The sequence below is a fragment of the Pseudomonas sp. 13B_2.1_Bac1 genome (assembly GCF_025466155.1).
Classification (GTDB): Bacteria; Pseudomonadota; Gammaproteobacteria; order Pseudomonadales; family Pseudomonadaceae; genus Aquipseudomonas; species Aquipseudomonas aylmerensis.
The window spans coordinates 1-53273 of the sequence record NZ_JANLOH010000046.1 but is presented as its reverse complement, the minus strand read 5'-3'; the positions used below and the strand labels follow the sequence as shown (position 1 = coordinate 53273).

At 60.8% G+C, this 53273-nt stretch carries 61 protein-coding genes, 1 tRNA gene and 1 pseudogene (1 of these 63 running past the window's edge); 24 read left to right on the top strand and 39 right to left on the bottom strand.

Annotation, left to right across the window (positions count from 1 at the left end):
- The 3 genes from NTD80_RS10655 to NTD80_RS10645 all read right to left on the bottom strand — a co-directional run.
- A protein-coding gene (locus NTD80_RS10655) for a c-type cytochrome (protein WP_262133484.1) crosses the window boundary here: on the bottom strand, positions 1–926 show its 5' portion. The gene continues 430 nt to the left of window position 1, outside the view; the window shows 926 of its 1356 coding nt (coding positions 1–926); the start codon lies at positions 924–926; the stop codon falls past the left edge of the window.
- Entirely contained in the window at positions 923–2701 is a 1779-nt protein-coding gene (locus NTD80_RS10650) for a GMC family oxidoreductase (RefSeq protein ID WP_262133483.1), read from the bottom strand. The genes NTD80_RS10655 and NTD80_RS10650 overlap by 4 nt, the downstream gene beginning before the upstream one ends.
- Positions 2702–2782: 81 nt before the next feature.
- Entirely contained in the window at positions 2783–3508 is a 726-nt protein-coding gene (locus NTD80_RS10645; RefSeq protein ID WP_262133481.1) for a gluconate 2-dehydrogenase subunit 3 family protein, read from the bottom strand.
- Between the two features lie 452 nt (positions 3509–3960).
- Between NTD80_RS10645 and NTD80_RS10640 the strand changes: the two genes are divergently transcribed.
- Positions 3961–4185 (top strand): hypothetical protein, encoded by a 225-nt coding sequence (locus NTD80_RS10640; RefSeq protein WP_371920651.1) that lies wholly within the window; start codon positions 3961–3963, stop codon positions 4183–4185.
- A gap of 98 nt (positions 4186–4283) precedes the next feature.
- Here NTD80_RS10640 and NTD80_RS10635 read toward each other — a convergent pair whose 3' ends face one another.
- On the bottom strand, positions 4284–5060 hold the full coding sequence (locus tag NTD80_RS10635; protein WP_262133479.1) for a hypothetical protein: 777 nt from the start codon (positions 5058–5060) through the stop codon (positions 4284–4286).
- Between the two features lie 304 nt (positions 5061–5364).
- Between NTD80_RS10635 and NTD80_RS10630 the strand changes: the two are divergent.
- Positions 5365–5553 (top strand): annotated as a pseudogene (locus tag NTD80_RS10630) (helix-turn-helix domain-containing protein); the annotation flags it as partial.
- A 368-nt stretch (positions 5554–5921) separates the two neighbouring features.
- On the opposite strand, the gene NTD80_RS10625 reads toward NTD80_RS10630, so the two are convergent.
- Complete coding sequence (locus NTD80_RS10625; protein WP_262133477.1) at positions 5922–6482, bottom strand: fasciclin domain-containing protein; 561 nt, start codon at positions 6480–6482, stop codon at positions 5922–5924.
- Between the two features lie 629 nt (positions 6483–7111).
- Here NTD80_RS10625 and NTD80_RS10620 point away from each other — a divergent pair.
- From NTD80_RS10620 to NTD80_RS10610, 3 genes are all read left to right on the top strand, one after another.
- On the top strand, positions 7112–7432 hold the full coding sequence (locus tag NTD80_RS10620) for a hypothetical protein (RefSeq protein ID WP_262133475.1): 321 nt from the start codon (positions 7112–7114) through the stop codon (positions 7430–7432).
- 29 nt (positions 7433–7461) lie between these two features.
- On the top strand, positions 7462–7848 hold the full coding sequence (locus NTD80_RS10615; RefSeq protein WP_262133474.1) for a hypothetical protein: 387 nt from the start codon (positions 7462–7464) through the stop codon (positions 7846–7848).
- A 187-nt stretch (positions 7849–8035) separates the two neighbouring features.
- On the top strand, positions 8036–8212 hold the full coding sequence (locus NTD80_RS10610) for a hypothetical protein (protein WP_262133472.1): 177 nt from the start codon (positions 8036–8038) through the stop codon (positions 8210–8212).
- Between the two features lie 9 nt (positions 8213–8221).
- Here NTD80_RS10610 and NTD80_RS10605 read toward each other — a convergent pair whose 3' ends face one another.
- The gene (locus NTD80_RS10605) at positions 8222–8431 is read right to left on the bottom strand and encodes a hypothetical protein (protein WP_065908355.1); all 210 of its coding nucleotides are present in this window, start codon (positions 8429–8431) and stop codon (positions 8222–8224) included.
- A 146-nt stretch (positions 8432–8577) separates the two neighbouring features.
- Positions 8578–8664, bottom strand: a tRNA-Leu gene (locus NTD80_RS10600).
- Positions 8665–9003: 339 nt separating this feature from the next.
- On the opposite strand from NTD80_RS10600, the gene NTD80_RS10595 reads away from it, so the two are divergent.
- Positions 9004–9195: a DUF2188 domain-containing protein gene (locus NTD80_RS10595; RefSeq protein WP_065905477.1), complete on the top strand. Its 192-nt coding sequence runs from the start codon at positions 9004–9006 to the stop codon at positions 9193–9195.
- 47 nt (positions 9196–9242) lie between these two features.
- Here NTD80_RS10595 and NTD80_RS10590 read toward each other — a convergent pair whose 3' ends face one another.
- Positions 9243–9524: a hypothetical protein gene (locus tag NTD80_RS10590; RefSeq protein WP_065905476.1), complete on the bottom strand. Its 282-nt coding sequence runs from the start codon at positions 9522–9524 to the stop codon at positions 9243–9245.
- Between the two features lie 154 nt (positions 9525–9678).
- Positions 9679–10206: a DinB family protein gene (locus tag NTD80_RS10585; RefSeq protein ID WP_262133470.1), complete on the bottom strand. Its 528-nt coding sequence runs from the start codon at positions 10204–10206 to the stop codon at positions 9679–9681.
- A 125-nt stretch (positions 10207–10331) separates the two neighbouring features.
- On the opposite strand from NTD80_RS10585, the gene NTD80_RS10580 reads away from it, so the two are divergent.
- The gene (locus tag NTD80_RS10580; protein WP_262133469.1) at positions 10332–11024 is read left to right on the top strand and encodes a tellurite resistance TerB family protein; all 693 of its coding nucleotides are present in this window, start codon (positions 10332–10334) and stop codon (positions 11022–11024) included.
- Here the strand turns inward: NTD80_RS10580 and NTD80_RS10575 are convergent.
- The 9 genes from NTD80_RS10575 to NTD80_RS10535 form a co-directional block, all read right to left on the bottom strand.
- Positions 11021–11830 carry a hypothetical protein gene (locus NTD80_RS10575; protein ID WP_262133468.1) on the bottom strand — a complete coding sequence of 270 codons (810 nt, stop codon included), beginning with the start codon at positions 11828–11830 and terminating at the stop codon, positions 11021–11023. The genes NTD80_RS10580 and NTD80_RS10575 overlap by 4 nt on opposite strands.
- 18 nt (positions 11831–11848) lie before the next feature.
- Positions 11849–12196, bottom strand: a complete 348-nt coding sequence (locus NTD80_RS10570) for a DUF2493 domain-containing protein (RefSeq protein WP_120448681.1) — start codon at positions 12194–12196, stop codon at positions 11849–11851.
- 89 nt (positions 12197–12285) lie between these two features.
- Positions 12286–15000, bottom strand: coding sequence for a magnesium-translocating P-type ATPase (gene mgtA / locus NTD80_RS10565; RefSeq protein ID WP_262133467.1), 2715 nt, complete (start codon positions 14998–15000; stop codon positions 12286–12288).
- 224 nt (positions 15001–15224) lie between these two features.
- A complete protein-coding gene (locus NTD80_RS10560) occupies positions 15225–15518 on the bottom strand; it encodes a hypothetical protein (protein WP_262133466.1) in 294 nt (97 codons plus the stop codon).
- Positions 15519–15836: 318 nt separating this feature from the next.
- Positions 15837–16448, bottom strand: a complete 612-nt coding sequence (locus NTD80_RS10555; RefSeq protein WP_262133465.1) for a LysE family translocator — start codon at positions 16446–16448, stop codon at positions 15837–15839.
- A 74-nt stretch (positions 16449–16522) separates the two neighbouring features.
- On the bottom strand, positions 16523–17314 hold the full coding sequence (locus NTD80_RS10550; protein WP_262133463.1) for an AraC family transcriptional regulator: 792 nt from the start codon (positions 17312–17314) through the stop codon (positions 16523–16525).
- Between the two features lie 167 nt (positions 17315–17481).
- Complete coding sequence (locus tag NTD80_RS10545; protein ID WP_262133462.1) at positions 17482–17967, bottom strand: arsenate reductase ArsC; 486 nt, start codon at positions 17965–17967, stop codon at positions 17482–17484.
- A gap of 12 nt (positions 17968–17979) precedes the next feature.
- Positions 17980–19263, bottom strand: coding sequence for an arsenic transporter (locus NTD80_RS10540; RefSeq protein ID WP_065905467.1), 1284 nt, complete (start codon positions 19261–19263; stop codon positions 17980–17982).
- Positions 19264–19282: 19 nt separating this feature from the next.
- A complete protein-coding gene (locus NTD80_RS10535) occupies positions 19283–19639 on the bottom strand; it encodes a metalloregulator ArsR/SmtB family transcription factor (RefSeq protein ID WP_106803776.1) in 357 nt (118 codons plus the stop codon).
- Positions 19640–19818: 179 nt separating this feature from the next.
- On the opposite strand from NTD80_RS10535, the gene NTD80_RS10530 reads away from it, so the two are divergent.
- From NTD80_RS10530 to NTD80_RS10515, 4 genes are all read left to right on the top strand, one after another.
- Positions 19819–20034, top strand: coding sequence for a hypothetical protein (locus tag NTD80_RS10530; RefSeq protein WP_025856028.1), 216 nt, complete (start codon positions 19819–19821; stop codon positions 20032–20034).
- Between the two features lie 71 nt (positions 20035–20105).
- A complete protein-coding gene (locus NTD80_RS10525; RefSeq protein ID WP_065905465.1) occupies positions 20106–20801 on the top strand; it encodes an AzlC family ABC transporter permease in 696 nt (231 codons plus the stop codon).
- Positions 20798–21109, top strand: coding sequence for an AzlD domain-containing protein (locus NTD80_RS10520; RefSeq protein WP_213553144.1), 312 nt, complete (start codon positions 20798–20800; stop codon positions 21107–21109). The genes NTD80_RS10525 and NTD80_RS10520 overlap by 4 nt, the downstream gene beginning before the upstream one ends.
- A gap of 198 nt (positions 21110–21307) precedes the next feature.
- On the top strand, positions 21308–21661 hold the full coding sequence (locus NTD80_RS10515; protein ID WP_262133456.1) for a hypothetical protein: 354 nt from the start codon (positions 21308–21310) through the stop codon (positions 21659–21661).
- A 146-nt stretch (positions 21662–21807) separates the two neighbouring features.
- On the opposite strand, the gene NTD80_RS10510 is transcribed toward NTD80_RS10515, so the two are convergent.
- The 8 genes from NTD80_RS10510 to NTD80_RS10475 all read right to left on the bottom strand — a co-directional run bounded on the left by NTD80_RS10510 (position 21808) and on the right by NTD80_RS10475 (position 30146).
- On the bottom strand, positions 21808–22512 hold the full coding sequence (locus NTD80_RS10510; RefSeq protein ID WP_201144577.1) for a YoaK family protein: 705 nt from the start codon (positions 22510–22512) through the stop codon (positions 21808–21810).
- Between the two features lie 69 nt (positions 22513–22581).
- On the bottom strand, positions 22582–24204 hold the full coding sequence (locus tag NTD80_RS10505) for an ATP-binding cassette domain-containing protein (RefSeq protein ID WP_262133455.1): 1623 nt from the start codon (positions 24202–24204) through the stop codon (positions 22582–22584).
- 124 nt (positions 24205–24328) lie between these two features.
- Positions 24329–25378, bottom strand: a complete 1050-nt coding sequence (locus NTD80_RS10500; protein ID WP_262133453.1) for a DNA topoisomerase IB — start codon at positions 25376–25378, stop codon at positions 24329–24331.
- A gap of 77 nt (positions 25379–25455) precedes the next feature.
- Positions 25456–26535 (bottom strand): molybdenum ABC transporter ATP-binding protein, encoded by a 1080-nt coding sequence (gene modC / locus NTD80_RS10495; RefSeq protein ID WP_262133451.1) that lies wholly within the window; start codon positions 26533–26535, stop codon positions 25456–25458.
- Positions 26536–26540: 5 nt separating this feature from the next.
- The gene (gene modB, locus NTD80_RS10490) at positions 26541–27221 is read right to left on the bottom strand and encodes a molybdate ABC transporter permease subunit (protein ID WP_065905459.1); all 681 of its coding nucleotides are present in this window, start codon (positions 27219–27221) and stop codon (positions 26541–26543) included.
- On the bottom strand, positions 27222–27980 hold the full coding sequence (gene modA, locus NTD80_RS10485) for a molybdate ABC transporter substrate-binding protein (RefSeq protein ID WP_065905458.1): 759 nt from the start codon (positions 27978–27980) through the stop codon (positions 27222–27224).
- A gap of 119 nt (positions 27981–28099) precedes the next feature.
- Positions 28100–29158 carry an NAD(P)H-dependent flavin oxidoreductase gene (locus NTD80_RS10480; protein ID WP_262133447.1) on the bottom strand — a complete coding sequence of 353 codons (1059 nt, stop codon included), beginning with the start codon at positions 29156–29158 and terminating at the stop codon, positions 28100–28102.
- A gap of 109 nt (positions 29159–29267) precedes the next feature.
- Positions 29268–30146, bottom strand: a complete 879-nt coding sequence (locus tag NTD80_RS10475) for an alpha/beta fold hydrolase (protein WP_262133444.1) — start codon at positions 30144–30146, stop codon at positions 29268–29270.
- Between the two features lie 174 nt (positions 30147–30320).
- Between NTD80_RS10475 and NTD80_RS10470 the strand changes: the two genes are divergently transcribed.
- The gene (locus NTD80_RS10470) at positions 30321–30911 is read left to right on the top strand and encodes a CGNR zinc finger domain-containing protein (RefSeq protein ID WP_120448670.1); all 591 of its coding nucleotides are present in this window, start codon (positions 30321–30323) and stop codon (positions 30909–30911) included.
- On the opposite strand, the gene ada is transcribed toward NTD80_RS10470, so the two are convergent.
- The 4 genes from ada to NTD80_RS10450 form a co-directional block, all read right to left on the bottom strand.
- Positions 30908–31954, bottom strand: coding sequence for a bifunctional DNA-binding transcriptional regulator/O6-methylguanine-DNA methyltransferase Ada (gene ada, locus NTD80_RS10465; RefSeq protein ID WP_262133441.1), 1047 nt, complete (start codon positions 31952–31954; stop codon positions 30908–30910). The two genes, NTD80_RS10470 and ada, sit on opposite strands and share 4 nt — an antisense overlap.
- A gap of 75 nt (positions 31955–32029) precedes the next feature.
- Entirely contained in the window at positions 32030–32695 is a 666-nt protein-coding gene (alkB, locus tag NTD80_RS10460) for a DNA oxidative demethylase AlkB (RefSeq protein WP_262133439.1), read from the bottom strand.
- 3 nt (positions 32696–32698) lie between these two features.
- Positions 32699–32866: a hypothetical protein gene (locus NTD80_RS10455; protein WP_098467678.1), complete on the bottom strand. Its 168-nt coding sequence runs from the start codon at positions 32864–32866 to the stop codon at positions 32699–32701.
- A gap of 25 nt (positions 32867–32891) precedes the next feature.
- Positions 32892–33194 (bottom strand): DUF1883 domain-containing protein, encoded by a 303-nt coding sequence (locus NTD80_RS10450; protein WP_065905452.1) that lies wholly within the window; start codon positions 33192–33194, stop codon positions 32892–32894.
- 212 nt (positions 33195–33406) lie between these two features.
- On the opposite strand from NTD80_RS10450, the gene NTD80_RS10445 reads away from it, so the two are divergent.
- From NTD80_RS10445 to NTD80_RS10430, 4 genes are all read left to right on the top strand, one after another.
- Positions 33407–33757 carry a hypothetical protein gene (locus tag NTD80_RS10445; RefSeq protein ID WP_065905451.1) on the top strand — a complete coding sequence of 117 codons (351 nt, stop codon included), beginning with the start codon at positions 33407–33409 and terminating at the stop codon, positions 33755–33757.
- Positions 33758–33921: 164 nt separating this feature from the next.
- Positions 33922–34569: a c-type cytochrome gene (locus NTD80_RS10440; protein ID WP_262133436.1), complete on the top strand. Its 648-nt coding sequence runs from the start codon at positions 33922–33924 to the stop codon at positions 34567–34569.
- A complete protein-coding gene (locus NTD80_RS10435; protein ID WP_262133435.1) occupies positions 34566–35480 on the top strand; it encodes a c-type cytochrome in 915 nt (304 codons plus the stop codon). The genes NTD80_RS10440 and NTD80_RS10435 overlap by 4 nt, the downstream gene beginning before the upstream one ends.
- Before the next feature lie 78 nt (positions 35481–35558).
- Positions 35559–35789, top strand: coding sequence for a hypothetical protein (locus NTD80_RS10430; protein WP_065905448.1), 231 nt, complete (start codon positions 35559–35561; stop codon positions 35787–35789).
- 11 nt (positions 35790–35800) lie between these two features.
- Here the strand turns inward: NTD80_RS10430 and NTD80_RS10425 are convergent, their stop codons facing one another.
- Both NTD80_RS10425 and NTD80_RS10420 read right to left on the bottom strand, forming a co-directional pair.
- A complete protein-coding gene (locus NTD80_RS10425; protein ID WP_065905447.1) occupies positions 35801–36082 on the bottom strand; it encodes a hypothetical protein in 282 nt (93 codons plus the stop codon).
- Positions 36083–36226: 144 nt separating this feature from the next.
- Positions 36227–36412 carry a hypothetical protein gene (locus tag NTD80_RS10420; protein ID WP_016969599.1) on the bottom strand — a complete coding sequence of 62 codons (186 nt, stop codon included), beginning with the start codon at positions 36410–36412 and terminating at the stop codon, positions 36227–36229.
- A gap of 309 nt (positions 36413–36721) precedes the next feature.
- Between NTD80_RS10420 and galU the strand changes: the two genes are divergently transcribed.
- Both galU and gorA read left to right on the top strand, forming a co-directional pair.
- A complete protein-coding gene (gene galU, locus NTD80_RS10415) occupies positions 36722–37561 on the top strand; it encodes a UTP--glucose-1-phosphate uridylyltransferase GalU (protein WP_003173830.1) in 840 nt (279 codons plus the stop codon).
- A gap of 105 nt (positions 37562–37666) precedes the next feature.
- A complete protein-coding gene (gene gorA / locus NTD80_RS10410; protein ID WP_262133433.1) occupies positions 37667–39025 on the top strand; it encodes a glutathione-disulfide reductase in 1359 nt (452 codons plus the stop codon).
- Here the strand turns inward: gorA and NTD80_RS10405 are convergent, their stop codons facing one another.
- Positions 39026–40033 (bottom strand): DNA-binding protein, encoded by a 1008-nt coding sequence (locus NTD80_RS10405; protein WP_120448666.1) that lies wholly within the window; start codon positions 40031–40033, stop codon positions 39026–39028. It abuts the gene before it with no gap.
- Positions 40034–40203: 170 nt separating this feature from the next.
- Here NTD80_RS10405 and NTD80_RS10400 point away from each other — a divergent pair, with 170 nt between their 5' ends.
- The 3 genes from NTD80_RS10400 (at position 40204) to ahpF (ending at position 43526) form a co-directional block, all read left to right on the top strand.
- Positions 40204–41136, top strand: coding sequence for a site-specific integrase (locus tag NTD80_RS10400; protein WP_262133431.1), 933 nt, complete (start codon positions 40204–40206; stop codon positions 41134–41136).
- A 133-nt stretch (positions 41137–41269) separates the two neighbouring features.
- Entirely contained in the window at positions 41270–41833 is a 564-nt protein-coding gene (gene ahpC / locus NTD80_RS10395) for an alkyl hydroperoxide reductase subunit C (protein WP_010210361.1), read from the top strand.
- Between the two features lie 127 nt (positions 41834–41960).
- Complete coding sequence (ahpF, locus tag NTD80_RS10390) at positions 41961–43526, top strand: alkyl hydroperoxide reductase subunit F (protein ID WP_065905443.1); 1566 nt, start codon at positions 41961–41963, stop codon at positions 43524–43526.
- Positions 43527–43587: 61 nt separating this feature from the next.
- On the opposite strand, the gene gloA is transcribed toward ahpF, so the two are convergent.
- Positions 43588–44109 carry a lactoylglutathione lyase gene (gene gloA, locus NTD80_RS10385; RefSeq protein WP_106803787.1) on the bottom strand — a complete coding sequence of 174 codons (522 nt, stop codon included), beginning with the start codon at positions 44107–44109 and terminating at the stop codon, positions 43588–43590.
- Positions 44110–44311: 202 nt separating this feature from the next.
- Between gloA and NTD80_RS10380 the strand changes: the two genes are divergently transcribed.
- Positions 44312–44848 carry a DUF4946 domain-containing protein gene (locus tag NTD80_RS10380; protein WP_120448664.1) on the top strand — a complete coding sequence of 179 codons (537 nt, stop codon included), beginning with the start codon at positions 44312–44314 and terminating at the stop codon, positions 44846–44848.
- Between the two features lie 111 nt (positions 44849–44959).
- Here the strand turns inward: NTD80_RS10380 and NTD80_RS10375 are convergent, their stop codons facing one another.
- Positions 44960–45325 carry a histone-like nucleoid-structuring protein, MvaT/MvaU family gene (locus NTD80_RS10375; RefSeq protein ID WP_262133428.1) on the bottom strand — a complete coding sequence of 122 codons (366 nt, stop codon included), beginning with the start codon at positions 45323–45325 and terminating at the stop codon, positions 44960–44962.
- Positions 45326–45523: 198 nt separating this feature from the next.
- The gene (locus tag NTD80_RS10370) at positions 45524–47065 is read right to left on the bottom strand and encodes an EAL domain-containing protein (RefSeq protein WP_262133427.1); all 1542 of its coding nucleotides are present in this window, start codon (positions 47063–47065) and stop codon (positions 45524–45526) included.
- 542 nt (positions 47066–47607) lie between these two features.
- On the opposite strand from NTD80_RS10370, the gene hppD reads away from it, so the two are divergent.
- Positions 47608–48684 carry a 4-hydroxyphenylpyruvate dioxygenase gene (gene hppD, locus NTD80_RS10365; protein ID WP_065905432.1) on the top strand — a complete coding sequence of 359 codons (1077 nt, stop codon included), beginning with the start codon at positions 47608–47610 and terminating at the stop codon, positions 48682–48684.
- 55 nt (positions 48685–48739) lie between these two features.
- Here hppD and rarD read toward each other — a convergent pair whose 3' ends face one another.
- The 3 genes from rarD to NTD80_RS10350 form a co-directional block, all read right to left on the bottom strand.
- Complete coding sequence (rarD, locus tag NTD80_RS10360; RefSeq protein ID WP_065905429.1) at positions 48740–49621, bottom strand: EamA family transporter RarD; 882 nt, start codon at positions 49619–49621, stop codon at positions 48740–48742.
- Between the two features lie 768 nt (positions 49622–50389).
- Entirely contained in the window at positions 50390–51400 is a 1011-nt protein-coding gene (locus NTD80_RS10355) for an aldo/keto reductase (protein ID WP_106803792.1), read from the bottom strand.
- An 81-nt stretch (positions 51401–51481) separates the two neighbouring features.
- Positions 51482–52384: a LysR family transcriptional regulator gene (locus NTD80_RS10350; protein ID WP_262133426.1), complete on the bottom strand. Its 903-nt coding sequence runs from the start codon at positions 52382–52384 to the stop codon at positions 51482–51484.
- Positions 52385–52485: 101 nt separating this feature from the next.
- Between NTD80_RS10350 and NTD80_RS10345 the strand changes: the two genes are divergently transcribed.
- Positions 52486–53190 (top strand): SDR family oxidoreductase, encoded by a 705-nt coding sequence (locus tag NTD80_RS10345; RefSeq protein ID WP_262133425.1) that lies wholly within the window; start codon positions 52486–52488, stop codon positions 53188–53190.
- Positions 53191–53273: the final 83 nt, after the last annotated feature.

Here is a 53273-nt window from a genome sequence, read left to right as displayed (position 1 = left end):
TAAGCCGCGATGGCGTACAAGTCCTCGTCGCGCAGGTGCTGGGTGGAGTTGGTCACGGCTTCGGCCATCGGGCCCGACGCCACGGCCACGTGGTTGCTGCCGGTCTTGAGGTACTGCACCAGTTGCGCATCGCTCCAGCCGCCGATACCGACGTAGGGGTTGCCGGTAATTTCCGGTGCGTGCCAGCCAGCCAACTCGCCGCCTTGCAGGAACGCGCCGCCCTTGTCACCGCCGAGGAAGTTCTTTGACGTGTGACACGCTGCACAGTGGCCCAGGCCCTGTACCAGGTACGCGCCCCGGTTGACCTGCGCAGACGCCTCAGCCTGCGGTTGGAACGGTGTGTTATCAAAGAACAGCAGGTTCCAGCCCATCATCATCAGGCGGATGTTGAATGGGAATGGCAACTGGTTGGATACCACCTCGTTGTCCACCGCCGGGACGGTCTGCATGTAGGCCCAGAGGTCATGCATGTCCTGGTCGCTGACTTTCACGTAGGCGTTGTAGGGCATCGCCGGGTAGAGGTTTTCGCCATGCCGGCCTTTGCCTTCGCGCACCGCGCGGGTGAATTCCTGCTCGGTCCAGGCGCCGATGCCGGTGTTCTTGTCGGAGGTGATGTTGCTGGCGAGCAACTTGCCAAACGGCGTTTCCAGTGCGTAGCCACCGGCGAACGGCTTGCCGTGATGCGGATCGGTGTGACAGGCCGTGCAGTCGCCGGCAATCGCCACGTAGCGTCCGCGCGTCACCGCCGGGTCTTCCTGTGCCTGGGTGGCAGGCGCCTTGACCCCGGCGCCGTCAGCAGATTGCTGCCCGGGTTGCGCAATGCTGTCCGCTGCATCGGCAATGCCGAATGCACCATACAGGCCGATGGCGGAACCCAGGGACAATACGGCGGTGGCCGTCAGGGCCATGCGAAAGCGCGCATTCATACCGGTACCTCCACCAGTGGGCCGCGTTTGGCCACGTATTGGTCAATGATCGCCTTGGCGGTCCACAGGCTCAGCGCGCCAATGGTCGACGTCGGGTTATAGCCGGCGTTGTTCGGGAATGAAGAGGCACCCAGGACGAAGACGTTGTGCACGTCCCAGCTCTGCTGATAGCGGTTGAGTACGCTGGTTTTCGGGTCCAGGCCCATCACCGCGCCGCCGATGGTGTGGTCGCTGGAGGGCAGGTAAGGCCCATAGTTCACGGCTGCCGAGTCAAAGCCGTTGACGATTTTTGCACCCATGGCCCTGCCGATTTCCACCGCTTTGTCTTCGGTGAACTTGGCCATGCGCCGGTCGTTCTCGTTGTAGTCGAAGGTCACGCGAATCAACGGGTCGCCATTGGCATCGTTGTATTCCGGGTCCAGGTCCAGGTAGCACTCGTCATGGGAAAAGCTGGTGCCCTGGTTGAAGATGAACGTGCCGTTCTGGAACGCGTGGGTATAGGCTTTTTTCCATTCGCTGCCCCAACGTGGAGTGCCTGGTGGCACAGCGTCTGCGTTGCCGATCGGACGTGCGCCACGGGCTACCACGAGGATCCCGGCGCCGCCGATGAAGCCCTTGCCGGTGTGGTCGAAATTGTCGCCGTTGTAGTCGTCCACCTGGGCGGAGAGGGCGCCTGCACCGATGTACTGGTTGAGCTGCTCGTCCTCGAAAAACAGGTTGGCGCCGGACACGGTCTGGAAACTGTAGGCGCGGCCCACTACGCCTTGGCGGGTCTCGGGATTGTAGGGTTTGCCGATTTTCGAGAGCAGCAACAGCCGCACGTTCTGCATCTGGAAGGCGGAGAAAATCACGATGTCCGCCGGTTGCTCCCACTCCATTTTGTTGCGGTCGAGGTAGCTCACGCCCGTGGCGGTCTTGCCGTCTTCGGCGAGGTTGGCGCGCAGCACGGCCGATTCGGTCAGCACGGTGAAATTGCTGCGCTGCATCAACGCGGGAATCACACAGGCATTCGGGCTCGATTTGGAGAAGTTGCCGCAGCCGTAATACAGGCAGTAACCGCAGTAGGTGCAGGGCCCCATCCGCACACCCAGCGGGTTGGTGTAGGCCTGCGAGGCCTGGCCTGCGGGCACCATGAATGGGTGCAAGCCAAGCTTTTTGCTGCCTTCGGTGAACAGGTCGGTCAGGCGGGTGGTGGCGAGTGGCGGCAGCGGGAATTCACTCTTGCGGTTGCCTTCGAAGATGTTCGCACCGTCGATTTTCTCGCCATTCAATACGCCGGCCTTGCCTGATACGCCGGCGATTTTTTCGAAGCGCTCGTAGAAGGGTTCGAGGTCGTCATACGTCACGCCCCAGTCCTGCACGATCAGGCCTTTTTCGATTTGCTGCTGGCCGTAGCGCTTGAGTGTAAAGCTGTAGGGCTCGAAGTCGAACGGCAGGAATCGCCAGGCCATGCCCGCCCAGTGCGTGCCCGATCCGCCGACGTTGTAGCCCAACTCGTTCAGGCTCCAGTCGCGGGTCGGCAGCGCGGTTTGCGAGCGGTTGTTGCGAAACGTGGTGGTTTCGATCGCGGGCGGCAGCAGCATGCTGCGGCGGGTGTCCCAGCGCAGTTCATCGGTGTCCACCGAGGGCGGGAAGTCGGTGGCGGTCTCAAACCACGGACCGCGTTCGATGGCGACGACATTCAAGCCGGCACGGGTCAGTTCTTCGGCAATCAGCGAGCCGCACCAGCCGAGGCCGACGATCACTGCGTCGACTTTGGGGCGTACATTGGCCATTCGGGAATTCCTCTTCGTTACAGCAAATCACGGTCAGTCGGCGATGATGGCCAGGCCTCATCGCTCAAATGTTCTGGGGGCTCAAAGCGTGTTGTCGATCAGGCTGGTGGGGATGATGTTGAGCTTCTGGCCCTTCTTGGCGATGACGTCACGAAAGTCATAGCGCGCGCCCGGGAAGCCGAGCATCTTCCAGCTCGCCATGCCCTTGTTGCCGCCGTAGAGCGGGTCCGACAGAAAGCCTTCACGCACGTTGGCCAGCACTTGTTCGAAGATCTCCTTGGCGCCGTCATCAAACTCGGCTCCCACCTGCATGGCGTTCTTCTCGAAGCGGGTCAGTACCTGGTCCTGTTGCTCGCCTTCCAACTGCACGAATGGCTTGCCGAATTGCGCCTGGCTGTCCGCGTCAATCGCGACCAACCCTTTGCGCCAGCGCTCGGCGGGGGTGAGTGCCGATTGGGTGCCTTGTTCAAAGGTACCTTTGACGAAGCGGCCCAGCCGGTACAGCGTGGCGCCCTTGCCGTAGTCGCCCGCCAGCTGGCGATCGATGAAGGTCGCGCAGCCGGCGTCCTTACCCCCGATGGACAGCGCGTCGGTGGGGATCAGCCGTTCGGCGATGGCTTCGGCGGTCTGGAACTCGTGTTGATTGAAAAACGCCAGGCCACCCTGGCGGATCGGGGGCAGGGCCGGCAGGCTGGCAGTGCCTGGCTCCCAGGGTTGGCCGCCGGTGATTTCCGCAGCGCGGGCGGCGGGCAATGTCGAGGCGGCCGCCAGCGCTATGGCCGAGGATAAGAAGTCTCTGCGCTGCATGAAGGTTCCTTTGCGAGTCTGGCGCGTTTCCCGTGCGCACACGGCAGCGCCCGCAGGGTTTTATGCCTGCGACACTCACACCAACAGGGGCGGCGCGGGGGACGAGCGGGATGATTCAGAATGTTTCGATCTGGAGTTTAGGCGGCGACAAATGACGGTGCTATTAACAATTTTGACGTAAAACCCTCAAAAACTGACGCAATGGGCCATCGCAAATCATTGATAGGAAACAGCATTTTTTCAGTGGCGGGATTTAACGGTTTCCACTGGAGGCTAAAAACGCCTGCGTGCGCCGGATCTGCTGCCATAGAGGGAGTACACGCATTGGTGACGCGACAGTAGGTTGCAGTGCAGGTGGTTTTCCTTACCCGTTACTAGATGTTACCGCTCGTCGGAAATTGAGCACTATCAGAGAGTTGGAGCGGTCGATGTACTGCGAAGAATAATCACAGGTGGCTATGCGATCCCTAATTCTTGATATGCCGAATGGACGCGAGCTCGTTGAGGAACTCGATCTTGCGACCGAATTGATGATGTCCATTCCCATCGAATTGGTGGGCGGAGATGAGTGGCTGGAGGCTTTTGCCAGGCAACAGCGCGCCTTCAAGGAATGGCGCTCGTACCTGCATTGCAAGGCCAAACATTCGGTGTATGACATCGCCCGCAAGATTGCCTGAGGCAAGGCCTTGCGGGTCAAAAGCGTGGCAATGAGGCCATTGATGAAGGGTGTGTACGTGTGTGCACACCCCGTCCTGCGGGAGAAATGGCGCTGGCTTCAGGCCGTCGGCCTGACCCGAAAGGCCAGGAATACCGGGCCGTAGGGAAAGGTGCTGACTTCCAGCTCGTCCAGCGGGATGAGTGTGTGCGTTCGGGCCCCGGCGTTGCTGTAGATAACATGGCTGCTGGACACCGCAATGTTGATCTTGCCGGCCGCCGCCTGGATCAATGTGGCCTTGAACCCTTCAATCACATCGTCGCCCAGCGTCAGCGTGACGTCCGTGTCGCTGATGACCAGGATCGACTTGCCCGAGTCGGCCATGGTCAGGGACCTGCTGGCGGTGATCGAGACATTGGTGTGCACGTGTCCCCCCGCGTGGTAGCTGACCATCCTGGGGTCTGCAAAGACACGGCTGAAGGTCCCGACGTAATTGACACTGGCGCGCATGTCATCAAATTGCTCGATGACGTAGGTGCCGATACTGCCGGAGACGTCGGCATCGGCGTCCAGTGCCCATTTACGTCCCACCATCAGCCCGATCTGGGTGCTGGTACGCACACCGGCACGCATCTCCTCGAGAAACAATTGGCTGATCTGGCCACCGCCCTTGCCCTGGGCATAGGTGAACCGTGCAATGGAGTGACTGTCCCCGGTAGGGCTGCCCTGCGAAGTATCGACCTCGTAGTCGATGAAGTCCGCCGAGACGACGGTGGTGGTCGTATTCGCGTTAGGCGCCCAAGTGAAATCCAGCACCCTTCCGGTCTTGACCTGCTCCAGCGTGGTGGTGGGCTGGGACGTCGTGGTCGAACCTGACTGCTTCAAATCATCGGTCATGATGCTCATCCTTAAGTGCAATGCGAGTGGGTGTGGGTCGAGCGATGAAGTGCGATTTGCGCGTGCCGTGCGACTATTGATTTGATCCAGCACGCGCCTCAGTAAAGCAGCATCCGTACGCCCTCGCCGTGCTTCAACCCGCGACGATAAAACCGCTCGACACGTGCTCGCTTGATCTTGGTTCCTGGGGCGACGGGCTTTGCTGCTGAAGTCCGCCCAGGCGGCCATGACGACGCGAGCGCCACTCCGGAACTAAAAATCCACCGCCACGCTCTCAGTTTTATCTTTTCAATTGGGATGAGTCATGAGCATTGGTGCAAGGTTGAAGGCGGAGAGACTGAGGCTGGGTCTATCGCAGTCAGAGATTGGAAAAATCGGTGGCGTCGAAGTGAACGCCCAGGGGCGTTACGAGAACGGCATCCGGCACCCACGCGCGGATTACCTGGCCGAGGTGGCAAAAGCCGGGGTTGATGTACTGTTCGTCATCACCGGGCAGCGCGCGCAGAGCGGCGCTGATGATTCCCTGAAAGCCGTCGAGGCGTTGGACAGCGCCACCGAATGCCTGGAAAAGGCCAGGGAGCTGATTCATTGAGTCTGACCGACCCGCCGCCCATCTCGGGCGCAGCTGCTACGCTTTGTTTGAAGGATTATGGACTTTCAACAAGATGACAGGACGTCATGGATAAGCGACTTGCAGGTCTCTCGTTTCTGCTGACCCTCGGCTGGGTAGTCGCCGTGGTGTCGGTCATTTGGTATTTCTACGAAAACTAGGCCGATTTCCGCACTCTATTGCTCAGGCCCCAGCGGCTCTGGCGGCCTCAACACCCGGCAAACTGCGCGTCTGCCGGGAATGACGAGCGTTTAAGGCATCAAGACCGAGTCGACAACGTGGATCACGCCGTTGGACTGCATCACGTCTGCGATGCTGATACTGGCCTTGCCGCCCTTGGCATCGACTACCCAAAGCTTGCCGTCATGCAGCTTGATGTTCAGCGACTCACCTTGAACTGTTTTCAATACTACGGTGGCACCGTTCTTCTTGGCGTCGGCCATGAGCTGTGCCGATGTGTGAGTGCCGGGCACGACATGGTAGGTCAGGATTTTAGTCAAATCGGCTTTGTGCTCCGGCTTGACCAGAGTATCGACGGTACCGGCTGGAAGCTTTGCGAAGGCTTCGTTGGTGGGCGCGAACACCGTAAAGGGGCCTTTGCTGTTGAGTGTATCAACCAACCCGGCAGCCTTGACGGCTGCGACGAGTGTCGTGTGGTCCTTGGAGTTGACTGCGTTCTCGACAATTGTTTTGCTTGGGTACATCGCTGCACCTCCGACCATCACTGTGTCGGCGGCAAAGCTGAGCGTTGCGGTGACGGAGAGAATCGCGAAGCAGGCTGCTGCTGCAAGTTTCTTGTAAAAAGCGTGCATGATGTATCTCCTTGGCTCTTATGCCCTCCGGGTGAGGGTATTGAATCTACGAGCCAGCGATCAAAGTGGATGCACCGGTTGACGAAATAATTCTTGGCTCCCAACTTTCCTGGCTGACCAGCGTCTCGTCCGGGCTCGGAAGCGAGGTTCGTGGAGGCTAAGGGGCTTCGTTCACTGCCGAGGGCATTATGCAGTCACAACAGAACAGGCTTTGGCGCTGGGATTAATTGCGGACCGCGCGTTGATGTCCAATTGCTTTGAAAGTGACATGAATGCCCCGATGAAAGTACGGGCTGCAGCCCACATAGCGTATGCACTGCATAATGAGGCCGAGGCGTTCAGCAACGGCGCAGACTTCAACCTTGAGCAAGCCTTTTAACAGGTTGGCACTATCGACCAAGTCCTGGGTGACGGTGTGGTCTGGCCACTCTTGAGCCAACTCGATAGCGACGCTGAGCCCTCAAGCCGGGGCGGGTGATGGTAATCCGTCATCCATCGCTAGACGTTTTAACGTGCCTGTTGTCGAAAACTGCTACCCCGATCTTAAATATCAGCGCGAAGTGACGCACAATAAACCGCGCCTATACGGATGTAGTGCCACTCCCTCTTCATGACTAAGGACGGTAATCATGAACTTCAAATGCGTGTTTTCCCTTCTACTATTGGCCGGTTGCGCTTCGCAACCCAATCACCAAGGTGTCAATTGGGGGGAGGGCAACTGCCCCAAACCAGCCCCTGAAGACGTCTCCGCCACTCACCACCTGATTATCCAGGATGGCAAAACCCTCAAGTGCCAAATCCGTCCATACGTATGGAACATGGCTTGCCAAGGAATCGTCGACGGAGAAACCGAAGGCGTTGTTTGCCAGGACGGCGGGGGCAACCAGATGATTTTCTTGTTCGATAAGAGCGGGGTGCTGACTACGCATCGCAGCCTGAGGGCGGGCTAGGATCGGATTCAAAAAGGATAGCGAATCATATGTACTCTAAAACGTCGTTGATACTGACGGGGCAAGCCGTCTTATTCATGTGCATGCTCGCGACCGGGTGTTCAACGCTCAAAGACTCATATTCATTGCCGAACCTTGCGGGTGCACAAGGCACGCTCAAGCTCGCGCAACAGGCAATTTCAGCGTATGAACGAGGCGATAAACAGCGATGGCAGTCACTGTTATGCCTTGAATCTGTTGATGACCCGCTGACGGGGTGGAATCAAATGCGTTCGCTGGTGGGTGATATTTCTGACGTTAGATTGGTAAAGGTGTCTGAGGCATCAAACGCGGGTAATGGATCTGATGCAGACAGCTTTACCAACGTTGTTTATGAAGTGAAATCGCAGCATTACCCCCTTAAACGCTTCTGCTGAAGTTTTTCCCTACTGAAAAAGATCAATGTGTGGGGTTGGTTTATTAGCCGGAGACAGCGGGCGCGGTCTGTTAATGTGTGCCGGCCCCTGCCAGAACGCATCGGTGATTTCACGCTGAGGCATGACGGTTGATGGCGTATGGGGCGGTAAAATCTAAACTTTTTGTTTTTTCAGGGAGATGAAGGAAATGTTCCACAGGTACGTGCGCCCGGTTGGCTATGGTTTGGCGATAGTAGGCACCTTCTCACTGCTGTTTTCGGCGTTCGAGTTGTTTGCGGGAAGAGACACCCTGTTTGCCGTGGCTAAATCAGCTGTATTTGTTGCGCTTGGCATTTGGGTGATCAAGAACTCAGTAAAGGCCTGATACGCAGGATCACTCCGGTGACATCAGCACGGCCAGGGTGAGCTTGATGAACTCTTCGTTTTCATCGATGGTGTGCAAAGCGCTGCGCACGTTTTCTGCCACCTCAGCGGAACCGCGTTGCTCGACCCAGTTCGATAGCTCCATGACAGAAGCCTCGAGGGCCAGTTGGTTCTCGTAGAGTTTTGATAGCAGGGAGGGCAATAGATCTGAGTTTGGCATGGCTGATTCTCCGTGGATGTATCAGCGTAGCAGGTGGTGAAACAGGGACTTTGATTTGAGTCGGCAGAAGGCCGGGAGATGGGAATCGCGGAGCATAAAAAGATAAGGGCCTGCATGAAGTTGATCATGCAAGCCCTTGATATCTTTGGTGCCCGAACCCGGAATCGAACCGGGACGCCCTTACGAGCGGGGGATTTTAAGTCCCATGCGTCTACCAGTTTCGCCATTCGGGCGGCAGCGCGTTGTAGCAGGGTTGGGAATATATAGATCCGCACGCTTGGGCGCAAGGTCGAAGGGCAGCTTTCTTGCTGAAGGCTTGAGTGAAAAAGCTCGGCAGATCAGTGATCTACAGGGGTATTGAGGCTAATCGGACGATTCCGCTGGCGACAGAACAAGAGCCATAAATGACAGCTTTGGCTACTTGCCATATCCGCCGGCGAGACAGTGAATCAGCTGCTGTTTGGTGTTCATGAATGCAGCCATTTCGGTACGACACATGGTCGACCCCTGAGCCTGATGCGGGTGTAAGGTGGGGCTGCAACGCCAGAAAATCTCAGGAAAGCGAGGTGACTATGAGCGCTCCAATGCTGACGAAGCTGCATCTGAATGGCTACGACATCGTGCAGGTCAACCATGGACCGTGGCGGGTATGTACGCCCCAGGACCGGTTGGCGACCTTCAATTCCCGCGAACAGGCATTTGCGTATGCCGCTACCTTGCCAGGGTACAAGGCACGCAACCGGCCGGTGTCCAATGATGATTGAGTGCAACGAAAAAGCCCCGGCCTGGCCGGGGCTTTTGCATGGGCGACCTAGACGAAAGGCTGGCCGCTGAACCCGCGTGGCAGGCGCTGCAGGCCTGGCAAGTCGGTCAGGCGTTGTGTCCACGCGCTGCGCCAGTCGGTTGCGGTGTGAGTCTTGGCTTTGCGTGACGCGCGTCGAGCGGCGTTGCGCTGGGTGCGGCGCGCTTCCTTGTAGGCTTCGGTGTTGCGGCAGGTGCGGCATTTGACCCGGTTCAACTCGGTGCTGGACGGGAGGTTGGTGCCGTGATGGCCGCAAGCCAGATGCCCGGCGACCTTGAAGTGAATGACCATGTAAGCGTCTCCTTCTTATGGGGTACGCGCATCGGTAGACCCACAATGCGCGCGGGGAGGGCGGGAGCGGAAAAATCCCGGCACCTGAAGTTACGACCCCATCGGTGGTGTGACGTTCGTTTATCCCCCCAAACGGATAGGTACGCGGCTACGGCTAGTCGATCAGCGCCAATAGATCGGTATCGCCCACGTCCACGCCGGCCTGGGTCAGCAACGTCGTCACCTGGCCGCGGTGATGGGTCTGGTGATTGAAGAAATGCACCAGCAGGCTGAAAAACGGCTTGTCCGCCGCGAGTCCGCGCATGTTGTGGTAGTGCAGGCGATGGTCAAGGTCACCATCGCTCAAGCTGTGGGCCCACTCGATGATCAGCTGATCCAGCCAGGCGCGCCGGGACGCGAGTGCGCACAGGTCGGCGAAGGCCAGGTGCTTGAGGTCGCGTGGTGCCTCGATGGCGCTCAACGGGGCCAGTGCCGAAAATCCGGCAGGATGCAGCGCAAAGCGCTTGAGCCAGACCGTATCGCCCAGCACCAGGTGGTTCAGCGTGCCGAAGATCGAGCCGAAAAACGCTTGGCGGTCCTCCAGCAATGCGGCGTGGTCCAGGGTGCCGGCCGCGTCATAGACCTTGCGATTCATCCACTGGTTGTAGGTCGCCATCAGCGCGATCTGTTCGATACGGTTCACGGGGTGTGTCTCTTGTTGGCGGGGTCGCGCCATCATAAGGCGTGGCCGCCCGGCGGTCATGGTGTTCCCGCAGTGGCGGGCTATGGTTGTTAGACGCCAACACCACGCCCTGGGAGGGTGAAACCATGAACACCAGCGACTTACTTGAACAATTGCTGCGCGCCGGGCAGCCGGGCGGTGGCACCGCGGGCGGCGGCCTGGGCGGGCTGCTTGGTGGTCTGTTGAAAGGCACCAGCAGCGCCAATGCGCCAGCGGGTGGCGGCCTCGGTGGGTTGTTGGGTGGATTGGGCGGCATGCTCGGGGGTGGAGCTGCCGCGCGCCCGGCCCAGGGGCGTATTGGCGGGATGAACTATGCGGCGTTGGCCTCCCTGGGAATGATGGCTTTCCAGGCGTATCAGGCCTGGCAGAGCCAGCAGGCGGCCAAGCCACAAGCGGCATTCCAGACCGTCGACCAGCTCGACGGCCCCGAAGCCGAAGCCCACAGCCACGCAGTCTTGCGTGCATTGATCGCGGCCGCGAAGGCTGACGGCAAGATCGACGAAAAAGAGCAGCAGTTGATCTCTAATGAATTACACCGACATACCGACGACCCACAGTTGCAACAGTGGCTCGACGCCGAAGTCGCCAAGCCCCTGGATGCGGCGGATTTTGCCGAGTTTGCCAAAGACCCGGCAGTGGCGGCCGAGATGTACCTGGCCAGTGTGCTGCTGGTCGATGACCAGCAGGAAGCCGAACGCAACTACCTGGATGACCTCGCGGGGCAGTTGCAGATCGACCCGCAGTTGCAGCTGCGGTTGGAGCAACAGGCCAAGGCCTAGAACCGCAGTGTCGCACCGGTGGTCAGCCACTGGTCGCGGGCGCCGGTCAGGCTGCGCCCCAGTATCAGGTCGACGTCGACAAATTCCCCCAGGTGCAGGCGCGGTCCAGCCTGCCAGGCCTGGTCGCCGCCGGCCTGGCCGTAGCGCTCGGCGATCAGCGTCAGGGCGTGCGCAAGCTCGTACTCCAAGCCGCTGCCCCAGGTCAGGCGATGCTGCTGATCGCCGTCGTTGTAGGCATGGGTCCAGCCGGCGTTCAGGTTCAGGCGCAAGGCTTCAAGGGCTTGCCAGGTGAACGGGACGTTCAGGTCAGCGCCATCAAACCCGTGTTGTCGATCCAGCGCCAGGTGCGCGCCAGCGGAAACGGCGATTTCCACGCCCAGGTCTTGTCGGGACAGCACCTGGGCCTTGAGTTGCGGGTTGACCTGGGTCTCATGGTCGGCCCGTGACAGCGCCGCGCCCCATTGCACAGAGGGCATGGCGGCGAAGGTGCAGGCCGGCGACAGCGTCTCGCTGTGGGTGCTGCCATCGTGGCGATTGGCGCTGTACCAGGCGTCGACGTTGCATGCTCCTGGCGCATTGATCGCGCCGTCGTCGACCACGTAGGCACCGCCGGCCGCGTGGGCTTTCGACACCAGTGCCACCAGCAGGATCAGGCCCAGCGTGAGGCCGATAAAGATCAAATTGCGCCGCAGCGCCCGACGTTTCGTCGGTGGCAACAGCAGCAGGCTATTGCGCGCACCGCGATAGTGGCGCGCACGGTATTTGGCAAACCCGTCGGGGCGTTGAGGGGTGTGTTTTTTGTGCATGATGCACCTCGCGTGAATTCAGCTTTCTACGGTGAGTACCGAGACACCGCTGGCGTTGGCCTGGCTGACCAGCTCGAAGGTGTCATCGCCACCGGGCAGGGCGATGACCACATCGGGGCGGCTGTCGGTCAGCATGAAATGGTTGCGTTGGCGTTCCGCCTGCTTGCCGTGGTGTTGCCAGTTGGGCGGGTAGCGCACCACGTCGATGCCCAGCTCGCGTGCCCATTCCTCGATGTCGCTGCCCAGGAACTGGTTGCCGCCGTGGATCAATACCTGCACCGGGCGCAGGCGGTGGTAAGCGTCCAGCACCTGGCGGGACTTTTTGGTGTCGGCGTAATGACGACCTGCACAGATCAAGACGCGCATAAGAAATTTCCTTGCAATGCAAACGCTGCCTGGGTGTAGAAGCCGGCTTGCCGGCAAGCCGGCTCCTACGAGGCATGGCAGGGTGAAACTCAGTACCACTGCTTGAAGCGGCGGATGTAGAGGGTTTTCATCAGTTGGGCCACGCAGCAGTAGGCGAGCAGGGTGCCGATCAACCACGGGAAGTACGCCAGCGGCAGCGGTTGCAGGCCGACCAGGGTGCCCAGCGGCGAGAACGGCACATAGATCCCCAGCCCGATGACCACGGCGGTCATCATCAGCACCGGCCACGCGGCTGTGCTCTGGAAGAACGGGATCTTGCGCGTGCGCAGCATATGCACCACCAGGGTTTGCGAGAGCAGCCCCTCGATAAACCAGCCGGACTGGAACAGGGTCTGCATCTCGACACTGTTGGCGGCGAACACGTACCACATCAGCGCAAACGTGGTGATGTCGAAGATCGACGAGGTCGGCCCGATCCAGATCATGAAGCGGCCGATGTTCTTGGCATCCCACTTGCGCGGCTTGGCCAGGTATTCCTTGTCCATCTTGTCCCACGGCAAGGCCAGCTGGGAGATGTCGTACATCAGGTTCTGCAACAGCAAGTGGATCGACAGCATCGGCAGGAACGGAATGAACGCACTGGCGACCAGCACCGAGAACACGTTGCCGAAGTTGGAGCTGGCGGTCATGTTCAGGTACTTCATGATATTGCCGAAGGTTTCGCGGCCCTTGAGCACGCCTTCTTCAAGCACCATCAGGCTCTTTTCCAGCAAGATGATGTCGGCCGATTCCTTGGCGATATCGGTACCGCTGTCCACCGAGATACCCACGTCGGCATCGCGCAGCGCCGGTGCATCGTTGATGCCGTCACCGAGGAAACCGACCGTGTGGCCGTTAGCCTGCAAAGCCTTGAGCACACGGGATTTCTGCAGTGGCGTGAGCTTGGCGAACACCGTGCGCTCTTCCACGCGGCGCAGCAGGGTCGCGTCGTCCATCGCTTCGATTTCCACACCCAGCAGCGGCTGGCCTGGATCGAGCCCTACCTGGCGGCAGATCTTGCTGGTGACCACCGCGTTGTCGCCGGTCAGCACTTTGACCGCCACGCCGATTTGTTGCAGCGCGGCAATCGCCGGGCCCGCGGTTTCCTTCGGTGGATCGAGGAAGGTCAGGAAGCCCTGGATCACCAGGTTGCGTTCATCAGCGGTGGTGTACTGCTGGCGCGCCAGCGATTTAGGGATGTGACGGTTGGCCACCACCAGCACTCGGAAACCGTCTTCGTTGTAGTCGTTGGCAATCGCCAGCAACGCTTCGCGGCGGTGCTCATCCAGCGGCACGGCCTTGCCTGCCTCCATCACGTGGGTGGAAATGCCCAGCATCTCCTCCACGGCGCCCTTGCACACCAGCAGGTGGTCGTCGGCGGCGTCCTTGACCACGATCGACAGGCGACGGCGCACAAAGTCGAAGGGCAATTCATCGACCTTGCTGTAGGCAAATGGCACTTGGAACTTGGGGTTCTGCTCGGCGAACTGCACCACGGCCTGGTCCATCAGGTTCTTCATGCCGCTCTGGTGATAGCTGTTGAGCCAGGCCAGGGACAGCACCGCGTCATCCCGCTGGCCAAAGGCATTGACGTGATGCTCGAGGATGATTTTGTCCTGGGTCAGCGTGCCGGTCTTGTCGGTGCACAGCACGTCCATCGAACCAAAGTTCTGGATCGCGTTGAGGCGCTTGACCACCACCTTGCGCTTGGCCATGGCCGTCGCGCCCTTGGCCAGGTTGGCGCTGACGATCATCGGCAGCATTTCCGGGGTCAGGCCCACGGCCACCGCCAGTGCGAACAGGAACGCATCGCCCCAGTCGCCCTTGGAGAAACCATTGAGCAGGAACACGATCGGCACCATCACCAGCATGAAGCGGATCAGCAGCCAGCTGACGCTGTTCACCCCGCGATCAAAGGCGGTTTGCACCCGCGAACCGACAATCGCCTTGGCCAGCGAGCCAAAGTAAGTACGTGGTCCGGTGGCGACTACCACGGCTTTGGCGCGGCCGCTGACCACATTGGTGCCCATGAAGCAGATGTTCGGCAGGTCCAGCAGGTTGCCCTGGTCGGCGGCCAAGGCGCTGGCGGATTTTTGCGTGACCTCGCCCAAGGTGTCGTATTTCTCCACCGGCAAGGCTTCGCCGGTGAGCACGGCCTGGCTGATGAACAGGTCGCGGGACTCGATCAGGCGGATATCGGCGGGGATCATGTCGCCGGCCGACAACTGCACGATGTCGCCGGCCACCAGTTCGCGCATCGGCACTTCGCGCAGGGCGGGCTGGCCGCCTACTTGCTCGCGGCGCAGCACGGTCGCCGTGGTGCGCACCATGGCTTTCAAGGCTTCGGCGGACTTGGCCGAACGGTGCTCCTGCCAGAAGCGCAGCAGGCTGCTGAGCAGCACCATGGTCATGATGATGATGACTTTGGTGGGGTCGGCCTCTTCGCCATCCTGCATCGGCAGCCAGCAGTCAGTGAAGAAACTGATGCCGCCCAGGGTCAGCAGCACGTAGATGAACGGGTTGTTCAGGGCCTGCAGGAACTGGACGATGGCGTGAGGCGGCTTGTCGTGCGCCACTTCGTTGTAGCCTTCGCGTTGCAGGCGGGCAGCGGCGTCCAGTTCGGTCAGGCCATCCTGGGTGGCGCGAACGTTAGCGAGGGTGGCGGATAAGCCGTTGTGGGCTTCGCGGGCGGCACGCATCGACAGTTTGGTGTCGGCGTCGGTGCCCTTTTTCTTCTGCAGTGGCGTGTTTTTTACGGCGCTCATGGGTGTGTACTCCTGTCGCCAGTTGTCGACCAAACAGGCCCGTTACTTACCTGTATACAGGCGAGTGAAAGCCGGCCGAGCCGCTAACTTTGCGATCGGTTCAAATAAGGTGTTTACCTAACTTTGACGGCGGCGTTAGTTAACTAACGCGCAGCCGATTACATCTGGAAGTGTTCATCACGAACTCCAGGGTATTGATCAGATAGTTGCTGTTTCCAGCGGGGTTAAGCTGCGCGAGCGCTCACATACAGACCGAGCATCAAGCCAGCTTGCGCCAGGCGGGAAACGGTCGGTCTCTGTGGGTCTTGAGGGTCGGCGTGATCCCAGTGCTGCTGCAATTGGCCAGTGGCTGGGCAGATACGCCAGTGCGCCAGCGGGTGGGCCGGGCGCACTTGAGGGGAGGGTACGGCAAGTGGCGAGCGGGTCGGCGGAAAACCCACGGGCTCGCGGCACAGCTTGGCGCGCAGGGCGGCGGCCAGTGTGCGTACATCAGGTAAAACAAAGGCTTGGAAGGTCATAACACACCTCGGGACCGGATACGCATCCGGCGAGGCAGTTACGGAGGAGCATCAAGCTCTAGCGCAGCTTACCGGACCTGGAAGGCGAGTCCTGTCATATTCTGGGTTTGGCGCCCGATGCCCGCAAACGCGGTGCTCGGACAGCGACTAGATACTGTGTCCATTGGCTTCTTTTGTGAGGTTTAAAAAAGGCCCCAGTAGCGGGCACGGGCAATCTACTCAGGCAGTTACAAAATGTCAACGGATGATTAATTAAATAACCCGCGGTTCAGAGTTCATTCAGATAAGAGGCACTCTGAAGTTGGGGGTTATATAACTTCATATGCCCTGTATCGCGAGAATAGCCAGATAGATCAAGACCACGCCGCAGGCGCCGTAACTGATGCGTTGCCACAACGGCGAAGCGTTCTGGCGCAACAGGTTCACCAGCGCTGCAATCAAAAAGCACGACAACACCGAGGCCAGCATGAACCCCGCAAAAAACATCAGCGTCTGCCCGTGGCTGGGCGTCGCGCCGACGATGCCGGACAAGGCGCTGCCCAGCGCGCCCCAATAGACGATGTTCTTCGGGTTGGCCAACGAAATCGCAGCGCCTACCGCCAGCGCATTTTTACCGGAGCGGGCTACGCTGCTGTCAGCTTCGGGCAGGTGCCAGGCGTCGAGCAGGCTGCGCACGCCCAGCCAGGCCAGGTACAGCGCGCAGACCACCGTCAGCGGCACGCGTACCGCGTCATGCTGGATCAGCAACGCGATACCGGTGAGCCCGATCACCGCCCAGACGGCATCGCCCACCAGCGAACCGACCTGCACCAGCAAGGCTGGGGTGAAACCGTGCAACAGGCCACGGCGCAGGGTTTCCGCCAGCACCGCGCCGGGAGAGAGGCAAAACACAAAACCGAATACCAGCGCGTAAAAGAAGATCGTCAGCATGCCCGCGTTCCTTCAAATGATGCCGGGCAGTGTGCGCAGGGATGGGTGTGCAGTCTTGAACCAGATTGCGCTGTTCAGCGCTTCACTACGCTCTGGTAGCGGCCGGGAGTGATGCCGTAGGCCGCGCGAAAATGCCGATTCAGGTGACTCTGATCAGCAAAACCCAGCGTGTGCGCGACTTCGCTGGCCGCCACGCCGTTGCGCAACAGGCCCTTGGCACGGCGAGTGCGCAATTGCATGGCCCATTGCCGGGGACTGAGCCCGGTTTCTTTCTGGAAGGTGCGCAGCAGATGGAATTTAGACAACCCCAGCTCATCGCCCAACTGCTCCAGGGGTACGGACTGATGCAGCTGTTCGGCGAGCAGCTCCTGGGCGCGGCCGATCAGGCTTTTGCCGGTGGCCGCAGTGCCGGGCAGGCGCACACCACTGAGGCCGACCACTTCGCCGAGCAACAGCAGCAAAGCCTCTTCGTGCAACTCGCGCACCCGCGCATCGCCACTCAATGCGCCTTTTACTACCATCGCCAGGCGCTCGGCCAGGTCCGGCTGGACACACAGCGAGCGGTCGAACTCCACCTGCGCCAGCCCCAGATCGCCGGCCAATTGGTCGGCGCTCACGTACAGGCTGACAAACTGCCAGGGCGCGCCCTCGGCAGCGCCGCCGCCCTGAATCTGCCCGGGGTTATACAGGGTGATCGAGCCCGGCCCCGCCGCAAACTCGCGGCGGTCCAGCCAGACTTTTTCCTCGCCCAGCAGGTTCACGCCGATCACGCACTCATCATGGCTGTGGCGCGCAAAGGTCAGGCCGGTGCAGGTAGTGCTGCTGAGTTCGTAGTTGCCCAGCCAGGCGTGTTGCATGGCGCTCATCGAGGTGGCTCGCTAGGAGTGAGGGCCTCAGCATACGCTGGCAGCGCGGTTCAAATCGACCGTTGATTGTTCGCGGGTCGACCCGTGCAGCAGCAGGATGCGCGGGACCTGTGTCGAATCCGTCGGGCCGGGCGGGAGCAGCGATACATCCAGGTTTTGCAGGGGGCTCATGGATTTTGCGGTGACAACTGCGCAATGCGCTCAAGTTGTGTTTTCAGTTCAGCAGGGCTGAGGTCGGCAACAGGCAGGGCGAAAAATGCACGGCAGCGTGCGGCGATAATCGCCAGCGTGGCATCGAATGCGGCTTGGATCGAGGCTTCATCGCCTTGCACATCGGAGGGATCCTCCAGGCCCCAATGCGCCTTCACCGCCGGCCCGAAATACACCGGGCAGGCCTCGCCGGCGGCTTTGTCACACACGGTGATGACCACGTCCGGAGGGCTGCCTGCAAAGGCCTCGTTGCCTTTGCTGTACAGCCCCTCGGTGCTGATGCCCGCCGCCTGCAACGTGCCGAGGCTGCGTGGCAGCACCTGGCCCTTGGGGAAACTGCCGGAGCTGATCGCTGCAAACCCGCGCGGCGCCAGGTGATTGAACACGGCTTCGGACAAGATGCTGCGGCAGCTGTTGGCGGTACACATGAACAGGACTTTCATGGCTCGATTCCTTCAAAGACTCAGGCGCAAGGCGAGGGCGGCGAGGGTGATTAACAGCACCGGCAGGGTCAGCACGATCCCGACCCTGAAGTAGTAGCCCCAGGTGATGGTGATGCCTTTGCGCGCCAGGATGTGCAGCCACAACAACGTGGCGAGACTGCCGATCGGGGTGATCTTCGGACCCAGGTCACTGCCGATCACGTTGGCATAGATCATCGCGTCCTTGACCACGCCCACGGCATGGCTGGACTCGATGGACAGCGCGCCGATCAACACCGTCGGCAGGTTATTCATCGCCGACGACAACAACGCGGTCAGCACGCCCGTGCCCATGGCGGCGCCCCATACGCCGTGCTGCGCAAAGGTATCCAGCCAGGTCGCCAGGTAGGTGGTGAGCCCGGCATTACGCAGGCCATAAACCACCAGGTACATGCCCAGGGAGAAGATCACGATTTGCCAGGGCGCTTCCTTGAGTACTTTGCGCGTGGAAATCTTGTGGCCCTTGGCGGCAATCACCAGGAGCAGCACCGCGCACGCCGCCGAGATGGCACTGATCGGAATGCCCAGCGGTTCGAGGGCAAAGCAACCGACCAGCAGGATGCCCAGTACCCACCAGCCGGCGCGGAAGGTGGCGCGGTCGTGCACGGCACTTGCAGGGTCTTCGAGGTCGGCCGGGTCGTAGGTCTGCGGGATGTCGCGGCGGAAAAACCACAGCAGCACCGCCAAGGTCGCGGCGACGCTGACAAGGTTCACCGGCACCATGACGGCGGCGTATTCGTTGAAGCCGATCTTGAAATAATCCGCCGAGACGATGTTTACCAGGTTCGACACCACCAGCGGCAGGCTCGCCGTGTCGGCGATAAAGCCTGCACCCATGACAAACGCCAGGGTCGCGCTCGGGGAAAAACGCAGCGCCAGCAGCATCGACATCACAATCGGCGTGAGGATCAGCGCCGCGCCGTCGTTGGCAAACAACGCCGAGACCAGTGCACCGAGCAGCACCATATAGGCAAACAAGCGCCGGCCGCGTCCACGGCCCCAGCGCGCCACATGCAAGGCTGTCCACGCAAAGAAGCCGGCCTCATCGAGCAACAGGCTGATGATGATCAGCGCGACAAACGTGGCGGTGGCGTTCCAGATGATGTGCCACACCACCGGGATGTCGGCCAGGCTGATCACGCCGCAGGCCAGGGCCAGGATTGCGCCCAGCGTAGCACTCCAGCCCACGCCGAGGCCCTTGGGCTGCCAGATGACCAGCACGATGGTGAGGATAAAAATAGCAACTGCGACAAGCATGAATAAACGCTCCGTTGGCTCAGCAGCAGGCGCTGGCCCGTTGTGGTCTGTCGCCCATTGCCGCCAGGCGTTGTGCGTCGCTGTGCAACCAGGTTTGGTTGGCTTGCAGGGTGGTCTGCAACACCTCGGTCACCCAACCAGGCAGCGCCGGGTTGAGGCGGTAGTAGATCCATTGGCCCTGGCGACGATCCAGCAGCAGCCCGCAACTGCGCAGTTGCGCCAGGTGGCGGGAAATTTTTGGCTGGCTGTCGTCCAAGGCATGGATCAGTTCGCAGACGCAAAGTTCGCCTTCGCGCAGGATCAACAACGTCAGGCGCGCACGGGTAGCGTCAGCCAGGCATTTGAACAATGTGGGTGGAGAGAAGAGGTCCGACATGCGCAGGCCTGTTTGTAATATGTGGAAATACGAATATACGGATATCCATATATTATGGTCAAACCTTGTTTCAATTGACGTGGATCAAATCCGCGGAAATCAGCCACAAGTGTTTGAAATTAAAATGAAACAAGAATGTCCTAAAGTGCCTGCCCATTGCTGATGAAGGATGACCCCGCGTGACCCGTGCCACTCGCAACCTGCGCAAGACCCTGGATTCCGTCGCGGAAAATAACGAAACCGCGGCGTTCGACCTGATGCGTGCCGTCGAAAAACTCGGCGATGAAGTCCTGCGCCAACGTCTGCTCAATACCATCCACCGCCTCAACCAGGATGCCCACGAACTGCGCGAAGCGCGGGATTCGGTGGAGCAGGTGTCGGTACGCCTGGCCTGAGCAAGATCGTTCAAGACAAGCCCCTGGTTGCGCTGGCATGCTTGTCGACTGTCTGTCGATGAGCCGTCTCCATGCCTACTGCCTTACCTCATTACGCCTTCGCTCGCGGCGCGATCGCCGTCATTCCCCTGTCCCTGGCCTGTGCGCCCTGGGGCCTGCTGGCCGGTTCGATGGCCATCGATGCGCAATTCACCCCACTGCAAGCCCAAGGTTTGTCGGCCATCGTGTTTGCCGGCGCGGCGCAGTTGGTCGCCATCGGCATGGTCAAGAGCGGCGCCAGCCTGATCTCCATCGTGCTCACCACGCTGCTGCTGACATCCCAGCACTTGCTCTACGGCATGCACCTGCGCCCGATTATTTCCCCGCTTAAAAGCCGTTGGCGCATGAGCCTGGGCTTTCTGTTGACCGACGAATTCTTCGCCCTGGTCAGCCACTACGACCGCGAAACCTTCAATCGCTGGTATGCGCTGGGGGTCGGACTGACGTTCTACATCGCCTGGAACCTGTTCACCCTGGCCGGCATCGTGCTCGGCAAAAGCATCCCCGGCCTGGATCAACTGGGCCTGGAGTTCTCGATTGCCGCCACCTTTATTGCCTTGATCACGCCGGTGGTGCGCGACGTGCCGACGGTGGTCTGTGTGGCCGTGTCATTGTTGTGTTCGGTGTGGTTGAGTTTCCTGCACTGGGAGTCGGCGGTGGTGGTGTCCGGCGTGCTGGGCATGAGTGCCGGGTTTGTGTGCAAACGCCTGGGAGTAGGGCAGCGATGATCTACCTGATGATTGTGGCCATGGGCCTGGTGGTGTTTCTCAACCGTTACCTGTTTATCGAGCCGCGCTTGCCGGTGCGCCTCAATCGCGGGGCGCGCGAGTTCCTGGGGTTTGCGGTGCCGGGCATGCTCACGGCGATCTGCGGGCCGATCATTTTTCTCGCCGACCACCAGCTCAACCTGAGCCCGGCCAACCCTTACCTGCTGGCAGCCATCTGCGCGGTAGGGCTGATGTTCTGGACGCGTAACGTATTGATCACCGTGCTGCTGAGCATGGCGTTGTTCTACCTGTTTCGTTGGTGGCTCTGACGCACAGGCGAAAAAAAGCCCGCGGGAGAGCGGGCAGAAGGGAGACTTCTAAAAAATGAGCCTGCCGACTATAGGCGGCGCGGTCGCCCCTCACAGTGAAACTAAATTCATGCTGCGTGCGGGGCGGGTTTCTGCCTGGCTTTCGCCTCGACGGTTCCGCTAATGGTAGAGTCGCGTTTTTTTCCAAGGAGCGATGGCATGCACAAGGTCGTAATAGGCGCATTGGTACTGGCCGCCCTGGCCGGTTGCGCGGGCTCGAAGATGAAAGAGGCGCGCGCCGGCAACCCCTACAAGACCATGACCTCGGACAAGGCCATCCTGGTGGTTGCCGAGTGCATTCAGTTCGGTTGGCAGGATGAAAGTGTCTTTGGCGTCGACGCCGGCGGCTTCAAGGAACCCACCGGAGCGGGTGGTTTTACCGTCTACACCACCGCTGGCGATTACTTTGTCGACGTGCTGAGTGCCGGCGCCGGCTCGACCGTCAAGTACTACGCAGCGCAAGACAACATGCCGGCCAAACGCCGCCTGGCGGCCCTCGCGACCTGTCTGTAATCCATTGCCTTAGTGCTTTTAGGAATCGCCCGGCGGGACAGCCGCCGGACATTCGCTTATGATGCACGCGCTCGCCCGACATGATGGCTCTTTACCAGTACACGGACGTCGAGGCCTAAACGTCGGGCGAGCATCCTTTTCAACCCTTAGCGCGGCATAAAACCCAGGTGCCAGCGACGGGGAATCTTCAGCGACACCAACCCCAACACCCCCGCCAACGCGCCGCTGACCCACAGCGCCCGCAGGCCCAGTTGTTGTTCCAGCAGTGCGCCAATCACCGCGCCGATAAACATCCCCGCCCATGGAATCAGTTGCACCCGCCAGCCGTTGCGGCGTTCGCCGAGCATCCAGCGACCCAGCCCACGCCCAAAGCGTGACAGCGCCCCGGTGACGTAGGTGAGACCCACCGGCAAGCCGTTGACCTCTTCCACTGCCGCATTGAGCATGCCCATCGCGATGATCGCCGCCAGCAGCGCGGGCAACGTGTCGGCGAAGGGCAGCAGCGCGCCGCCGCAGAGCAAGGCGGCAATGCACAACAGCAAAGGCAAGGCATGCCGCCGGCTGAGGCGGCTGACCACCACGCCCAAGGCATTGCCCACCACGAATGTCGCAACCAGCAACAGCAGGCGTGCGGTCAAGCCGAGATCGCCGGCGCTGATCGCCACCGCCAGGCGCGTGGTGTTGCCGCTCATGAACGACACAAAGTCACCGCTGGCCATAAAGCCGATGGCGTCGGTCATGCCCGCCAGTACCGACAGGCTGGCCACCAGCATCAGGCCGACGCGACCCCGCCAGCGCTGTTGATGGGCAAGTGCGGCATTGGCGAAGGGCTTGCGCGGCGAAGGCAGCATGGGGCCGGGTTCCTCGGTGAGATTATCCGGCCACTACCGTAGGACGCTTTGCGGCGCCATGCAATGACCTCAGACACTCTCCAGGCGCCACCCCTCCGGCTGCCAGCGTAAATGATGCGTCGGCCGGATCGCCTGCACGAATGCCGGGTCATGCGAGACCACCAGCATCGCGCCGTCGAACCCCTGCAGCGCCTGCTCGAAGGCGAGCACCGATTCCAGGTCAAGGTGGTTGGTAGGCTCGTCGAGCAATAGCAGTTGCGCGGGCGTTGCTCGCCACAAGGCAATTGCCATCGCGGCCTTCAAGCGCTCGCCGCCGCTGAGTTGGCCGGCCGGCTGGGTGACCCGTAATGCATCCAGTTGCAGCAAGGCCAGGCGCGTGCGCAACTGGGCTTCGGCCAAGGGGGTCTCGAGCAGGTTGAGTTGGTCGATGATCGAGCGTTGGTCGTCGAGCAGCGCCAGATGCTGGTCGATGTAGGCGCTGGGAACCGGCACTGAACATTCGCCCCTGACCGGCTGCCACATTCCTGCCAGCACTTTGAGCAGAGTGGATTTCCCACAGACGTTCGGCCCTTGCACCGCCACGCGCACCGGCCCGATCAAATCGAGTGTCAGTGCCGGCTGTGACAGCCAGGGTAATTGAACCTCGGCCAGGGCAATCACGCGGCGGCCATTGGGTACCGCCGAGCCGGGCAAGGCCAGCAGGGTCGGTGTTTCGTCTTCGACGCGCGCGTAGGCCTCGCGCACCTGATCATCCAGCTCGCTTTTGTGCGCGTGATGCGCGCTGCGCACAGTACTGACGATTTCGGTGGCGGCGCCTTTCCAGCGCGCCTTGGTAAAGCGATCGACATTGGCCGTCTCGGCATGTTTGCGCGAGCGCGCGGCATTGCGCTGCAGGCTGTCATGATCCTTTTGCAGGCGCCGGCGTTCGCGGCTGCGCTGCAGGCGCGCGTGTTCCAGCGCGGCGATGGCGGCGTGCTGCTCGGTGTCGCGCTGGAGACGATAGGCAGCATAGTTGCCGCCATACACCTGGGGACCGAGCGGCGACAGCTCAATGATGCGCCCGAGGGTGTTGAGCAATTGCCGATCATGGCTGACCACCACCAGGCCGCCGCGCCATGCCTGCAGCACCTGCAACAGCCAGTTACGGCCGTCGCCGTCGAGGTGATTGGTAGGTTCATCGAGTACCAGCAGTTGCGGTTCCGCGAGCATGGCACCGATCACCGCGACCCGCGCCAGCTGGCCGCCACTGAGCTGATCGGCGCGCGTGTCAAAACCAAGCGCGGCCAGGCCTGCGGCGTCTAGGGCGGTGCGCAAGCGTTCGGCCAGGTCCCACCGATCATCGATCACCTCAAGGTCATCGACCCGCGCCACGCCCGCCGCCATGCGTGCGAGGGCCGCCAGGGGCTCGGCGGTGCCGGTGATCTCGGCGACGGTTTGCCCCGCATTCACCACCACGGCCTGCGGCACGTAAGCAACGCGGGCCGAACAGTCGAGCGAACCGGAGGAGGGCGGCAATAACCCGGCGATCAATTGCGCGAGGATGCTTTTGCCGCGGCCATTGCGCCCGACGATCCCCGTGGGGGTGTGATCGATGGACAGGGACAGGTCGTGCAGCAAGGTTTCGCCATTGGCGAATTGGAAGCTCAGGTGTTGCAGTGAAACCAGGACGGGCAGCCGGTTGACGTCAGTCATCAGCACCTCCAAAAAAATGTCGGACAGGCCAACAAGCACGCCAGGCGGCTCGTTGCAGATACATTTTGGAAGGCTTAGTGGTTCACGTCGGCGGTCATCCCGGGCGTCAGAAGGGAGGCAAAGCCTAACCTGCCTTGGCTTTTTCTGGCAAGTCGGCGCTCAGTTTCTCCAGGAACATGGCCAGCGCAACCTCCTCGGCTTTCAAACCTTTGCGCAGGCGCGGCTTGGGCAGTCGAGACAGTTCACCCAGGCTGAAATGCTCCAGCACGGCCGGGTGGATATAGCACTTGCGGCACACGGCCGGGGTGTTGCCGAGTTGCTTGGCGACATCCTTGACCATCGCCACCACATGCCGTTTGGCGTCGGATTCCGGCTGCCATTCCAACTCGCGCAGCACTGCCAGCGCCATCGCGGTACCGGCCCAGGTGCGGTAATCCTTGGCGGTGAAATCGGCGCCGGTGAGGCTGTGCAGGTACGCGTTGACGTCATGCGAGCTGACCGTGTGGCGCTCGCCGTCCTCGTCCAGGTACTGGAACAGGTTCTGCCCCGGCAACTCCAGGCAGCGCTTGACCACTGTGGCCAGGCGCCGGTCTTTGACGCTGACCTGATGCTCCACGCCGCTCTTGCCGCGAAACTGGAACTGGATCTCACTGCCCTTGATGTCGACATGGCGGTTGCGCAGGGTGGTCAAGCCGTAGGATTTGTTGTCCCGCGCGTACTGGGTATTGCCGACGCGGATCAAGGTCGCATCCAGCAGCACCACCACGGTAGCCAGGACCTTCTCGCGGGTGAAACCAGGCTCGGCCAACTGCGCCTCGAGTTGCTTGCGCAGTTTGGGCAGGGCGTTGCCGAACTCCTGCAGGCGTGAATATTTGTCGGTGTCACGCACTTCGCGCCAGCGCGTGTGGTAGCGGTATTGCTTGCGTCCCCGCGCGTCGCGCCCGGTGGCCTGCAGATGGCCGCGCGGGTCGGCGCAGATCCACACGTCGGTGTAGGCCGGGGGCACCGCCAAGGCATTCAGGCGCTTGATCTCGTCGGCATCCTGTATGCGTTCGCCCTTGGCATCGAAATACTGGAACTTGCCGCGCAGGCGCTTGCGGCGGATGCCGGGTTGGGTGTCATCAACGTAATGCAGGTCGCGGGGCAGGTCGGCGGGCAGCGCGGAGTCGGGCATGGTGCAGGTTCCTTGGCAACAGATCAGGCCGGTATTCCTGATTGACCGCAGCCGTTTGCGGTCGTGCCAAAAGGTTTTTACGCGAGCACCGCCACCGCCTTGATCTGTGCCCACAGCCGCTGGCCCGGGTGCAGTTGCAGCTGATCGCGGGAGAACCGCGTGATCCGCGCGAGCAGCGGCGTGCCATCGGCTTCCAGGCGCACCAGCACGTGGGCACTGTTGTCTGCCGGGATTTCCTCGGTGACCGTCACCGGCAGGCGATTGAGAATGCTGCTGGCTTCCTCGGCTTGCAGGCTGAGGCTCACGTCCCGCGCCTGTACCTTGACCCGCAACGCCTTGCCCAGCGCCAGCGGCGCATGCGCCACGCGCAGGTGCTCGGCACTGTCCGGCAGTTGCAGCGTGAGCAATTGGTAATGATCGTCGTAGGCGCTGACGCTGCCGTTGATGACCACGCCGGCGTCGTCGCCCAGCGCCATCGGCAGGTCGAGACGCGCCAGGGTTTCGCCAATCGGGCCGCTCGCCAGGGCCTTGCCGTCGCTGAGCAGCACGATGTGATCGGCCAGGCGCGCGACTTCATCCTGGGCATGGCTGACGTACAGCACCGGGATGTCCAGTTCATCGTGCAGGCGTTCCAGGTACGGCAGGATCTCGCCTTTGCGCTTGCTGTCGAGCGCGGCCAGCGGCTCGTCCATCAACAGCAGGCTCGGGCTGGTCAGCAAAGCACGGGCGATGCCGATGCGCTGGCGTTCACCGCCGGACAAGTGCTGGGGATGGCGATCGAGCAGATGGCTGATCCCGAGCAATTCGCTGGCCTGGGCCATATCGACCCGCCGCTGCGCGCGCGGGATGCGCTTGAGGCCAAACTCCAGGTTCGCCCGTACCGACAAATGCGCGAACAGGCTCGCCTCCTGGAACACGTAGCCAAGGGCCCGTTTGTGCGGCGGCACGAACAGCCCGGTGCGGCTGTCCTGCCAGACTTCATCGTTGATCTGCACAAAGCCCTCTTCGGCACGCTCCAGCCCGGCGATACAGCGCAGGCAGGTGGTCTTGCCGGAGCCGGAGTGCCCGTACAGCGCCGTCACGCCGCGCCCAGGCAAATGCAGGTCCACGTCCAGGGCAAAGCCTGCGTATTTCACATTGAGGCGTACATCAATCATCGGTGTCAGCTCCAGCCCATCTTGGATTTACGGCTGGAGTAGAGCGCCAGCAACACGAGGAACGCGAACACCACCATGGAGCCGGCCAGCCAGTGGGCCTGGGCATATTCCATGGCTTCGACATGGTCGTAGATCTGCACCGAGACCACGCGGGTCTTGTCGGGGATATTGCCGCCGATCATCAGCACCACGCCGAATTCGCCGACGGTATGCGCGAAGCCGAGGATGGACGCGGTGATAAACCCCGGGCGTGCCAGGGGCAGGATCACGGTAAAGAAGGTATCCCACGGGTTGGCGCGCAAGGTCGCGGCCACTTCCAGCGGGCGTGTGCCGATGGCGGAGAAGGCGTTCTGCAACGGCTGCACCACAAACGGCATGGAATAGATCACCGAGCCAATCACCAGCCCGGCGAAACTGAAGGTCAGGGTACCCAGGCCCAGCCATTGGGTGAACTGGCCGAAGTAGCCATGGGGGCCCATCGTCAACAGCAGGTAGAAACCGATCACCGTCGGTGGCAGCACCAACGGCAAGGCCACGACTGCCCCAATCGGGCCGCGCCACCAGGAGCGGGTGCGCGACAACCACAGGGCAATCGGAGTGCCGATGACCAGCAGGATCACGGTGGTCAGTGACGCCAGTTTGATGGTCAGCCAGATAGCGGAAAAATCGGCACTCGACAGCGGCATTTACTGGGCCAGCTCGTAGCCATAGGACTTGATCACCGCAGCAGCTTTCGGCCCCTTGAGGTACTCGACCAGGGCTTTGGCAGCGGCGCTGTCCTTGCCTTTGTTGAGGATCACTGCGTCTTGCTTGATCGGGTCATGCAGGGACGCCGGCACGATCCAGGCCGATCCGCTGGTGACTTTGCCGTCCTTGTAGATCTGCGACAGCGCGACGAAACCCAGCTCGGCATTGCCGGTGGAGACAAACTGATACGCCTGGGTAATGTTCTGGCCTTCGACGATCTTGTCCTTGACCTTGTCGGTCAGGCCTTCTTTGGCCAGCACTTGGGTCGCGGCGAGGCCGTAAGGTGCGGCTTTCGGGTTGGCGATGGACAAGTGCTTGAATTGGTTTTTCTTCAGCACTTCGCCCTTGGCGTCGACGTAACCTTCCTTGGCCGACCACAACGCCAGGGTGCCCACGGCGTAGGTAAAGCGCGAGCCTTTGACGGTGTCGCCTTCGGTTTCAAGTTTTTGCGGGGTAGTGTCGTCGGCACTCAGGAACACTTCGAACGGCGCGCCGTTCTTGATCTGGGTGTAGAACTGCCCAGTGGCGCCGTAGGCTGCGACCAGCTTGTGGCCGGTGTCTTTTTCGAAGTCGGCGGCAATCGCCTGGATCGGTGCGGTGAAGTTGGCGGCAACGGCCACCTGGACTTCATCGGCGTGGGCCGAACCGAAGGCGAGGGCGGCGACCAGCATGGCCAGGCGTGAGGCGTGAATCTTCATGAAGCAGCTCCTTGGGGATTGTACGGCTTGTTATAGGGAGAAGGCTTAACCGCTATGTATGGGAATATATAGCGGTTGGCCATTGCCGGTACAGTGCAAAGTTGCTTCAGCTGCTGCCGCTAGTTGAGCTTGGCCAGGGCCTGTTCGGCCAGTTCGCGGGTCAGTTCGTATGTGGTGGTTTCCTTGCCCAGGCGCAACGCCTGGCCCGCCCACAGGTTGCTGAAGCCGGCTTCGTCCTTGGCCTTGAGCGGGATCAACGCGCCGCCGGACGTGGGAAATGCCGGCGCTGCCGGGTTGATCGCCCCCAATTCACGCATCACGCGGTTGACGATGCCCCGCGCCGGGCGGCCGGTGAAGAGGTTGGTCAATGCGGTTTCGCTGGCCTGGGCAGTGCGCAATGCATGGTGGTGGGAGGCGCTGACGTTGGCTTCAGGGGTGAACAGGTAGGCAGTGCCAATCTGGACGGCCGAAGCACCGAGGGCAAATGCCGCGACAATCCCGCGCGCATCCCCAATCCCCCCGGCGGCAATCACCGGCACGCTGACGGCGTCGACGATTTGCGGCAGCAGGGCGAACAGCCCGATCTGGGTATTGAGGTCGTCGCTGAGAAACAAACCACGATGGCCGCCGGCCTCGATGCCCATGGCGATGATGGCGTCGCAGCCGTGTTGTTCCAGCCAGATCGCTTCTTCAACTGTGGTGGCGGACGACAGCACTTTCGCGCCGGTGGCTTTTACCCGGTCCAGCAGAGATTTTTCCGGCAAGCCAAAGTGAAAACTCACCACCTCGGGGCGAAACGCTTCGACCACCTGGCACGCGGCTTCGTTGAACGGCTCACGGTTGGACACCGGTGTCGGCGCATCGAAATCGGCACCCAGTTCGCGGTAGTAGGGTTCCAGCAGCGCTTTCCAGCGCTTGTCACGGGCGGCGTCGGCCGGGGGCGGCTGGTGGCAGAAGAAATTCACGTTGAGGGCGCGCGTACTGGCTTGGCGGATAGTGCTCAGAGCCTCGCGCAGTTGCTCGATGCTCAGCGCCGCGGCGGGCATCGAGCCCAGTGCGCCGGCGTTGCTGGCGGCAATCACCATGGCGGTGGTGGTAGCTCCCGCCATCGGGGCCTGGATGATGGGTACGTCGATGCCCAGCAGGTCGAGAATGCGCGTGTCTGGCCAGGTGCTCATGGGGTGCGTCTCCAGCGATAGTGAGGCTTCGCGCTGTTTTAGCAGGGCCCTTGGCACCCGGCCAGTCTGTTTTATTCACTGGACGAAGCGGGCGTTTCGTGGTGCGCCATCAATTGATGGCATCGCCCAGCACGGCATGAATACGCTCGGCGATATGGCTGGCATGGGTTTCCAGGGCAAAGTGGCCGGTATCCAGGAGTTCGACCACCGCGTTCGGGTTGTCGGTTTTATACGCGTGGGCGCCAGGCGGGATGAAGAACGGATCGTTCTGACCCCAAATCACCAGCGTCGGGACCTGAGTGGCCCTGAAGAACGCCTGGAAGTCAGGGTACAGCGTGAGGTTGTTGCGGTAGTCGAGGAACAGGTCCAGCTGGATTTCGTCATTGCCGGGACGCTGCATCAGCAAAACGTCGAGCATGTAGGACTCGGGCGCAACCCATTCTGGGTGGTCTACACCGTGCAGGTATTGGTAGCGCGTGCCTTCCAGGCTGATTACCGCATTGCGAATCACCTCGCGATTAGCCTGGCTCGGCTCGGCCCAGTAAGCCTGGATCGGTGCCCAGGCATCACCCACCCCTTGCAGGTACGCGTTGCCGTTTTGCGAGACCAGCGCGCTGACCCGCCCAGGGTGTGCGACTGCCAGGCGCAGGCCGACCGGTGCGCCGTAATCGAAGACGTACAGCGCGTAGCGGCTCAACGCCAACGCATCGACAAAATGCCCCACGGTAGTCGCCAGGTTGTCGAAGCTGTAGACGTACTCGCGTTCATCCGGCACCTCGGTGAAGCCGAAGCCGGGCAGGTCCGGCGCGATCACCCGATAACGGCTGGCGAGCAGCGGGATCAGGTTGCGGTACATATGCGACGAGCTGGGAAAGCCGTGCAACAGCAGGATCACCGGGGCGCCAGGGTCGCCGGCTTCGCGGTAGAACATGCGTACGCCATCGACGTCGACGTGATGGTAGTGAACAACGGGAGCATGCGGGGTCATGGTGAGTACGCCTCTTGTAACTTGATAAAATTGATATACGGGTTACAGTCTTAAAAAGCTGCGCTTAAAAATGTAACCTGTCAAATAGTTTTATCAGGTTAGCGTTTTGTCGTGAGTAACTATCCAGGCGAGCCAATAGCGGTTACCATTCCAGCGCTCTCAAGAGGATCGACCATGGCCATTTCCCCACCCCCTGCCGTCCCGCTGGAACCCTACGTGCTCGCCGATGACCCGGTGCTGGACATGCTCAATACGCGCGCCAATGTCGATGGCCAGCCTTTCGAGTTCTGGCAACACGATGCGGATGTCGAGCGCTGGCTGGTGCGTCTGGGATGGGCCGAGGAGGGTCGCGTGCCGACGTTTGAGCACGGGGCTTTGCTCGCGGCGGCCTTGAAGTTGCGTGAAGTGATTCGGCTGTTACTCGAACAGCGCAAGGCCGGTTCGCAAGGCGACCCCGAGCCCCTCAACGGTTTCCTGCGCAAGGCCGTGAGCCATCCGCAATTGGCGTGGCCGGCGCCCGGTGAACTGCGGCTGGAGCGTCAGCGCAAACTGCAAACTGCTGAACAGTTTCTCGCGCCGATTGCCGAGGCGGCTGCGGATTTGCTGGTGGGCGGGGATTTCAACCTGATCCGTACCTGCGAACATCCGGAATGCGTGCTGTGGTTTTACGATCGCACCAAAGCCCACAAGCGCCGCTGGTGCAGCATGGCGTTGTGTGGCAATCGGCATAAGGTTGCGCAATTTCGCAAGCGCCAGTCGCTCTAGACTTCGCTTTCGCGCGCAAGCAACTGGCGTTTACGCTCGACGCCCCAGCGGTAGCCCGACACATCGCCATTGCTGCGCACCACGCGATGGCAGGGGATCGCCACCGCCAGGCTGTTGGCCCCGCAGGCCTGGGCCACCGCGCGAAATGACTTGGGTGCGCCGATACGCTCGGCGATCTGCGCATAGCTGGCCGTGCTGCCCACCGGAATCTCGCGCAGGGCTTGCCAGACCCGTTCCTGAAACGCCGTGCCGCGCAGGTCCAGCGGTAAGTCCAGGCCCAGCGCGGGTGCCTCGATAAACCCCACCACCTGGGCGATCAGTTGCTCGAAACGGCGGTCGGCGCCGACCAGGTTGGCCTTGGGGAATTGATCCTGCAGGTCACGCACCAGTGCGTCCGGATCATCCCCGAGCAGAATGGCGCACACGCCGCGCGTGCTTTGCGCCACCAGGATGGCGCCCAACGAGCATTGGCCGACGGCGAACAGGATCTCGCTGTTGGTGCCGCCGGCCTTGTAGTCGCTGGGCTTCATACCGAGCAACCGGTTGGCCGACTCGTAAAAGCGGCTGTTGGAATTGAAGCCTGCGTCGTACAGCGCGTCCGTCACCGAATGCTGGCCCTTGAGCCCGTCGCGCACTTTGCGTGAGCGGTGGGCGCTGGCGTAGCCCTTGGGGGTCAGGCCGGTCACGCTTTTGAACACGCGGTGGAAATGAAAAGCGCTGAGGCCGGCCTGCGCCGCCAGCGTGTTGAGGCTGGGCGCGGTGTCGGCCGACTCGATGTGCCTGCACGCATCGGCCACCACTTGCGCGTGGTGCGCGGCCAATTGCGTTTGGTCGCCGGCCGCGCGTTTGCTCGGGCGATAACCGGCCGCCTCGGCGTGCGCGGCAGTGTCGAAGAACTCGATATTTTCCGGCCGTGGCAACCGCGAGGCGCTGCTGGGGCGGCAATACACGCCGGTGGTCTTCACGCCGTAGACGAACAGTCCATCGGCCTTCGGGTCGCGGGCGAGAATGGCAGCCCAGCGCGGGTCTCGTTCGGTAGTCATGCTCGGCACTCTTGACGGATTCTGGCCAGATTAGCCCTGCCGCGACGGCCTGGCACTCCGAAGCTTGCGGTCAAATCAGCCGGCGGCGCGAAAGGTCAGATTGATGCGCTGCGGGCCCATGACCGGATGCACGCCTTCCTTGATCGGCATCACCCCATGAAAGCGCAGGCGATCGACGCCGCCCCAGACCACCACGTCGCCATGGAACAGCGAAATCTTCTGGGTCTTGCCGCTGCGTTCATGGCCACCAAACAGGAAAATCGCTGGCAGCCCCAGCGAGACCGACACCACCGGTTCACTGTAGCGGCGTTCGTTTTTGTCCTGGTGCAGGGACATCTTCGCGCCGGGCACATAGCGATTGATCAGGCAGGCATCCGGCCTGAAGTCGACGAAGCCGGCGTCTGCCGCGGCTTCCATGGCCAATTGGCGCAAGGTCTCCGGCATGGACGGCCAGGGCTGCTGGCTACGCGGATCGAGGGGGGTGTAGCGATAGCCGGTCGCGTCGGTGGTCCAGCCCAGGTCGCCACAACTGCTCAAGGCCGCCGACATGGTGAAGCCGCCGGGCGTGACCATCTGTCGAAACGGCGATTGCGCCAGCACGCGACGCAACTCTGGCAGCAGTCGCTCAATCCAGGGCAGGGCGTAGCCTCTTAGGACGTAGGACTCTTCGCCGATCTGCTCGCGCCCAGCCGGTTGCTGCAGGGCGTCCTCGGCGAACAGGTCGGCAGTAGGGCCGGGCATGGCTTACAGCGCCTTGCTCACATTAATGTCGGTGATTTCATCACTGGCATCGTGGATTTTGGCCAGGGCTTGTTTGGCTTCCTCCACGCTATTGGTGTGCAGTTGCGCGAATTCGAAGCGGCGTTCGCCGTTGAGTTTGTATTTGATGACGTATTTGGTAGTGGCAGTCACGATCATTTCCTGGAAAGGGTACGGGTCAGCTCAGTTTCGAGCTGGTACGGCGCACGATGCGAATCTTGTGCGACAGCGCGGGCTTCTTGGTGACGCTGATCGCGCGGCGTGTGACCACGTCGAGGGTAATGTTCCAGAACCCTGTGCTCGGCGCGGTGATCTTGGCAGGGAATTTGTCGAAGGCGCCACCGTGGTAGGTATGGCGGCCGCCATTCTTGAAGCTGCGAAAGTTCGCATCACTCATCAGACGAATATTACAAGTCTGCGAGCATTCGATGACGACAATGTCTCCCTCGTTGAGGTGCTCGCGCTGGTGGATGAATTTCATGCGGGTGTCTCCAGAAGGGCTTTTTCTGAAAAATCAGAACGATACGTAGGTTAAGATGGAGTTTATCAGCCCCAGCGCGTTTATTATCGGCCCGTGTTCGACCGCGTCGACAATTTAAAACAGTTATTTACCGAGTTATCAGGGATAAATCCTACTTGGGCGGGAGAAATTTACCATCCCCGCTGTCGTAGGGTCTTTATCGGAGGTTTTATATGAAGTGGAGTGTGTTGGTTCTGGCCTTGGCGATAGGTGGGTGTGCTTCGGTTGCAGATATCAAGCAGACGCCGCCGACATTGGCTGTCATCTCAGGGAAAAAACCGCAGGAATATGCCGCTTGTGTCGTGCGCAAATTGTCCACCACGCGCCGACCGCCACAGATCGAGCCGCATAAGGACGGTGTCCAGGTCATCGTGCCGCAGAAATTCTCGGCAGATCCGTCGGCCATTTTCGAGATCGAAGAGCGCTCCAGTGGCAGCAGCATCAAGCTCTACGAGAGCATGTCCAATGTGCCTATTCGTCCGGGTGATGTGAAGAAGGCTGGCGAAGAGTGCATTTCCGGCTGAAATCGGCCCTTTACCCCGCAAGTTCGAATTCGATAAAAAGCCTGACGCTGCCCCTGACAGTGTCAGGCTTTTTTTTGGGTGTTGTTCCGACGCTTTCATTCCCCTACCATTTGTAGGCTTATGCCATAAATGCCTAAGCATATAACTATAAAAATGGAGTCGTGATGATGTCATTGGAACGCATGCTGATGGGCAGCGCGCTGCTGTTGATGTTGGGCAATGCCCACGCGCTGGAGGGGAACAAGATTTTTACCGAGGGAGGATCGCAGCCGGGCGCCATGCCCTGTGTCGCCTGTCATGGTGCTGACGGGCTGGGCATGGCGGCTGCGGGCTTTCCCCGCTTGGCCGGTTTGCCGGCAGCGTACACGCGTAAACAGCTGGAAGACTTCAAGCACGCCAGTCGCAGTCATCCGGTGATGCAGCCGGTGGCAAATGCCCTGACTGACGCGGAAATCGACGCGGTGAGCCTGGCCGTGGCCGCGATGCCTGCGCCTGCGCCGACCTTGGCGCAGCGCAGCGAAATGCCGAGCAACCCCGCGCAGAAGCTCGCCCTGCAGGGCGCATGGGAGCGGCAGATTCCGGCCTGTGTCAGTTGTCATGGGCCGGCCGGCAGCGGCGTCGGCGATGCCTTTCCGCCGTTGGCCGGCCAGCCAGCGGCCTACCTGAAGGCGCAATTGTTGGCTTGGCAGGGCGGCAGCCGACACAACGATCCGAATGATCTGATGGGACACATCGCCAAATCGCTGACGGCAGACGAGGTACAGAGCGTGGCCGAGTATTTCGCGGCGCTCAGCCTGGAGGTGAAGCCATGAAGGCCTTTATGTTGCTCGGAATGCTGGTCGTGTTGCCCGCGCATGCCGCCACCATCGCCATGGAAGACCAGTCGCAACTTCAACCGACGACCGCCCACCCGCCAGCCGCGCCATTCCAGTCGCCCCAGGAAAGCGAACTGCCTGACAACGCCTACGGCAAGCTGGTCCGGCAAGGCTACGCGTTGTTCGTCGATACCCAGCGGCTCGCGCCACAGTTTGTCGGCAACGGCCTCAATTGCAGCAATTGCCACCTCGACCAGGGACGCCTGGCCAATTCGGCGCCGCTGTGGGGGGCTTACCCGATGTACCCGGCCTATCGGAAGAAGAACGACAAGGTCAACACCTTTGCCGAGCGCTTGCAGGGCTGCTTTCAGTTCAGCATGAATGGCGGTACGCCGCCCGCAGCCGACAGCCCCGAGATCACTGCGCTGTCGGTGTACGCCTATTGGTTGGCCAGCAAAGCGCCGTTGGGCGTCGAGTTGCCGGGGCGCGGCTATCCCGACGTGGCGCAGCCAGCCAAAGGTTACGACCTGGCGCAGGGCGCGCAGGTGTACAAAGGGCAGTGTGCGGTGTGTCATGGCGCCGAAGGGCAAGGGCAAAAATTCGGTGACAGCTACGTGATGCCGCCGCTCTGGGGTAAGGATTCCTACAACTGGGGCGCGGGCATGCACCGAATCAACACGGCGGCGTCCTTCATCAAGCACAACATGCCATTGGGCAAGGGCGGCAGCCTGAGCGATCAGCAGGCGTGGGATGTGGCGGCCTACGTCAACAGCCATGAACGGCCGCAGGACCCGCGGCTGATCGAGGGTTCGGTGGAGAAAACCCGGGTGAAGTTTCATGCCAATGATGGGGTCAATCTCTACGGGCAAACCGTAGATGGCGTGCTGATCGGGCAGGGTATCCGTTAAACTGTCGGCCATTCACTGCAAAAATGCCGCGCAACCCCAGGGTTTGCGCGGCATTGGTCTTTTCCTGGAAACAATCTCATGAAGCGCGAACACGTCAGAGCTCATCACGCCGAGGGTCAGATCTCGGCCACCCATGTCATCCAGAATCCCGCCGACCTGGGCGAGTGGATCGTATTCTTCAAGAAAAGCGGCGGGCGCAGTTTCTTCCTGGTCGATGATCAGGATGAAGTCGAGTCATTCGAGCGCCTGGATGACCTGATCGAGACCATTCGCGGCCTGGGCATCAAGTTCGCCGAAATCCACATGTAGGACACGCGTGCCTACTTGCACACCACCACGACGCTGCGGCTCTTGAAGTTGCCGACATCCTTGCCCAGGGTCTTGTCGTCCTCGCTCAGCGCAGGGGTGCCTTCGGTACCGACGATGCGGTAGCCGGTGCCGGCGCAGGACGCATCAGCCTTTTCGTAGCAACTGGCCCAGGAGTTGGCCTCGCCGGAGCAGTCGATCGTCAGGCCTTGTTCACCGTTCTTCAGGTAAACATCAGAGGTGGTGGTGCAGCCGGCCAGCGCCAGTACCGCAATCAGTGCCAGAATCTTGTTCATGTGGGTTCGTCGTCAAAGAGTGTTGGGAGGGGCGCGCTGACAGTGTCGTTGGGCGTTTTCGGCAGATTATAGCGATCTGCCACCTAGGTACAGACAATCGCAAAAAAGCCCCGTTCAACGGGGCTTCTGGTCGTGTCGCGAGCCTTACTTGCCTTTGGGGCGCTTGCTCGACGCGTGGCCAGCTTCATCCACAAACACTTCGGCTACCGCAATCGCTTCACGCTCGGTCGCGAACGTCCCTGCGACGCTGTCTCCGTGGAAGTTGATCAAGTGCCAGCCATCTGCTCGCTGAGTGATCAAGTAGCCGTTCACGCCTTTTGGTTCTGACATCTATTAAGAATCTCGTGGTCTGGTTCAAGGGCCTAATGATAGCGCCAAATGTCGCGGGTCGGCGCAAGTTATTCTAGGTCAGTGTTACCGGTTGAAAAGCGTGCTAAAAAGGTTGCAGGCCTTGGTGATGACAAGGTGCAGGCAGTTTTTGCCGTGTTGGTGATAACGCTCTTCGTAAGATAAGCGGAACTTACGCTGACATTTTTTCTCTATGTTGACATCGCAACGCCAGCAGGACCCATTGTAAGGTGACTGCGGCCTGATTAGACTGCGCCGAATTCGTACGCACAGCCCTTTGTAAGGACCCATATGATCAAGAAATGCTTGTTCCCAGCAGCCGGTTACGGCACTCGCTTCTTGCCAGCGACCAAGGCCATGCCCAAAGAGATGCTGCCGGTGGTGAACAAGCCACTGATTCAGTACGGCGTCGAAGAGGCACTGGATGCCGGTCTGAACGAAATCTCCATCGTGACTGGCCGTGGTAAGCGCGCGCTGGAAGACCACTTCGACATCAGCTATGAGCTGGAAAACCAGATCAAGGGCACCGACAAGGAAAAATACCTGGTCGGTATCCGTAAACTGCTCGACGAGTGCTCGTTCTCCTACACCCGTCAGACCCAGATGAAAGGCCTCGGCCACGCCATCCTGACTGGCCGCCCGCTGATCGGTGACGAACCGTTCGCCGTGGTCCTGGCGGATGACCTGTGTGTCAACCTGGAAGGCGACGGTGTGCTGACCCAGATGGTCAAGCTCTACCAGAAGTACCGCTGCACCATCGTTGCGGTCATGGAAGTGAACCCGACCGAAACCAACAAGTACGGCGTTATCGCCGGCGACGACATTGGTGATGGCCTGATCCGCGTTCGCGACATGGTTGAGAAACCAGCACCGGAAGATGCGCCATCGAACCTGGCGATCATCGGTCGTTACATCCTGACCCCGGACATCTTCAAGTTGATCGAAGAAACCGAGCCAGGCAAAGGCGGCGAGATCCAGATCACCGACGCCCTGCTCAAGCAAGCCAAAGACGGTTGCGTGATTGCCTACAAATTCAAAGGCCAGCGTTTCGACTGCGGTGGCGCTGAAGGCTACATCGAGGCGACCAACTTCTGCTACGAGCACTTCTACAAGACTGGCAAGGCTTACTGATTCACGGTAAGCGTCGCCTGCTCTAAAAAAGCCACCTTCGGGTGGCTTTTTCGTTTTTCAGCCCCATGTAAGTCGGTATGCTGATGTCCTGCCGAGGAGAGTGAAATGGCCTACGATTTTGACCTGTATGTAATTGGCGCCGGTTCCGGCGGTGTTCGCGCGGCGCGCTTTGCTGCGGGCTTTGGCGCCAAGGTGGCCGTGGCGGAAAGCCGCTACCTGGGCGGTACCTGCGTTAACGTCGGCTGCGTGCCGAAAAAACTGCTGGTCTACGGCGCGCACTTTGCCGAGGATTTCGAGCAAGCCAGCGGTTTCGGCTGGTCGCTGGGTGAGGCAAACTTTGATTGGGCGACGCTGATCGCCAACAAGGACCGCGAGATCAATCGCCTCAACGGCATCTACCGTAATCTGCTGGTCAACAGTGGCGTGACGCTGCATGAAGGGCATGCGCGCCTGGTGGATCCGCACCAGGTGGAAATCAATGGCGAGCGCTTCACCGCCAAGCACATCCTGATCGCCACCGGTGGCTGGCCGCAGATTCCGGAGATTGCGGGCCGTGAGCACGCAATCGGTTCGAATGAAGCGTTCTTCCTCAAAGAGCTGCCCAACCGCGTGCTGGTGGTGGGCGGTGGCTACATTGCCGTCGAGTTCGCCGGGATTTTCCATGGCTTGGGTGCGCAGACCACGCTGCTGTACCGCGGTGACCTGTTCCTGCGCGGCTTCGACGGTTCGGTGCGCACGCACCTGAAGGAAGAATTGACCAAGCGCGGCTTGGACCTGCAATTCAATGCCGACATCGAACGCATCGACAAACAGGCCGATGGCAGCCTCAAGGCCACGCTGAAAGACGGCCGTGTACTGGAAGCTGATTGTGTGTTCTACGCCACCGGCCGCCGCCCGATGCTGGACAACCTGGGGCTGGAGAACACCGGGGTCAAGCTCGACAAGCGGGGCTTTGTCGAAGTCGACGACCTGTACCAGACCGCTGAATCATCGATCCTGGCAATCGGCGATGTGATCGGTCGCGTGCAACTGACGCCGGTGGCCCTGGCCGAAGGTATGGCCGTGGCGCGGCGCTTGTTCAAGCCTGAGCAGTATCGCCCGGTGGATTACGCGATGATCCCGACGGCGGTGTTCAGCCTGCCCAACATCGGCACCGTTGGCCTGACCGAAGAGGAGGCCAGGGACAAGGGGCATAAGGTCCAGATCTTTGAAAGCCGCTTCCGTCCGATGAAGCTGACCTTGACCGATTGCCAGGAGAAAACCCTGATGAAGTTGGTGGTCGATGCCGACACCGACAAGGTGCTGGGCTGCCACATGGTCGGTCCGGATGCTGGGGAAATCGTGCAAGGCTTGGCGATCGCGCTCAAGGCGGGCGCGACCAAGCAGCATTTCGACGAGACCATCGGCGTGCATCCTACGGCGGCGGAAGAATTCGTCACCATGCGCATGCCTGTGGCCAACTGATCAGGCGTTGGGTGTTGCTTCTGGCGTCGTTGCAACGACGGCGGCCAGGCGCAACGCCTCTATCGTCGCCTGGGCCTTGATCAGGTCCAATTCCAGGGTTTTATGGCTGTGTTGTTGTTCGGTCAGCGCGTCCTGGCGTGACTGGCTTTCCAGCACGGCTACGCGCAAACGCTCTTGCAGCAGCGTGCGTTCGCTATCAATCAGGCTGACCTGTTCGCTCAACGCGAGCTGTCGAGCCTGATCCTTGCGGCTTTGCTCCTGCAAGGCGCTCAGTTCCTTCGCCGTGACCCGGTGCTCGATCAATAGCCGCTCATTGTCGCGGTGCAACTGGGTAATTTCATCCTGACGCACCATGGCGCTCTGCTGGGCCTGGCGCAATTCGGCTTGCAGTTGTTGCAACTGGCCCTCGTGGCGGCGCTGTTCCTGTTCGCGTTGCTCCTTGATGGCGTTGCGGTAGTGCTCCAGCGCATCGCGGGCGTGCAGGTGCTTTTCTTCCAGTGAACGAATCTGTTCGTCCTTGTCATTGATGCGTAGCTCGTAATCGCTGCAGGCCTGGCTGAGCCCGGCGTTGCGGGTTTGCTCCGTCTGCAGGCTGGTGCTGGCGGTTTGCAGCGCTGCGCTTTCTTCCGCCAGGGCGGCGGCCTGGATATCAAATTGCTGCTGGAGCTGGCCTTGGGCTTCTTCAAGGGCCTCTACCTGGGCGAGCAGGGCGGTTTTCTGCTGCTCGAACTGCGCCAGGGCCAGGTCGATGGGCTCCTGGGCCTTGTCTTTCAGGCGCTGGGCCAGGCGCGCAACCAGCTCGCCAAGCTCGTCATCAATCGGCGCCTCGGTAATGGTGAGGCGGCTTTCACTGTCGTCCAGCTCCTTCAAATAGCGATGAATCGTGGTTTTCGAGCCGGTATTGCCCATTTCGATGCGTACTGCATCGATGCTGGGGTTTTCGCCACGGGCGAGGATTGCCAGGCGTGCCGTTTGAACTACTGCTTTGTTGATGCCGCCGCGAGCCATGGGGTCTCCGTCGATTTAGTACTGTGGTATGTAGTATGTATATACGTACTATATCACGAATGAAATCGGCTTTAAATTCATGATTTCACAGATGGGATATTGGCGTATTATCCCGTGTCATAGCCGTTTTGGTTGCCGATACACCCCATTGCCGTACGAATAGGCCCTGCATGAGCGATCTGGATCGTTACCTCAACGCGGCGACCCGCGATAACACGCGCCGCAGCTATCGCGCGGCGATCGAGCATTTCGAGGTGAGTTGGGGCGGATTCCTGCCGGCCACCAGTGACAGCGTCGCGCGGTATCTGGTGGCGCATGCCGGGGTGCTGGCAGTCAACACCTTGAAGCTGCGGCTCTCGGCGTTGGCGCAATGGCACACCAGCCAGGGGTTTCCCGACCCGACCAAGGCGCCGGTAGTGCGCAAGGTGCTCAAGGGCATCCGCGCCGTGCACCCTGCGCAGGAAAAGCAGGCCGAACCGCTGCAGCTCCAGCAGTTGGAGCAAGTGGTGGCGTCTCTCGACGCCGAGGCTGCCCGCGCCAGCGCCGATCAGGATCAGCCGCGCCTGCTGCGCGCCAAGCGCGACACCGCGCTGATCCTGCTGGGCTTCTGGCGCGGCTTTCGCAGCGATGAGCTGTGCCGCCTGCAGATCGAACACGTACGCGCCACGCCCGGTGCGGGGATCAGCCTGTATCTGCCCCGCAGTAAAAGCGACCGCGACAACCTCGGCAAAACCTACCAGACCCCGGCGCTGCTACGCCTGTGCCCGGTGCAGGCCTACGGCGAATGGCTCAGCGCTTCGGCCCTGGTGCGTGGTCCGGTGTTTCGCGGGATTGATCGCTGGGGCAACCTGGGCGAGGAGGGCTTGCACCCCAACAGTGTGATTCCACTATTGCGCCAGGCGCTGGAGCGCGCCGGCCTGCCTGCCGAGCAGTACACCAGCCACTCGCTGCGTCGCGGCTTTGCCACCTGGGCGCATCGCAGCGGCTGGGACTTGAAGTCATTGATGAGTTACGTCGGTTGGAGCGACATGAAATCTGCCATGCGCTATGTTGAAGCGACGCCCTTTCTCGGCATGACCTTGGCGACGCAACCGCTGCTTTGAGATTTCTTCTATTAATACAGTTACCTGATAGGGAAAACCAATCGTCAGCATCAGGTTTGCCAATGAGCCAACCGCCGAGAAGGTGGGTAGGATTCACCTCATCAACTTCTTAACCCCTGACGGAGAGTCAACGATGCCTATCATCAACAGCCAAGTAAAACCGTTCAAAGCTACCGCATACAAAAACGGCAACTTCGTAGACGTGTCGGACGCTGACCTGAAAGGCAAATGGTCGGTAGTTTTCTTCTACCCAGCTGACTTCACCTTCGTTTGCCCAACCGAACTGGAAGACCTGGCTGACAACTACGCCGAATTCCAGAAACTGGGCGTCGAAATCTACAGCGTTTCCACCGACACCCACTTTGCCCACGCTGCCTGGCACAACACCTCGCCAGCCATCGGCAAAATCCAGTACACCATGATCGGCGACCCAACCCTGACCATCTCGCGCAACTTCGACGTGCTGATCGAAGAAGCTGGCCTGGCAGACCGTGGCACCTTCGTAATCAACCCAGAAGGTCAGATCAAGATCGTTGAGCTGAACGACGGTGGTGTTGGCCGTGACGCTTCCGAGCTGCTGCGCAAAATCAAGGCTGCCCAGTACGTTGCTGCCCACCCAGGCGAAGTGTGCCCAGCCAAGTGGAAAGAAGGCGAAGCCACCCTGGCTCCGTCCCTGGACCTGGTCGGCAAGATCTAAGTCTGTGAAGTATCAAGGGCGGGTTTCCGCACTTAAGTAAGCTGCATCCGCCCTCAAAACGCCCGGGCGAGATTCGCTCGGGCGTTTTTTTGTCTGCAATAAACCGAATTAATAGGAAATCGCCCGTATGTTGGACGCCAATCTTAAAGCTCAGTTGAAGTCATACCTGGAACGGGTCACCCAGCCGATCGAGATCGTCGCCTCCCTCGACGACGGTGCGAAATCCCAGGAAATGCTGGCCCTTTTGCAAGATGTAACCAGCCTCTCCACGCTGATTACCCTGATCACCGATGGCAACGATGCGCGCAAGCCTTCGTTCTCCATCAACCGCCCGGGTGCCGATATCAGCCTGCGTTTCGCTGGCATCCCCATGGGCCATGAGTTCACTTCGTTGGTGCTGGCCCTGCTGCAAGTCGGTGGCCACCCGTCGAAGGCCAGTGTCGAAGTAATTGAACAGATTCGTGCGCTCAAGGGCGAGTTCAGCTTCGAGACGTACTTCTCGCTGTCGTGCCAGAACTGCCCGGACGTGGTCCAGGCGCTGAATCTGATGGCCGTGCTCAACCCGAACATCCGCCACGTCGCCATCGACGGCGCGCTGTTCCAGGCTGAAGTTGACGAGCGCCAGATCATGGCGGTGCCAAGTGTCTACCTCAACGGTGTGAACTTTGGCCAGGGCCGTATGGGCCTGGAAGAAATCCTCGCCAAGCTCGACACCAGCGGCATCGAAAAGGCTGCCGAGAAAATCAGCGCCAAAGATGCCTTTGATGTGCTGGTGGTCGGCGGTGGCCCAGCCGGTTCTGCGGCGGCTATCTACGCCGCACGTAAAGGTATCCGCACCGGTGTAGCGGCGGAGCGTTTCGGCGGCCAGGTGCTGGACACCATGTCCATCGAGAACTTCATCTCGGTGCAGGAAACCGAAGGCCCGAAACTCGCCAGCGCCCTCGAGGCCCACGTGCGTCAGTACGACGTGGACATCATGAACCTGCAGCGCGCCAGCAGCCTGGTGCCAGCGAAAAATGCCGGCGACCTGCACGAAATCCGCTTCGAAAGCGGTGCGACCCTGAAGTCCAAGACCGTCATCCTGGCGACCGGCGCCCGCTGGCGCGAAATGGGCGTGCCAGGCGAGCAGGAATACAAGGCCAAGGGCGTGTGCTTCTGCCCGCACTGCGATGGCCCGCTGTTCAAGGGCAAGCGCGTGGCGGTGATCGGCGGCGGTAACTCCGGCGTTGAAGCGGCCATCGACCTGGCCGGTATTGTCAGCCACGTAACCTTGCTCGAGTTCGACAGCAAGCTGCGCGCCGATGCGGTACTGCAGCGCAAGCTGTACAGCCTGCCCAACGTTGATGTGATCACCAGCGCGCTGACCAGCGAAGTCAAAGGTGATGGCCAGAAAGTGACCGGCCTGGCCTACAAGGACCGTGACAGCGGCGAGTTCAAGACCATCGACCTGGAAGGAATCTTTGTCCAGATCGGCTTGCTGCCTAACACCGACTGGCTCAAAGGCACCGTCGAGCTTTCGCCCCGTGGCGAGATCATTGTCGACGCCCGTGGCGAGACTTCACTGCCAGGCGTATTCGCCGCCGGTGACGTCACGACCGTGCCGTACAAGCAGATCGTGATTGCCGTAGGCGAGGGCGCGAAGGCTTCCCTGAGCGCTTTCGATCACCTGATCCGCACCTCCGCCCCGGCGTAAATCCGGCGCCGCAAATGAAAAACCCCATGAGCGATCATGGGGTTTTTTATTGCGTGGGGCTTTACAGCGGCGCTGGCTGAATGATCTCGACCCAGTACGCGTCCGGGTCCTTGATGAACGCCAGGCTTTTCATGCGGCCATCACTCAGGCGTTTCTGGAAGTCGCAGCCCAGGGCTTCGAAGCGCTCGCACGCCGCCACGATATCCGGCACCGAGATGCAGATATGGCCAAAACCACGCGGGTCGGTGTTGCCATTGTGGTAGGCGAAGTCGGCGTCGTTTTCGGTGCCGTGGTTGTGGGTCAGTTCGAGGATGCCCGGGATCGACTTCATCCATTGGGTCCGTTGTGCGGCATCGGCCGGGATCTGGGATTTGTCGACCAGGGCCAGGAAGTACAGGCTGAATTCGGCTTCCGGGAAGTCGCGTTTCTCAACCAGGGAAAAACCCAGGACGCGGGTGTAGAAATCCAGCGACTTGGTGATGTCCTTGACCCGCAACATGGTGTGGTTGAACACAAAGTTTGCAGTGGCGGTGTCAGGTTGGGCGGTGACGCCCGGGAAGGTGTTCAATTCGTGCAGGCTCATGGGCCCTCCAGAAAAAAATGGGGCAAACGCGGCTCCAGTGAAAAGCGAGGAGCGATCCCTTGGCTTGCGGCAGGCATCCGTGCAGCCGAGCCATGATACGCAAGGCTCGGCGGTGGCGCCAAATGAAAAAGCCGCTGCAAGCCTTGCGAGCTGCGGGTGGCGGGCTCACACTTTGTCGCTTGAACCTTGGGTATTTGTCGCAATGATCGAATTTCGTAAACCGCTGTTGAGTGCCGTATGCGTGCTGTTGGCCAGCCCCGTGGTCATGGCGGCCGATCCGGAAATCCATTGGCCCAGCGGCTGGCAAGTGGAAGAAGTCGTGCCTGACGACCAGGCCCCGGCAGCGCCCGCCACGGTGTCGCGCCAACGGGCGATCAAGAACGATGAAAACGGCACGACCTTGATGGTCATGGAACTGACCGGCACCCCCATCGAGGCCGGGCATAAAGTTAATCTTCAGGGCGTATTACTGGAAATGCGCAAATCCATCCAGAAGGACTTTGCCCAAGGTGGCTATCAAAGCGTCTGCACCAAGATGCACCCAACAACATTGAGCCGACTTGACGCGCTGGAAACTACTTGTGTGATTACCGAGAACGGGCGACACGTGCTGTCACAAACATTGGTGGGCGCTGTTGATACCGATAAGGCCTATGTTTTTTCATATGCGGGGCAGGCGCAAACCTACGAAGCGAGCAAGGATGAAGTCAGTTCGGTGCGCGACAGCCTGAAACTTTAAATCGGTTATGTCGATCGATCTTGAATACGGTGAAATGTTATTTAAGTTTGCGTTCGAACCCTCCAATAAAAAAGCCCCGCATCGGCGGGGCTCTTTATGGGTAGTGCCTGATCACTTGCGCAGCCATGACTCTACAGTGGCTGCACCGTGCTCTTCTTTCCAGGCCTTGAGGCCGCGGTGGTTGCCGCCTTTGGTCTCGATCAGCTCGCCGGTGTGCGGGTTCTGGTAGACCTTGACGACGCGTGCGCGGCGCTGTTTTGGTGCGGCGGTGGCTGCAGCGCTGGCCTTGCCCAGGTTAGGGTCAAGGATGGCGATGATGTCACGCAGGCTCTTGCCGTAAGTCTTCATCAGGCCCTGGAGCTTTTCTTCGAATTCGATTTCTTTTTTCAGGCCGGCGTCGTTCTTCAGGGATTCCAGCTGGGCGAGCTGCTCTTGAAGGGCTTTTTCTGCTGCGCGAAATTCGGCGAGTCTGGACAAAATAGGTACTCCAATAGTGTTGTTGGCTGATATCAATTACAGACAAAGCTATAAGCCAAGCGCTTTAAGGCAACTCAGGAAAGACGCCTTCCTGCGAGTTCTGCACAGGCAGGAAAAATTGTAGTAGTTAATGCGCTACGAGTAAATCACGTCTTTTGTATTACTTACATTATTTCAACCTGTCTAGTACCGGGCTATTCATTGGTGGCCGAGGGATTTAATCAATTCATCGCTGGGCACAGGCTTTCCGAACAGGTAACCCTGCAGGAAATCCACGCCACGCGCCGCCAGGTATTCGCATTGCTCGATTGTTTCCACACCTTCGGCAACGATGCCCAGATCGAGCTTGCCGGACAGTTCTATGATGCTGTCGAGAATATGCCGGGAGAGTGCATCGGCGCCGATCATGGCGACAAAACTCTGATCAATCTTCAAATAGTCCACATTGAAGTTGCGCAAGTAGCCCAGGCTGGAATGGCCCGTACCGAAGTCGTCAATGGCGATCATCACCCCCAGTTCATGCAACGCATCGAACAGGCGGCGGGTAATATCCGTGGGTTCGATCAGCTCGCGCTCGGTCAACTCCAGTACCAGGGTGACCTGGCCAACAGGAAAGGCTGCCAGAAACTCTCGGCAATCGTCCACCAGCGCCAGGTCCTGGCAGTGGCGGGCGGTAATATTCACGCCAATATGAAACCCCGGGCTGAAGCGCGCCGCGTGGGGTGCCAGTTGTGCGGCGGTCTGGCGGAGCAGGGCGCGCGTCATCGGCACAATCAGCCCGCATTCCTCGGCGAGTGGAATAAACAGGTCCGGCCGTACCAGGCCTTCCTTCGGGTGCTTCCAGCGCATCAGCACTTCACAGCCCGCCCACTCCCGCGTGTCGCCGCGTACCACGGGCTGGAAGTACGGGACGAATTCATTCGCCCCCAGCGCCCGTTGTAATTCATGGGTTGGCGCGGTCACGCGCTTTTGCAGGGCGTGCCCAAGTACGCCGGCCAACAGGCCAAAAAACACCACCAGGCTGAACATTGCAGGGTATCGGTCCTGCATATAGCGCCACACTTCACCGGCCGGCATACCGGCGTCGACACTGTAGCGATAGCGCTCGGACGCCAGGTGATGATGGGCCACGGCAAACACCGGTACCTGCGTGTTGCGCACTTTGCCGTCGGCGCCCAGCCAGTTGGGTCCGACCTGCAGGATCAGGTTCGCATAACGGCTGATCAGGCGCAGCGCGTTGGTCAGGTGGTAGCCGTCGATCGAGGCAAACGCGGCTTTGTCGCCCTCCACCAGGCGGTACACCAGCAAGGCCGTATCCGGCGTCACCGGGTTGCCGTTCATCAACCACAGCCGCCCATCCACGTAGTCATCCGGGTTCACCCGCGACTCGTACTGGCTGCCGAACAGCGAGCTGCAATAGATGTTTTTCTGCCAGGACAATGTGGTTGCGCGCACAAACGGCCGGCGTGTGACCTGCTCGCGCAGTGCCAGTTGCGCACTGCTGTCGCACGGCTGTCCGGCGAGTGGCAGCAATTCCTGGGCGGCGAGGGCGGTGTTGTCGAGCATCAGGTCGAATTGGCGCAGGGCTTCCTGCGCGGTCTGCGCGGTGCTTTTCTCAAGGGTGCGTTCGGCTTGCCAGTGCAGGATGAGCACACCCAGCAGGATGGGCAGCAGCCCGCACAGCACACTGATCGAATGGCGAGTGAAGGACTTTCGAGGGCCTGTGACAGTCAGGGGCATGTATTCCGGGCCTGTTGCGCGAGAGGGCGGTGACGGTGGGGCAGTCAGGGATGCCCGGATGATAGACGGCCCGGTTCAAATATGCTCGTTAGCGCCAGCGATTGTGCGATCTCGGTAGAGGCCGGGGCGGCAGGCGAGGACCGCTGGCGGTCCCGCACCGCCAAGCCGATACGACGCGGCACCCCGGCGACAGGCGCCGGTATACGTAGCGCTGGTCAAGATCGCGCGGCAACGCTGCTGGGCAGTAACCTGTGCAACAAACCGCTTGCGCAGGCCAAGGCAATAGGGATTTGATGAAGACTGCGGACAAACACGGTTACGCTGTGTAGAATCGATTTACGCATACAAGAATATGGACTTGCGCTCACGCAAGCCTCGGCCGTCAGAGACTGATGACACCATGAAGCTACTCGGCTCCCCCCTCATCTTTGGTGACTTCCTCGCCCGCAGTGTGCGAGGCCTTTCCTGCGCGCCTCCCTTCGACCTCATCCTTGCTCGCAACTAATCAATTGCTACCCAACAAGAATGATGAGGCACCGAACATGACCGACCATTTAGACAACCCAATGGGCCTGATGGGCTTTGAATTCATCGAATTCGCATCGCCGACCCCCGGCACCCTGGAGCCGATCTTCGAGATCATGGGCTTCACCAAGGTCGCGACCCACCGCTCCAAGAATGTGCACCTGTACCGCCAGGGCGAGATCAACCTGATCCTCAACAACGAGCCCAACAGCATTGCCTCCTACTTCGCGGCGGAGCATGGCCCGTCGGTGTGCGGCATGGCGTTTCGCGTCAAGGATTCGCAGCAAGCCTACAACCGCGCGCTGGAGTTGGGTGCGCAGCCGATCCATATCGAAACCGGCCCGATGGAACTGAACCTGCCGGCGATCAAAGGCATCGGCGGCGCGCCGCTGTACCTGATCGACCGCTTCGGTGAAGGCAGCTCGATCTATGACATCGACTTTGTCTACCTCGACGGCGTAGACCGCAACCCGGTCGGTGCCGGCCTCAAGGTCATCGACCACCTGACCCACAACGTGTATCGCGGCCGCATGGTCTACTGGGCCAACTTCTACGAGAAACTGTTCAACTTCCGTGAGGCGCGCTACTTCGACATCAAGGGTGAATACACCGGCCTGACGTCCAAGGCCATGAGTGCGCCGGACGGCATGATCCGCATCCCGCTGAACGAAGAGTCGTCCAAGGGCGCCGGGCAGATCGAAGAGTTCCTGATGCAGTTCAACGGCGAGGGCATCCAGCACGTGGCGTTCCTCACCGACGACCTGGTCAAGACCTGGGACGCGCTGAAGGGCATCGGCATGCGCTTCATGACCGCGCCGCCGGACACCTACTACGAAATGCTCGAAGGCCGCCTGCCGAACCACGGTGAGCCGGTCGATCAACTGCAATCGCGCGGCATCCTGCTGGACGGCTCGTCGATTGAAGGCGACAAGCGCCTGTTGCTGCAAATCTTCTCGGAGACCCTGATGGGCCCGGTGTTCTTCGAGTTCATCCAGCGCAAGGGTGATGATGGCTTTGGCGAAGGCAACTTCAAGGCGCTGTTCGAATCCATCGAGCGTGACCAGGTGCGTCGTGGTGTACTGACCGCCGACTGAGGGTAAAAAAGCCCGGCCGGGATTGCTCCCGGCCGGGCTTTTTATTGCCTGCGGATCAGGCTTTGCGTTGACGCACCAGATGCTTGAAGCCTTCATAGACAAGCACCATTACCGCCAGCCAGATCGGGATATAGGTCAGCCATTGGCCACCCTTGATCCCTTCGCCCAGCAGTAACGCCACTGCCAGCAACAGCACCGGCTCGACATAGCTGAGCAGCCCGAACAGGCTGAACGCCAGCAACCGGCTGGCGATGATGTAGCTCACCAGCGCCGATGCGCTGATCAGCCCCAGCGTTGGAATCAAGGCATACAGCTTGGGATAGGCATCGAGCACGGCAAACCCCTGTTCGCCGCTCTGCACGAACCACCAGGCCACCGGCAGCATCAGTGCCATGTCCAGCCATAGACCGCCCAGGTGATCGGTGGACAAGTATTTACGCACCACGAAGTAGACCGGGTAGCCGATGATCACGACCAGCGTGGCCCAGGAGAAACCGCCGGCCTGATACAGCTCATTGAGCACGCCGAGCGCGGCGAACACGACGGCGATCTGCTGCAGGCGCGACAACCGCTCGCCGTACACCAGGCGCCCCGTCAATACCATGGTCAGCGGCAACAGGAAGTAACCCACCGACACATCCAGGCTGCGCCCGTTCAGTGGCGCCCACATGAAGAGCCACAACTGCACGCCGAGCAATGCCGAAGACAGCACCACGCCGCCGATCAACCGCGGCTTGGCCGCCAGCCTGCGGAGCAATTCCCACACACGGCGCCATTCGCCGCTGACGATCATGAACACCGTCATGCACGGCACGGTGAGCAACATGCGCCAGCCGAAAATCTCCAGGCCGCTCAACGGCGTGAGCAGCGACGTAAAGTAATACATCACGGCAAACAACACCGACGCCGCCACGGATAAAACAACACCTTTAGACACACTGTCCTCGCCAAAACCGGTTGCTACAAAAGAAGAGAGAAATTCAGGAAGGGATTATGGAGCTTTTGACGGGAGACGGTTGCGCTGTTTTGGGGCGTTTTGCGCGAAAATTTTCATGGGGCGAGATTTGGAGGGGGTGATAGAGACAAACCTCCTTGGGTGAACCCACTTCCCATTGCGGGCCGGCTTGTCATGGCGAACGGGCTTCCTGTGGCAGCCGGGCCTGTCCTGGCGAGCGCGCTTGTTGTGGCGAGCGGGCTTGTTGTGGTGAGCGGGCTTGCCCCGCGTTGGGCTGCGAAGCAGCCCCAGTCAGCGAGCGCGCGGTGGATCAGGTACTCCTCGCCGACTGGTTTTGGGGCGGCTTCGCCACCCAACGCGGGGCAAGCCCGCTCACCACATGAAGCCTGGTCACCACACTAAGCCTGTTTGCCACCACGAGCCTGTTCACCGTGTTGCGCGGTAATTTTCATGGGCCGAGGTTTGGAGGGGGTGATAGAGACAAACTTCCTTTGGTGAACCTACTTCCCGCGGCGGGCCAGTTTGTTGTGGCGAGCGGGCTTGTTGTGGTGAGCGGGCTTGTCGTGGTGAGCGGGCTTGCCCCGCGTTGGGCTGCGAAGCAGCCCCAGTCAGCGAGCACGCGGTGGATCAGGGACTCCTCTCCGACTGGTTTTGGGGCGGCTTCGCCACCCAACGCGGGGCAAGCCCGCTCACCACAGGAAACAAGCTCAGCATAAAAAGCCCCGCTTGCTACAGCGCTCTATTCCCCGCTTACAAACGAGCTATCCGCCCAGACACAAAGTGCCCCACATCATTGAATCCCGGTGTGGACGAGTGCCCTGGCGTCACCAGCGAATCGATGAAGGCTTCATCTTCCGCCGAGATCTTCACGTCGAGCGCGCCGATGTAGGCATCCCACTGTGCTTCCGTGCGCGGCCCGACAATCGCCGAGCTCACCGCAGCATTGTTGAGCACCCAGGCGATCGCAAACTCGACAATCCCCACGCCACGGCCTTGGGTGTACTGCTGGATCTGCTGGGCGATGCGCAACGACTCCACGCGCCATTCGGTTTCCAGGATGCGTTTGTCCTGGCGCGCTGCGCGGCTGCCGGCCTCGGGGGTTACATCCGGCGCGTACTTGCCGCTGAGTACGCCACGCGCCAATGGGCTGTAAGGCACCACGCCCAAGCCGTAGGCGGCGGCCGCAGTGATCTGCTCGACCTCGGCCTGGCGATTGACGATGTTGTACAGCGGCTGGCTGATCACCGGCTTGTCCACGCCCAGGCGCTCGGCGACGCGAATCACTTCGGCGATGCGCCAGCCGCGATAGTTGGACAAGCCCCAATAGCGGATCTTGCCCTGGCGAATCAGGTCACCTATCGCCGACACCGTGACGTCAAGCGGCGTGTCGTGGTCTTCGCGGTGCAGGTAGTAGATGTCGAGGTAGTCGGTGTCCAGGCGCGTCAGGCTGGCTTCCAGCGCATTGAAGATGCGCTTGCGGCTCAAGCCACTGCGATTGGGCAGGCCGTCGGTGGGGCCGATGGCGACTTTGGAGGCCAGTACCCAATCCTCACGATGGCGCGCAATGGCCTCGCCGACGATTTCCTCGGAGCGTCCGCCGGTGTAGACGTCCGCCGTGTCGATAAAATTGATGCCCTGGTCCCAGGCTTTGTCGATGATGCGCAGCGAGTCCTCGGTGTTGGTCTGTTCGCCAAACATCATGGTGCCCAGGGTCAGGGCGCTGACCTTCAGTCCGGACTGGCCCAATGTGCGGTAAATCATGCAAAGCTCCTCAAGGCAGGGAAACGTGACCTATGCAATACCAGACTCGAGGGCTCTGGAACAAGCCCTGCGCGCGTTTCTTCATTCGTGCAGCAACGCCTCGCAGCGTGCCTGCAAAAACCGGTGCAGCACTTTTACCCGCTCCGACACCTGCAGGCGGTGCGGGCACATCAGGTTGAACGGTGTGGGTTCGCCCTGCCAGTCAGGCAGCAACGGCACCAGCCGCCCGGCGTTGATGTCGCGGGCAACATCCAGGTTGGCCTTATAGGCGATACCGTGGCCGGCCAGGGCCCAGCGCCGCACGATCTCACCGTCATCGCTGAGGTAGTCACCGCTGACCTCGACCTCCTGCAACTGCGCGCCCTGGCGGAAATACCAGGTGCTGTTGGCGCGGCCGCGACGCATGTAGCGCAGCGTGCTGTGCTGCGCGAGGTCCGCCGGTGTGCGGGGTGTGCCGTGGCGTGCGAGGTAGTCGGGGCTGGCACATGCGATGCGGTGGTGGCCGGGCACCACCGGCAGCGCCACCAGGCTGGAATCCTGCGGCACGCCAAAGCGCAGGGCAATGTCGACGGTGTCGCGAAACAGGTCGGCGTTGCTGTCATTGAGCAGCAGTTGCAGGCGGATAGCCGGGTGTTCGACCTTGAATTCATCCAGCCAGCCCAGCAATACATTGCGCCCGAAGTCCGAAGGCGCCGCTAATTGCAACAGGCCGCTGAGGCTCTGGCCTTGCTGTTTGATTGCTTGCTCGCCCTCGGACAACGCTTCCAGCGCTACGCGCACGCTGTCCAGGTAGCGCCGGCCTTCTTCGGTGAGGCGCATGCTGCGGGTGGAGCGCGCGAGCAGGCGAATACCCAGGCGGGTTTCCAGGCGTTTGAGCGCGATGCTCGCCGCGGCCGGCGTCAGGTTAAGGCTGCGTGCGGCGGCCGAGAGGCTGCCGGTGTCGGCGGTGCGTACAAACACGTCCAGATCGAGGATCGAGCTCATTTGTAAAAATCCTTTAAAGATCTTGTCGTTTTACCGGGATTTTTCGTCGATTGCCAAGCTGGGAAGATGAACGCTCACTTTCTGACCCAGGACACTTCTCCATGACTTCTTCCCTCAACGGCAAAACGGTGATCGTCATCGGCGGCAGCAGCGGTATTGGCGCCGCCGTGGCCAAGGCCGCCGCAGCACGTGGCGCCCAAGTGGTACTGGCCGGGCGTCGCTTGTCTGCGGGCAACGAAAACGGCCTGCGCAGCGAGCCGGTAGACGTTACCGATGCCGCCTCGCTGCAGCGACTGTTCGAAAGCGTGGGGCGGTTTCATCATCTGGTCTATACATCCGGGCCATCGGTGCGCGCCAAGACGCTGGCCGAGACCGACCTGGATGAGGCCCAGGCAAACTTCAATGTGAAACTCTGGGGTTCACTGCGGGCCATTCAACTGGCGCTGCCGTTTCTCGACGAGCATGGCAGTATCAGCCTGACCTCGGGTCAGTTGGGTCGTAAATTCGTGGCCGGCCAGTTCATCAAGACCGGCATCAATGCGGCCACCGAAGCCCTCGGCAAGCAGTTGGCCAAGGAGCTGGCACCGCGCCGCGTGAATGTGGTCAGCCCGGGGGTGATTGATACGCCGGCGTATGCCGGGTTGGCTGAAGACCAGCGCCAGGCGATGTATGCCAAGGCCGGCGGGGCGTTGCCGGTAGGGCGTGTGGGGCAAGCGCAAGAGGTTGCGGCCGGGTATGTGTTGGCCATGGAGAATGGCTTTATGACCGGCGCGATCATCGACATCGACGGCGGCGGGCGGTTGTAAACACTGAGCAAACTGTGGGAGCTGGCTTGGCTGCGATGCAGGGGGTGTTTTTTAACGCGCTCTTGCCCGCCACCCGCCGCCCC

What these genes read in the sequence shown, in the direction of transcription:
- NTD80_RS10650 (WP_262133483.1), bottom strand. Translation starts at nt 2,701, where the DNA reads ATGGCCAATGTACGCCCCAAAGTCGACGCAGTGATCGTCGGCCTCGGC.
- NTD80_RS10645 (WP_262133481.1), bottom strand. Translation starts at nt 3,508, where the DNA reads ATGCAGCGCAGAGACTTCTTATCCTCGGCCATAGCGCTGGCGGCCGCC.
- NTD80_RS10635 (WP_262133479.1), bottom strand. Translation starts at nt 5,060, where the DNA reads ATGACCGATGATTTGAAGCAGTCAGGTTCGACCACGACGTCCCAGCCC.
- NTD80_RS10625 (WP_262133477.1), bottom strand. Translation starts at nt 6,482, where the DNA reads ATGCACGCTTTTTACAAGAAACTTGCAGCAGCAGCCTGCTTCGCGATT.
- NTD80_RS10620 (WP_262133475.1), top strand. Translation starts at nt 7,112, where the DNA reads ATGAACTTCAAATGCGTGTTTTCCCTTCTACTATTGGCCGGTTGCGCT.
- NTD80_RS10615 (WP_262133474.1), top strand. Translation starts at nt 7,462, where the DNA reads ATGTACTCTAAAACGTCGTTGATACTGACGGGGCAAGCCGTCTTATTC.
- NTD80_RS10610 (WP_262133472.1), top strand. Translation starts at nt 8,036, where the DNA reads ATGTTCCACAGGTACGTGCGCCCGGTTGGCTATGGTTTGGCGATAGTA.
- NTD80_RS10605 (WP_065908355.1), bottom strand. Translation starts at nt 8,431, where the DNA reads ATGCCAAACTCAGATCTATTGCCCTCCCTGCTATCAAAACTCTACGAG.
- NTD80_RS10595 (WP_065905477.1), top strand. Translation starts at nt 9,004, where the DNA reads ATGAGCGCTCCAATGCTGACGAAGCTGCATCTGAATGGCTACGACATC.
- NTD80_RS10590 (WP_065905476.1), bottom strand. Translation starts at nt 9,524, where the DNA reads ATGGTCATTCACTTCAAGGTCGCCGGGCATCTGGCTTGCGGCCATCAC.
- NTD80_RS10580 (WP_262133469.1), top strand. Translation starts at nt 10,332, where the DNA reads ATGAACACCAGCGACTTACTTGAACAATTGCTGCGCGCCGGGCAGCCG.
- NTD80_RS10575 (WP_262133468.1), bottom strand. Translation starts at nt 11,830, where the DNA reads ATGCACAAAAAACACACCCCTCAACGCCCCGACGGGTTTGCCAAATAC.
- NTD80_RS10570 (WP_120448681.1), bottom strand. Translation starts at nt 12,196, where the DNA reads ATGCGCGTCTTGATCTGTGCAGGTCGTCATTACGCCGACACCAAAAAG.
- mgtA (WP_262133467.1), bottom strand. Translation starts at nt 15,000, where the DNA reads ATGAGCGCCGTAAAAAACACGCCACTGCAGAAGAAAAAGGGCACCGAC.
- NTD80_RS10560 (WP_262133466.1), bottom strand. Translation starts at nt 15,518, where the DNA reads ATGACCTTCCAAGCCTTTGTTTTACCTGATGTACGCACACTGGCCGCC.
- NTD80_RS10555 (WP_262133465.1), bottom strand. Translation starts at nt 16,448, where the DNA reads ATGCTGACGATCTTCTTTTACGCGCTGGTATTCGGTTTTGTGTTTTGC.
- NTD80_RS10550 (WP_262133463.1), bottom strand. Translation starts at nt 17,314, where the DNA reads ATGAGCGCCATGCAACACGCCTGGCTGGGCAACTACGAACTCAGCAGC.
- NTD80_RS10545 (WP_262133462.1), bottom strand. Translation starts at nt 17,967, where the DNA reads ATGAAAGTCCTGTTCATGTGTACCGCCAACAGCTGCCGCAGCATCTTG.
- NTD80_RS10540 (WP_065905467.1), bottom strand. Translation starts at nt 19,263, where the DNA reads ATGCTTGTCGCAGTTGCTATTTTTATCCTCACCATCGTGCTGGTCATC.
- NTD80_RS10535 (WP_106803776.1), bottom strand. Translation starts at nt 19,639, where the DNA reads ATGTCGGACCTCTTCTCTCCACCCACATTGTTCAAATGCCTGGCTGAC.
- NTD80_RS10525 (WP_065905465.1), top strand. Translation starts at nt 20,106, where the DNA reads ATGCCTACTGCCTTACCTCATTACGCCTTCGCTCGCGGCGCGATCGCC.
- NTD80_RS10520 (WP_213553144.1), top strand. Translation starts at nt 20,798, where the DNA reads ATGATCTACCTGATGATTGTGGCCATGGGCCTGGTGGTGTTTCTCAAC.
- NTD80_RS10515 (WP_262133456.1), top strand. Translation starts at nt 21,308, where the DNA reads ATGCACAAGGTCGTAATAGGCGCATTGGTACTGGCCGCCCTGGCCGGT.
- NTD80_RS10510 (WP_201144577.1), bottom strand. Translation starts at nt 22,512, where the DNA reads ATGCTGCCTTCGCCGCGCAAGCCCTTCGCCAATGCCGCACTTGCCCAT.
- NTD80_RS10505 (WP_262133455.1), bottom strand. Translation starts at nt 24,204, where the DNA reads ATGACTGACGTCAACCGGCTGCCCGTCCTGGTTTCACTGCAACACCTG.
- NTD80_RS10500 (WP_262133453.1), bottom strand. Translation starts at nt 25,378, where the DNA reads ATGCCCGACTCCGCGCTGCCCGCCGACCTGCCCCGCGACCTGCATTAC.
- modC (WP_262133451.1), bottom strand. Translation starts at nt 26,535, where the DNA reads ATGATTGATGTACGCCTCAATGTGAAATACGCAGGCTTTGCCCTGGAC.
- modB (WP_065905459.1), bottom strand. Translation starts at nt 27,221, where the DNA reads ATGCCGCTGTCGAGTGCCGATTTTTCCGCTATCTGGCTGACCATCAAA.
- modA (WP_065905458.1), bottom strand. Translation starts at nt 27,980, where the DNA reads ATGAAGATTCACGCCTCACGCCTGGCCATGCTGGTCGCCGCCCTCGCC.
- NTD80_RS10480 (WP_262133447.1), bottom strand. Translation starts at nt 29,158, where the DNA reads ATGAGCACCTGGCCAGACACGCGCATTCTCGACCTGCTGGGCATCGAC.
- NTD80_RS10475 (WP_262133444.1), bottom strand. Translation starts at nt 30,146, where the DNA reads ATGACCCCGCATGCTCCCGTTGTTCACTACCATCACGTCGACGTCGAT.
- NTD80_RS10470 (WP_120448670.1), top strand. Translation starts at nt 30,321, where the DNA reads ATGGCCATTTCCCCACCCCCTGCCGTCCCGCTGGAACCCTACGTGCTC.
- ada (WP_262133441.1), bottom strand. Translation starts at nt 31,954, where the DNA reads ATGACTACCGAACGAGACCCGCGCTGGGCTGCCATTCTCGCCCGCGAC.
- alkB (WP_262133439.1), bottom strand. Translation starts at nt 32,695, where the DNA reads ATGCCCGGCCCTACTGCCGACCTGTTCGCCGAGGACGCCCTGCAGCAA.
- NTD80_RS10450 (WP_065905452.1), bottom strand. Translation starts at nt 33,194, where the DNA reads ATGAAATTCATCCACCAGCGCGAGCACCTCAACGAGGGAGACATTGTC.
- NTD80_RS10445 (WP_065905451.1), top strand. Translation starts at nt 33,407, where the DNA reads ATGAAGTGGAGTGTGTTGGTTCTGGCCTTGGCGATAGGTGGGTGTGCT.
- NTD80_RS10440 (WP_262133436.1), top strand. Translation starts at nt 33,922, where the DNA reads ATGATGTCATTGGAACGCATGCTGATGGGCAGCGCGCTGCTGTTGATG.
- NTD80_RS10435 (WP_262133435.1), top strand. Translation starts at nt 34,566, where the DNA reads ATGAAGGCCTTTATGTTGCTCGGAATGCTGGTCGTGTTGCCCGCGCAT.
- NTD80_RS10430 (WP_065905448.1), top strand. Translation starts at nt 35,559, where the DNA reads ATGAAGCGCGAACACGTCAGAGCTCATCACGCCGAGGGTCAGATCTCG.
- NTD80_RS10425 (WP_065905447.1), bottom strand. Translation starts at nt 36,082, where the DNA reads ATGAACAAGATTCTGGCACTGATTGCGGTACTGGCGCTGGCCGGCTGC.
- NTD80_RS10420 (WP_016969599.1), bottom strand. Translation starts at nt 36,412, where the DNA reads ATGTCAGAACCAAAAGGCGTGAACGGCTACTTGATCACTCAGCGAGCA.
- galU (WP_003173830.1), top strand. Translation starts at nt 36,722, where the DNA reads ATGATCAAGAAATGCTTGTTCCCAGCAGCCGGTTACGGCACTCGCTTC.
- gorA (WP_262133433.1), top strand. Translation starts at nt 37,667, where the DNA reads ATGGCCTACGATTTTGACCTGTATGTAATTGGCGCCGGTTCCGGCGGT.
- NTD80_RS10405 (WP_120448666.1), bottom strand. Translation starts at nt 40,033, where the DNA reads ATGGCTCGCGGCGGCATCAACAAAGCAGTAGTTCAAACGGCACGCCTG.
- NTD80_RS10400 (WP_262133431.1), top strand. Translation starts at nt 40,204, where the DNA reads ATGAGCGATCTGGATCGTTACCTCAACGCGGCGACCCGCGATAACACG.
- ahpC (WP_010210361.1), top strand. Translation starts at nt 41,270, where the DNA reads ATGCCTATCATCAACAGCCAAGTAAAACCGTTCAAAGCTACCGCATAC.
- ahpF (WP_065905443.1), top strand. Translation starts at nt 41,961, where the DNA reads ATGTTGGACGCCAATCTTAAAGCTCAGTTGAAGTCATACCTGGAACGG.
- gloA (WP_106803787.1), bottom strand. Translation starts at nt 44,109, where the DNA reads ATGAGCCTGCACGAATTGAACACCTTCCCGGGCGTCACCGCCCAACCT.
- NTD80_RS10380 (WP_120448664.1), top strand. Translation starts at nt 44,312, where the DNA reads ATGATCGAATTTCGTAAACCGCTGTTGAGTGCCGTATGCGTGCTGTTG.
- NTD80_RS10370 (WP_262133427.1), bottom strand. Translation starts at nt 47,065, where the DNA reads ATGCCCCTGACTGTCACAGGCCCTCGAAAGTCCTTCACTCGCCATTCG.
- hppD (WP_065905432.1), top strand. Translation starts at nt 47,608, where the DNA reads ATGACCGACCATTTAGACAACCCAATGGGCCTGATGGGCTTTGAATTC.
- NTD80_RS10355 (WP_106803792.1), bottom strand. Translation starts at nt 51,400, where the DNA reads ATGATTTACCGCACATTGGGCCAGTCCGGACTGAAGGTCAGCGCCCTG.
- NTD80_RS10350 (WP_262133426.1), bottom strand. Translation starts at nt 52,384, where the DNA reads ATGAGCTCGATCCTCGATCTGGACGTGTTTGTACGCACCGCCGACACC.
- NTD80_RS10345 (WP_262133425.1), top strand. Translation starts at nt 52,486, where the DNA reads ATGACTTCTTCCCTCAACGGCAAAACGGTGATCGTCATCGGCGGCAGC.